Source organism: Vibrio rhizosphaerae, from assembly GCF_024347095.1.
Classification (GTDB): domain Bacteria; phylum Pseudomonadota; class Gammaproteobacteria; order Enterobacterales; family Vibrionaceae; genus Vibrio; species Vibrio rhizosphaerae.
Genome location: NZ_AP024903.1, coordinates 57,672 through 115,342, shown reverse-complemented (window position 1 = coordinate 115,342; position 57,671 = coordinate 57,672). Strand labels below are relative to the sequence as shown.

General features: G+C 47.2%; 35 protein-coding genes, 7 tRNA genes, 3 rRNA genes and 1 pseudogene (2 of these 46 cut by a window edge). 17 read left to right on the top strand and 29 right to left on the bottom strand.

Annotated elements, in window-relative coordinates:
• A protein-coding gene (locus OCV37_RS00480) for a hypothetical protein (protein WP_038181084.1) crosses the window boundary here: on the top strand, positions 1-883 show its 3' portion. The gene continues 206 nt to the left of window position 1, outside the view; the window shows 883 of its 1,089 coding nt (coding positions 207-1,089); its start codon lies beyond the left edge, outside the window; it ends in the stop codon at positions 881-883.
• Positions 884-940: 57 nt separating this feature from the next.
• Here OCV37_RS00480 and OCV37_RS00475 read toward each other — a convergent pair whose 3' ends face one another.
• Together OCV37_RS00475 and recQ are read right to left on the bottom strand one after the other, a co-directional pair.
• Positions 941-1,246, bottom strand: a complete 306-nt coding sequence (locus tag OCV37_RS00475) for a DUF3630 family protein (RefSeq protein WP_211252051.1) — start codon at positions 1,244-1,246, stop codon at positions 941-943.
• Entirely contained in the window at positions 1,236-3,074 is a 1,839-nt protein-coding gene (gene recQ / locus OCV37_RS00470) for an ATP-dependent DNA helicase RecQ (protein WP_038181090.1), read from the bottom strand. The genes OCV37_RS00475 and recQ overlap by 11 nt, the downstream gene beginning before the upstream one ends.
• Positions 3,075-3,293: 219 nt before the next feature.
• Here recQ and rarD point away from each other — a divergent pair, with 219 nt between their 5' ends.
• The 3 genes from rarD to ggt all read left to right on the top strand — a co-directional run bounded on the left by rarD (position 3,294) and on the right by ggt (position 6,790).
• Positions 3,294-4,205 (top strand): EamA family transporter RarD, encoded by a 912-nt coding sequence (rarD, locus tag OCV37_RS00465; RefSeq protein WP_038181091.1) that lies wholly within the window; start codon positions 3,294-3,296, stop codon positions 4,203-4,205.
• A gap of 45 nt (positions 4,206-4,250) precedes the next feature.
• Positions 4,251-4,919, top strand: coding sequence for a LysE family translocator (locus OCV37_RS00460; RefSeq protein ID WP_038181095.1), 669 nt, complete (start codon positions 4,251-4,253; stop codon positions 4,917-4,919).
• Positions 4,920-5,023: 104 nt separating this feature from the next.
• A complete protein-coding gene (gene ggt, locus OCV37_RS00455) occupies positions 5,024-6,790 on the top strand; it encodes a gamma-glutamyltransferase (RefSeq protein WP_038181163.1) in 1,767 nt (588 codons plus the stop codon).
• A gap of 861 nt (positions 6,791-7,651) precedes the next feature.
• Here the strand turns inward: ggt and yqfB are convergent.
• From yqfB to uvrD, 3 genes are all read right to left on the bottom strand, one after another.
• A complete protein-coding gene (gene yqfB, locus OCV37_RS00450; RefSeq protein ID WP_038181101.1) occupies positions 7,652-7,969 on the bottom strand; it encodes a N(4)-acetylcytidine aminohydrolase in 318 nt (105 codons plus the stop codon).
• Between the two features lie 63 nt (positions 7,970-8,032).
• Complete coding sequence (locus OCV37_RS00445; protein ID WP_038181102.1) at positions 8,033-8,335, bottom strand: TfoX/Sxy family protein; 303 nt, start codon at positions 8,333-8,335, stop codon at positions 8,033-8,035.
• Between the two features lie 26 nt (positions 8,336-8,361).
• The gene (uvrD, locus tag OCV37_RS00440; RefSeq protein ID WP_038181104.1) at positions 8,362-10,536 is read right to left on the bottom strand and encodes a DNA helicase II; all 2,175 of its coding nucleotides are present in this window, start codon (positions 10,534-10,536) and stop codon (positions 8,362-8,364) included.
• A gap of 313 nt (positions 10,537-10,849) precedes the next feature.
• On the opposite strand from uvrD, the gene OCV37_RS00435 reads away from it, so the two are divergent.
• Positions 10,850-13,207 (top strand): phosphatase PAP2 family protein, encoded by a 2,358-nt coding sequence (locus tag OCV37_RS00435; RefSeq protein WP_051680534.1) that lies wholly within the window; start codon positions 10,850-10,852, stop codon positions 13,205-13,207.
• A 127-nt stretch (positions 13,208-13,334) separates the two neighbouring features.
• Here OCV37_RS00435 and prlC read toward each other — a convergent pair whose 3' ends face one another.
• A complete protein-coding gene (prlC, locus tag OCV37_RS00430) occupies positions 13,335-15,377 on the bottom strand; it encodes an oligopeptidase A (RefSeq protein WP_038181106.1) in 2,043 nt (680 codons plus the stop codon).
• A gap of 206 nt (positions 15,378-15,583) precedes the next feature.
• On the opposite strand from prlC, the gene OCV37_RS00425 reads away from it, so the two are divergent.
• From OCV37_RS00425 to OCV37_RS00415, 3 genes are all read left to right on the top strand, one after another.
• On the top strand, positions 15,584-16,423 hold the full coding sequence (locus tag OCV37_RS00425) for a 23S rRNA (adenine(2030)-N(6))-methyltransferase RlmJ (RefSeq protein ID WP_038181107.1): 840 nt from the start codon (positions 15,584-15,586) through the stop codon (positions 16,421-16,423).
• A gap of 65 nt (positions 16,424-16,488) precedes the next feature.
• Complete coding sequence (gene gorA, locus OCV37_RS00420) at positions 16,489-17,841, top strand: glutathione-disulfide reductase (protein ID WP_038181112.1); 1,353 nt, start codon at positions 16,489-16,491, stop codon at positions 17,839-17,841.
• 308 nt (positions 17,842-18,149) lie between these two features.
• Positions 18,150-18,887 (top strand): 5'-nucleotidase, lipoprotein e(P4) family, encoded by a 738-nt coding sequence (locus OCV37_RS00415; protein WP_038181115.1) that lies wholly within the window; start codon positions 18,150-18,152, stop codon positions 18,885-18,887.
• Between the two features lie 166 nt (positions 18,888-19,053).
• Here the strand turns inward: OCV37_RS00415 and OCV37_RS00410 are convergent, their stop codons facing one another.
• A complete protein-coding gene (locus OCV37_RS00410) occupies positions 19,054-21,063 on the bottom strand; it encodes a methyl-accepting chemotaxis protein (RefSeq protein ID WP_038181118.1) in 2,010 nt (669 codons plus the stop codon).
• Positions 21,064-21,671: 608 nt separating this feature from the next.
• On the opposite strand from OCV37_RS00410, the gene ytfQ reads away from it, so the two are divergent.
• From ytfQ to yjfF, 4 genes are all read left to right on the top strand, one after another.
• Entirely contained in the window at positions 21,672-22,631 is a 960-nt protein-coding gene (gene ytfQ, locus OCV37_RS00405; protein ID WP_038181122.1) for a galactofuranose ABC transporter, galactofuranose-binding protein YtfQ, read from the top strand.
• A 97-nt stretch (positions 22,632-22,728) separates the two neighbouring features.
• Positions 22,729-24,234: a galactofuranose ABC transporter, ATP-binding protein YtfR gene (gene ytfR / locus OCV37_RS00400; RefSeq protein ID WP_038181126.1), complete on the top strand. Its 1,506-nt coding sequence runs from the start codon at positions 22,729-22,731 to the stop codon at positions 24,232-24,234.
• A gap of 8 nt (positions 24,235-24,242) precedes the next feature.
• Positions 24,243-25,268, top strand: coding sequence for a galactofuranose ABC transporter, ATP-binding protein YtfT (gene ytfT / locus OCV37_RS00395; protein ID WP_038181129.1), 1,026 nt, complete (start codon positions 24,243-24,245; stop codon positions 25,266-25,268).
• Complete coding sequence (gene yjfF / locus OCV37_RS00390; protein WP_038181133.1) at positions 25,255-26,253, top strand: galactofuranose ABC transporter, permease protein YjfF; 999 nt, start codon at positions 25,255-25,257, stop codon at positions 26,251-26,253. Before ytfT ends, yjfF begins: the two co-directional genes overlap by 14 nt.
• A gap of 77 nt (positions 26,254-26,330) precedes the next feature.
• Here yjfF and OCV37_RS00385 read toward each other — a convergent pair whose 3' ends face one another.
• The 12 genes from OCV37_RS00385 to rep form a co-directional block, all read right to left on the bottom strand.
• A complete protein-coding gene (locus OCV37_RS00385) occupies positions 26,331-27,416 on the bottom strand; it encodes an ABC transporter substrate-binding protein (protein ID WP_038181135.1) in 1,086 nt (361 codons plus the stop codon).
• Between the two features lie 179 nt (positions 27,417-27,595).
• Positions 27,596-28,540: an SPOR domain-containing protein gene (locus OCV37_RS00380; RefSeq protein ID WP_038181167.1), complete on the bottom strand. Its 945-nt coding sequence runs from the start codon at positions 28,538-28,540 to the stop codon at positions 27,596-27,598.
• 180 nt (positions 28,541-28,720) lie between these two features.
• The gene (locus OCV37_RS00375) at positions 28,721-29,659 is read right to left on the bottom strand and encodes an ABC transporter permease (protein WP_169739365.1); all 939 of its coding nucleotides are present in this window, start codon (positions 29,657-29,659) and stop codon (positions 28,721-28,723) included.
• Between the two features lie 2 nt (positions 29,660-29,661).
• The gene (locus tag OCV37_RS00370; RefSeq protein ID WP_038181145.1) at positions 29,662-30,639 is read right to left on the bottom strand and encodes an ABC transporter permease; all 978 of its coding nucleotides are present in this window, start codon (positions 30,637-30,639) and stop codon (positions 29,662-29,664) included.
• Positions 30,640-30,810: 171 nt separating this feature from the next.
• Positions 30,811-32,367, bottom strand: a complete 1,557-nt coding sequence (locus OCV37_RS00365) for an ABC transporter substrate-binding protein (RefSeq protein ID WP_038181148.1) — start codon at positions 32,365-32,367, stop codon at positions 30,811-30,813.
• A 70-nt stretch (positions 32,368-32,437) separates the two neighbouring features.
• Positions 32,438-34,156 (bottom strand): dipeptide ABC transporter ATP-binding protein, encoded by a 1,719-nt coding sequence (locus tag OCV37_RS00360; protein WP_038181151.1) that lies wholly within the window; start codon positions 34,154-34,156, stop codon positions 32,438-32,440.
• Between the two features lie 1,361 nt (positions 34,157-35,517).
• Positions 35,518-35,594, bottom strand: a tRNA-Pro gene (locus OCV37_RS00355).
• An 8-nt stretch (positions 35,595-35,602) separates the two neighbouring features.
• A tRNA-His gene (locus tag OCV37_RS00350) sits at positions 35,603-35,678 on the bottom strand.
• An 11-nt stretch (positions 35,679-35,689) separates the two neighbouring features.
• A tRNA-Pro gene (locus OCV37_RS00345) sits at positions 35,690-35,766 on the bottom strand.
• Between the two features lie 117 nt (positions 35,767-35,883).
• Positions 35,884-35,959, bottom strand: a tRNA-His gene (locus OCV37_RS00340).
• 32 nt (positions 35,960-35,991) lie between these two features.
• Positions 35,992-36,068 (bottom strand) — tRNA-Arg (locus tag OCV37_RS00335).
• Positions 36,069-36,268: 200 nt separating this feature from the next.
• On the bottom strand, positions 36,269-38,290 hold the full coding sequence (gene rep, locus OCV37_RS00330; RefSeq protein WP_038181549.1) for a DNA helicase Rep: 2,022 nt from the start codon (positions 38,288-38,290) through the stop codon (positions 36,269-36,271).
• 325 nt (positions 38,291-38,615) lie between these two features.
• Between rep and OCV37_RS00325 the strand changes: the two genes are divergently transcribed.
• From OCV37_RS00325 to ubiK, 3 genes and pseudogenes are all read left to right on the top strand, one after another.
• A complete protein-coding gene (locus OCV37_RS00325; protein WP_038181547.1) occupies positions 38,616-39,734 on the top strand; it encodes an efflux RND transporter periplasmic adaptor subunit in 1,119 nt (372 codons plus the stop codon).
• Positions 39,735-39,745: 11 nt separating this feature from the next.
• Positions 39,746-42,814, top strand: a pseudogene (locus OCV37_RS00320) (multidrug efflux RND transporter permease subunit); the annotation flags it as partial.
• Positions 42,815-42,995: 181 nt separating this feature from the next.
• On the top strand, positions 42,996-43,250 hold the full coding sequence (gene ubiK, locus OCV37_RS00315; RefSeq protein WP_038181544.1) for a ubiquinone biosynthesis accessory factor UbiK: 255 nt from the start codon (positions 42,996-42,998) through the stop codon (positions 43,248-43,250).
• Between the two features lie 133 nt (positions 43,251-43,383).
• On the opposite strand, the gene ilvC is transcribed toward ubiK, so the two are convergent.
• Positions 43,384-44,868, bottom strand: a complete 1,485-nt coding sequence (gene ilvC, locus OCV37_RS00310) for a ketol-acid reductoisomerase (RefSeq protein WP_038181541.1) — start codon at positions 44,866-44,868, stop codon at positions 43,384-43,386.
• Positions 44,869-45,006: 138 nt separating this feature from the next.
• Here ilvC and ilvY point away from each other — a divergent pair, with 138 nt between their 5' ends.
• Entirely contained in the window at positions 45,007-45,903 is an 897-nt protein-coding gene (gene ilvY / locus OCV37_RS00305; protein WP_038181538.1) for an HTH-type transcriptional activator IlvY, read from the top strand.
• A gap of 104 nt (positions 45,904-46,007) precedes the next feature.
• On the opposite strand, the gene OCV37_RS00300 is transcribed toward ilvY, so the two are convergent.
• The 7 genes from OCV37_RS00300 to OCV37_RS00270 form a co-directional block, all read right to left on the bottom strand.
• Positions 46,008-47,969 (bottom strand): methyl-accepting chemotaxis protein, encoded by a 1,962-nt coding sequence (locus OCV37_RS00300; protein WP_038181535.1) that lies wholly within the window; start codon positions 47,967-47,969, stop codon positions 46,008-46,010.
• Positions 47,970-48,408: 439 nt separating this feature from the next.
• Complete coding sequence (locus OCV37_RS00295; protein WP_211252059.1) at positions 48,409-49,962, bottom strand: phospholipase D-like domain-containing protein; 1,554 nt, start codon at positions 49,960-49,962, stop codon at positions 48,409-48,411.
• A gap of 327 nt (positions 49,963-50,289) precedes the next feature.
• Positions 50,290-50,380 (bottom strand) — tRNA-Ser (locus OCV37_RS00290).
• Between the two features lie 201 nt (positions 50,381-50,581).
• Positions 50,582-50,697: ribosomal RNA gene (gene rrf / locus OCV37_RS00285) — 5S ribosomal RNA — on the bottom strand.
• Positions 50,698-50,783: 86 nt separating this feature from the next.
• Positions 50,784-53,672, bottom strand: a 23S ribosomal RNA gene (locus OCV37_RS00280).
• 435 nt (positions 53,673-54,107) lie between these two features.
• A tRNA-Glu gene (locus OCV37_RS00275) sits at positions 54,108-54,183 on the bottom strand.
• Between the two features lie 101 nt (positions 54,184-54,284).
• Positions 54,285-55,826: ribosomal RNA gene (locus tag OCV37_RS00270) — 16S ribosomal RNA — on the bottom strand.
• The 16S, 23S and 5S rRNA genes sit together here with 2 tRNA genes alongside, the layout of an rRNA operon.
• A gap of 587 nt (positions 55,827-56,413) precedes the next feature.
• On the opposite strand from OCV37_RS00270, the gene OCV37_RS00265 reads away from it, so the two are divergent.
• Entirely contained in the window at positions 56,414-56,959 is a 546-nt protein-coding gene (locus tag OCV37_RS00265; RefSeq protein ID WP_038180340.1) for a gamma carbonic anhydrase family protein, read from the top strand.
• On the opposite strand, the gene OCV37_RS00260 is transcribed toward OCV37_RS00265, so the two are convergent.
• Both OCV37_RS00260 and aroE read right to left on the bottom strand, forming a co-directional pair.
• Positions 56,960-57,232 carry a DUF1488 family protein gene (locus OCV37_RS00260; RefSeq protein ID WP_038180342.1) on the bottom strand — a complete coding sequence of 91 codons (273 nt, stop codon included), beginning with the start codon at positions 57,230-57,232 and terminating at the stop codon, positions 56,960-56,962.
• A protein-coding gene (gene aroE, locus OCV37_RS00255) for a shikimate dehydrogenase (protein WP_038180344.1) crosses the window boundary here: on the bottom strand, positions 57,229-57,671 show its 3' portion. It continues 421 nt past the right edge of the window; only the last 443 of its 864 coding nucleotides appear in the window; its start codon lies off the right edge, out of view; its stop codon occupies positions 57,229-57,231. Before aroE ends, OCV37_RS00260 begins: the two co-directional genes overlap by 4 nt.

The window sequence follows — 57,671 nt, the reverse complement described above, 5'->3', positions numbered from 1 at the left end:
GATTCACGGCTGGCAATCGAATCATACCATCGAGCAAAACAGGACCGTCTACTGGGAAAACGGCGGAGGAACGCCTGATATTGATTTTGCTAACCTTTGGCGTGCCGAAGGTTACAATGTGGCCATGTTGTATTGGGATCAGTTTGCGGATGAATCCGAGCTAAAAGATGCTGAAGCAAAAATCTGGTCAGCCAACGGGCCTGAAAAAATGCGCTGGCGCGACAGTCGCGGCAACTACCATACCGGCCCGACACAAAATGTCACTGAATTACTACTGCAACAATATCTCACGGCGATGCGAGGGTATCGGGGTCATGATATCCGCCTTGCCGGACACAGTTTAGGCAATCAGGTTGCACTCCGGCTTGCCGACCAACTGGTAACGCTGGCTGAACGAGGACAGATAGCCGACAACATCGTCCCGCAACGCGTGTCACTGCTGGATGCATTCTACTCCAACCACAGTAAAGATTATTTGAATGGCCGCTGGGTCGGTGAAGCGGCCCGGGAGGTAGTCAGCCGCCTGAAATTCAAAGGGATCGCGATCGACTCCTACCGGACTTCAGCGGTCGCATCAACACCATTTATCGGAGATGAGAATCGTGCATTACATAACGCTGTCGCATTTGTGGAGCAACTGACCCAATTCTTCAATCAAACACAGCAGTCTGAAAAACATAATGCCGCAATTTGGCTGTATCTCTGGTCGATCATCTATCCCACACCGGTCGTTGCCGATAGCAGTATGCCCGGTATATCGGCCTCGGCCAGTAATGCGCAAGTCAAAGCATGGATGAAAACGACCAACCACCTAAAACAGGTGGCAGGGGGCGACACCAAGAATCCACTGGACGATATCTACGAAACCGAAGGAGCGCTGTGAGTTAAACCGGAGGCAAAATAACGCCTGAATCGACAGAGGATCGGGCCTGAAGGAAACTTATAGCCCTTGGGTCAATAGATGGGCCAGAAAATCCATAACTTCCCGATCTTCTGTCGGATTCAATGCTTCAAGCCATAAGGCACTGGCATAATGTTCCGCCTTTAGAAAGAGCCGTGTCCCTTCAAAATCAATCAACCAAGTGTGAATATCCGCATCGCACTGCTGCTCAATAATCGACGCGGGCAACAATTCAATCAAGCGCCCACCTAAACGAGGAAATGAATCAAAATCAAAGTCTTGCGTTGCCACGACAACCACACCAGATGCAGCGAAATATTCATGCAGGGTAAACTCAGCCATGATAGGTCAAATGCTCCTGAATCAGATCCAAAAACGGATCGGCATATTTTTCCAGTTTCCGTTGCCCGACCCCACTTACCGCCAACATCTCTCCATACGAGGTCGGTAAAATATCGGCCATGTCGATCAACGTCGCGTCACTGAATACAACATAAGGAGGAATGCCTTCCTCATCGGCAATCGATTTTCTCAGCTTGCGCAACTTAGCAAACAACTGTCGATCATAGTTCTTGCTGATCAGCTTCTCGGCTTTGGATGCTTTCACTGCGGTATCCAACCGTGGTACCGCCAGTTCCAGAGCAATTTCCCCCCGCAAAAGCGGTCGCGCTTCCTCTGTCAGCTGTAATGTCGAATTCCGGGTAATATTTTGTTGTAACAACCCTTTATGAATGAGCTGACGGAAGATACTCACCCAATAGTCATGGCTGCGTTCCCGGCCAATACCGTAGGTACTGAGCTGATCATGGCCATTTTCGCGGATCCGGATATTTTGCATCCCACGCAGTACTTCCACCACGTAGCCGATACCGAAGTTTTGATTGACCCGATACACACAAGACAGCGCTTTCTGTGCCTCTTTGGTCGCATCGAACATCTTGGGCGGGTCAAGACAAATATCACAGTTACCACAAGGCTGCTTACGATATTCCCCGAAATAATTCAGCAAAACCTGACGCCGGCAGGTTTGCGCCTCGGCAAAGGCGCTCATTGCATTGAGTTTATGACTTTCAACCTGCTTTTGTGGACCATCGGCTTTCTCATCCAGAATACGACGCAGCCAGCCCATGTCTGCCGGGTCGTAAAGCATCACTGCTTCTGCCGGTAAGCCATCTCGGCCTGCCCGGCCAGTCTCCTGATAATAAGACTCGATATTACGAGGGATATCAAAATGCATCACAAAGCGGACATTGGACTTATTGATCCCCATGCCGAATGCAACGGTCGCAACCACGATCTGCACATCATCACGCTGAAATGCTTCCTGAACATAACTTCGTTCGTCGACATCCATACCGGCATGATACCCTGCCGCCCGGAAATGGTTCTGACACAATTTTTCAGTCAGCATTTCAACTTTTTTCCGACTGCCACAATAAATAATGCCGCATTGCCCCTGTTGCGTCCCCAAGAAGCGAATGACCTGAGAAACCGGTTTATGTTTTTCCAACAGGGCGTAACGAATATTCGGCCGGTCAAAACTCCCGAGATAAATATGAGGCGCATTTAAATGCAGCCGGGTTTGAATATCTTGTCGTGTAGATTCATCTGCAGTGGCAGTCAGAGCAATAACCGGCACTTGCGGAAAAGCCTTTTTTAATTGTCCCAATGCCGCATATTCAGGACGGAAATCGTGTCCCCACTGGGAAATACAGTGCGCTTCATCGACAGCAATCATCGCAATCTGCATCTGATGCAACCGCTCTATAAAATCGGCCATCAGCACCCGTTCCGGGGAAACATAGACCAATTTTAAACTGCCGGCATTCATCCGCTGATAAGTCTCGATCAGCACCTCTTTGCTCATACTCGAATTAATACAAGCCGCAGCAACCCCGTTAGCAACCAATTGATCAACCTGATCTTTCATCAGTGAGATTAACGGAGAAATAACCAGAGTCACCCCTTCAAACATGATTGCCGGGATTTGATAACACAACGATTTTCCGCCGCCGGTGGGCATAATCACCAAGCTATCCTGTCCGGCAATGACCGCATCAATCACCTCCTTTTGCCCCAGTCGGAATGTCTGGTAACCGAAAACGGTCTGCAGAATCGATTCTGGACGGGTTGAAGCGTGGTCGTCTTGTTCGGCAATCAATGCAGCGGTCATGAAATACTCAATATGATGGGTTGAATCGGAGAATGGTCATACACTGCGGCTATTGTAGTGGGGTTAGATGCGGAATAAAACCACAAATTATACGACCTTTCTCGCATCAATGCGTGTCACAAATCGATACATGAGATTCGTTTGCTTGGTGTATACTGACTGTCCCATCACTCTATCATCATGTTTTATGACGCATGATGTGACTTCAATGGAACGAACATGAACGAAGAACAGCAAGCACGACAGGGTGTGCTCTTTGCACTTGCCGCCTATTTGATGTGGGGTATTGCACCCGTTTACTTCAAAATGCTCGACACGATGAATCCGGTCGAAATTATCTGCCACCGAATCCTCTGGTCTTTCGTGCTGCTGGCCGTCCTGCTGTATTTCGGAAAACAGTGGCCGATGATCCGTAATCTGCTGTCTGACCGGCGTAAAATTTATTATTTAATCGCCACCTCAGTGTTAATTGGCAGCAACTGGTTGATTTTTATCTGGGCCATTAATAATCATCATCTGCTGGATGCCAGTCTCGGTTATTTCATCAATCCATTACTCAATGTGATCCTGGGGATGGTGTTTCTCAGCGAGCGCCTAAGAATTCTGCAATGGATTGCCGTGGCACTTGCCACCGTTGGTGTGGTGATCCAGCTCATGCTGTTTGGTTCGATCCCTGTGATTGCCATTGCACTTGCCAGTTCATTCGGGATTTACGGACTGTTACGCAAAAAAGTCATGGTTAGTGCCTTGAATGGTTTATTTATTGAAACAGCGATTTTAGTTCCTGTGGCTCTGGTCTATTTGTTTGGTTTTGCCAACTCTACGACCAGTAATTTGGCTAACAATTCATTCCATTTGAATCTACTGCTTGCGATGGCCGGTGTGGTCACCACGCTGCCCCTGCTCTGTTTTGCCGGTGCCGCGACCCGGATGAAGCTTTCAACGCTGGGGTTCTTTCAATATATCGGCCCAAGTATGATGTTTATTCTGGCGACTTTATTTTACGACGAGCCCTTTAGCACCGATAAAGCCACAACCTTTCTGTTTATCTGGGGAGCGTTGATACTCTTTAGTTATGATGGGATTCGTGCGCATCATCGTAAACGCCCTGTCGTTGTAATAGAAAAATAATCATTTGATACAAAGCCGAAATAACCGAGAGAAAAACCGACAGACATGCTCACTGAATCCCACATTCTCCTGACGCTCGCGAGTATCCACTGGATCGCCTTAATGAGTCCGGGTCCGGATTTCGCACTGGTGGTTCAAAATGCCACCCGCTATGGCAGAAGCACTGGCATTTATATTGCGCTCGGCCTCTCATTCGGTATTTTGACCCATTCGATTCTCAGCCTGACCGGTATCAGTCTGATTGTCCATACTCATCCGGTCTGGTTCGCACTGATTCAGATCGCGGGAGGCAGTTATCTCGGCTGGCTAGGTATATCGACCCTGAAAGGCCTTTACCAACGCAGACATAACCGCCACCAATCGCCACAGCCCTCATCGTCATCGTTGTGGCTCGACAACCGCAAGCAGGCTTTTTCCAAAGGCTTTCTGACCAATCTTCTCAATCCTAAAGCGCTGGTCTTTTTCATCAGCCTGATGTCGAGTCTGATCCCGGTCGACTTTTCCGCTTCAGGTAAACTACTCGCTTTGGTGATCCTGTGGGGGTTGTCTTTTTTCTGGTTCGCGCTTCTTGCGTGGCTGCTTTCCAGTCAGCGATTACAACATCGATTGCAGTCTGCAGCCGTATTTATCGATGGTCTATGCGGCGTCATTTTCTCCGTCCTCGGTCTGATAATCGGTTATCATGCCTGCACAACCCTCACGCTATTCGCCTGATCTGTAACACGGTGTGACTCGCCTTCGATTCACCCGCAACAAATCCGTGAAACCGCTAGATTTATAAGAAATGTGGTGTCATTCTTGGTGTTGCATAAATGTTAATGCAACATGGAGGTTCACCGGTGAAAATAAAAACATTACTCATACTCTCAGGGTTGTTCACCACCCTGAACATTCACGCGGCACAAGTTGCCGATTCCGTCGCCCCCGAAATCAACACCGGCCATGATGTCAAGACACTGACGCATGCCAAACAGTGGATGGTCACAGCGGCAAATCCACTCGCAGCCAAAGCCGGCGCAGATATCCTTCGACAGGGGGGCAATGCGATTGATGCGATGGTCGCTGTGCAACTGGTGCTCGGTTTAGTCGAACCCCAATCGTCAGGCATCGGCGGGGGAGCATTCATGGTGTACTGGGATCAGAAAAAGCAGCATCTCACCACATTTGATGCCCGAGAAACGGCCCCCGTACAGGCAACCCCTGAACTCTTTCTGGATCAGCAGGGACAGCCACTTAAGTTTTACGATGCCGTCGTCGGTGGTCGTTCTGTCGGCACTCCCGGCACGGTCAAACTGCTTTGGGAAACGCATCAGAAATACGGCAAACTCCCTTGGAAAAAACTCTTTGAACCGGCGATAGAACAAGCGAAACAAGGCTTTCGCATTAGTCCGCGCCTCGCCAAACAAATTGCCGATGATACCCAACGCCTGAGCCGTTATTCAGGTACACGCCACTACTTTTTTGACGCCCAAGGGAATCCGAAACCCGCCGGGACGCTGCTCAAAAATCCGCAATATGCCCAAACACTGACGCTGATCGCTAACGATGGAGCAGATGCCTTTTATCACGGCAAGATCGCTGAAGATATTGTTGCCACCGTTCGCAACGCCCCCGGTAATCCCGGTGTGCTGTCACAAACAGACTTTGACAACTATACCATCAAAGAACGTCAGCCGGTGTGTGCCGACTATCAGGGTTACGATATCTGCGGCATGGGGCCGCCCAGTTCAGGGGCTCTCACTGTCGGACAGATTCTCTCTATCGCACAACACTTTGATCTGAAAAAATGGGGGGCCAATAGTGAAAAATCATGGCAGGTACTCGCCGATGCTTCACAGTTAGCCTTTGCTGATCGAGGGAAGTTCATGGCCGATGAAGACTTTGTACCGATGCCGACTCAGGGATTGGTTGATCAGGACTATCTTGCTCAACGGGCGAAACTGATTCAGCCGGGGAAACCACTGACCGACATTTCTGCCGGAAGCCCGCCATGGCAACATGCCATGCAACTCGGTACCGATCAGGCCATCGAACTGCCTTGTACCAGTCATTTCAATATCGTTGACCGGGAAGGCAATGTCGTATCAATGACAACCACGATTGAAAATGGGTTTGGTTCCCGTCTGATGGTCCGGGGATTTTTGCTCAACAATGAGCTGACCGATTTTTCGTTCAAATCACATGACGGAGATGCCCCTGTCGCCAACCGCGTCGAACCCGGCAAACGCCCTCGCTCTTCGATGGCACCGACGATTGTGTTGAAAGATGGGCAGCCTTATCTGGCAATTGGATCTCCGGGCGGCAGCCGCATCATCGGCTACGTCGCTCAGGCTTTGATCGCACATCTGACTTGGGGACAAGATATCCAACAAGCGTTGAATATGCCTCATATTGTGGATCGATTCGGACCGATCGATCTTGAACAAGGCACCCGAGCAGAACAGCTCAAACCCGCGCTGGAAAAGATGGGCTATCACGTCAATATCCAAGCACTGAACTCCGGGCTTCATGCCATTCGTCTGACCAAAGACGGTCTTGAAGGAGCAGCGGATCCACGCCGGGAAGGTGTTGCGATTGGCGAATAAAATGTAACCAGTATCATAGCTATTTGGCTCTCTCGATTGTAAGAGATCTCTTACAAATGAGTGAGCCAATAGAGATTCAGACTGGCGACATTTTCACAAAAAACATCATAACTAATTGAATAATATATATATGTACAGTTATCAATCAGCCATTCATTCAGATTCTGTGACCTCAAAAGATTGCCGAACTCATACAGCAACGTAGTATATAACTTGTCAGCAGGGAGTTGGCACAAGGACATCGAAAGGAATTGATTCGTTGACAGGATGGTCACGAACAGGGATGACGATGGACATACTCAGGAAGGGTAAAGCACATCAGGATGATGTCAGGGAACCGTTCAGGGATGACAGTGCTAACAGGATGGTTAGCAGACAGGAAGTTCAGGACACCGCTAGGAAGGCGATGAAAGGATCGGCTGAAGGATTCAGCAGACTGATCAGGGATTAGATGCAGGACGCACTGATCGTAGCAGGATGGCTGCAAGCAAAGAACAGAACCCCGGTGGGCATCGCTCCCGGGGTTTTTCTTATGTGTCGTTTCTTACACTCCCCGTTTCTTGCACTCCCCCGCTTCTCTTGCCCTCCGCTAATGCAACACCCGCTCTCTCAAGCGCTGAGACAAGTCGATCGTGAATATCACTCGCTGCGGTGGTTTGGGTAACTGATTATCAATAGAGAATATTTTTCCTCCCGGGAAGTGCGGTTTCCCCGGGCATAGCAAGCGGCTTCGGCCCCCCTCCGTTTTTAGACATGGGGTCAAGACAAATCACTTCCAAGAGAGAAAACGGATAAAAAACAATCGACTCACGCATACTGCGCAGCTGAGAATGAGGGGGGATAATACAAGATTCGTTAAAATTACAACCGCTTAAATGTAATCATAAATAGCTCATCCGTCTCTGGGTAGACGTCTCGTATCAAGGTTTTCAGTTGCGGTAATGGCAGATGTTCCTGCCGGGCGTGGAATTGGTTGATCTCATCAAACCGAAGCGGCTCAACGGCAATAATTTCAATGTCGCATACCTTTTGCTGGGTTTCCAGAGTCAACACCTCGACTTGGGAACCAACCACATAATGACTCTCAGAACGATCTCGGATCGTGATCGTTTTCAGCCCCGCAGCCACAAAAGGCGTCAGAAATTCAAAGAACGTTATTTGGGTTGGTATCGAATGCATTGACAATCACTTCATGAAACAAAACTAAACCGTTATCCTATTCAAATGTTAGATAACAACATCTTACAAATGAAGCGGTTCACCGGCTTCTGCAAAGAATTTTTCTAACTGCTCAAAGCCTTCCAACTGCATAATCAGATCTGCTTTTTGTTGCTTGGCAATGGTCAGCCAGTGTTCGCCTTCCAGCGCACCGACCAACGCATAAAGCAGGTTGAGACTGGGGTTGACCTGAGCATGCCGGCAAACTCGGATATACGCGGCCACCGCACCTAACTCACGCAGGCTGGCGACCGATGCTATCCCGGCGGCGACTAACATCTGTTCGGATTTTGGACCAAGGCCTTGCAGGTCACGAAGCTGTTGCATCAACGGTTATCCTTATCAGAGAGCAATTATAAAGCTTCCAGTTTTGCATAGGCCGTCACCAGCCATTTTATGCCTTCACCATTAAAGGCAACCTGAACCCGACTTTGCGGCCCGGCCCCTTCAAAATTAATAATGGTGCCTTCACCAAATTTCGGATGTCTGACCCGGCTCCCCAGATTAAACCCGGTTTCATTGAAGCTCTCTTTAACCACTTTCTGACTAAATCGGCCGGTACTGGTCGGACGGCTGACTTGTGCTTTCATCCGCACTTCATCAAGGCACCCTTCCGGCAGTTCACGAATGAAACGGGACGGTTTGTGATATTTATCCTGCCCGTACAGACGCCGCATTTCCGCATAGGTAATGTAGAGCTTTTTCATGGCCCGGGTCATGCCGACGTAGCAGAGACGGCGTTCTTCTTCCAGCCTGCCGGCTTCTTCTGCCGACATCAGACTCGGAAACATCCCTTCTTCCACCCCAACCATAAACACCAGCGGAAACTCGAGACCTTTGGCGCTGTGCAACGTCATCAGTTGGACGGCGTCATCAAATTCATCGGCCTGCCCTTCACCGGATTCTAATGCCGCATGGGTCAGAAATGCGGTCAGCATGGTCATTTCTTCAGCTTCTTCCGGCTTTTCAAATTGACGCGTCGCAGTCACCAGCTCCTCTAAGTTTTCCAAACGGGCTTTTGACTTCTCACCTTTTTCTTGTTCATACATGGCATACAAACCAGAGGCTTTAATCACATGGTCGGTCTGACGATGCAGCGGCATTTCAACGGTATCATCTTCCAGCGCGTTGATGAGTTCGACAAAACGGCTCATCGCCCCACCGGCGCGCCCCACCAGCACGTTTTCTTCTAATAGCTGAACACTGGCCTGCCACATCGTACAACCGCGCTCGCGGGCGGCGAAACGGACGGTTTCCAGCGTCTTATCACCGAGACCTCGCGTCGGGGTATTGACCACCCGTTCAAACGCAGCGTCATCGTTGCGGTTTGACATCAACCGTAAATAACACAACGCATCTTTAATTTCTTGCCGTTCGAAGAATCGCATCCCACCGTAAATTCGGTAAGGCAGACCGGCCTGAATTAAGGCTTCTTCCAGCACCCGGGACTGGGCATTGTTCCGGTAGAGCAACGCGGTATCCTGCAACGCACCGCCTTCGTCCTGCCAGACTTTGATCTTGTTGACCACAAAACGGGCTTCATCCAGCTCGTTATATGCGGAGTAGACCGAAATCGATTCCCCCTTCTGCCCTTCGGTCCACAGGTTTTTCCCCATCCGTTCGGTGTTATTGGCGATCAGCGTATTCGCAGCTTCGAGAATGGTCTGAGTGGAACGGTAATTCTGTTCAAGCCGGATCGTTTTGACCGCAGGAAACTCCTGCGCAAACTTCTCAATATTTTCAACCTTGGCCCCTCGCCAGCCATAAATCGACTGGTCATCATCACCGACAATCATCACATGACAATCCGGGCCGGCCATCAATCGCAGCCAGGCGTACTGAATATTGTTGGTATCCTGAAATTCATCCACCAGAATATGTTTAAACCGAGCCTGATAATGTTCACGGATAAACTGATTCTCTCGCAGTAACTCCTGCGTTCTGAGTAGAATTTCGGCAAAGTCGACCAGACCGGCACGGTCACAGGCTTCCTGATAGGCTTGATATAATCGCAGGTAAGTCGTGGTTACCGGATCATGATAGGTATCGATGTGCTGCGGCCGAACGCCCTCATCTTTCTTGCCGTTAATCCACCAGCACACCTGACGGGCCGGCCACTGTTTTTCATCCAGATTCTGCGCTTTGATCAGTCGGCGCATTAAACGCAGCTGATCTTCAGAATCGATAATCTGAAAATCTTCCGGTAACCTGGCGTCAAGGTAATGGGCACGCAAAATACGGTGGCAAATGCCGTGGAAAGTCCCGTTCCACATCCCCGATGCACTGCCCATCATTAACGATTCAATCCGACCACGCATCTCCGCAGCCGCCTTATTAGTAAATGTCACCGACATAATCGAAAACGGTGAAGCACCTTCAACGGTCATCAACCAAGCGATCCGATGGACCAAGACCCGGGTTTTACCACTCCCGGCACCGGCCAGCACTAACAGATTTTGCAAAGGGGCTGCAACAGCTTCCCGCTGTTTATCGTTTAAACCGTCGATTAAGAGAGAGGGATCCATCATGGTGACATCACTGGCTATTTATACATGGGTGACGATTATAACCATAAATGGCTATCAAATGCTCGCCTGTCTTTGTGATCTTTGTACGATCATGCTGGTTTCCCATGTTACTGATACTTAAATCAATACATCATGTAACCGTCACAATTGATTCATATACCGGTGCTAATTTGCTGAATCCAAAATGAAAACATTTACCGTGTTATTGATTTGGAGAAAACGCGTCCCCCCTTTTTGCTGACACAATATTTTACGGTTGTGGGGGTTCGTGCTGCCTGAATAAATTGTTCAATTGAAAGTAAGGAAACTTCCCATGACGAGTCATAAAGTACATACCCGATGTCTGGCCTTATCCGTCATCACCATGGCTTTAGCCGCCTGTAATCACGGCGATAATACAGCGTTTACCAATCCGGGTATCCCCACCGGAAAACCGGGCACTCTGCTCATCAAAGAACCGGTATTGACCGGAACAAATATTGCGGTGGTTGATGGTGATATCCCCACCACCAACGACTCAAACAATACGGTCGCTCTTGACCCGAATTCAAACCCGATCATTCAAATCCTGAATGGGTTTAATGATATCTGGTATGCCGGTGATGATACCTGGGCCAGTAACGGTTCCGATACGCTGAACGCCGTCAACGGCAACAGTGGTGTCTCGGGAGGGGGTTCAACCAGTACGACACTGGCGATTCCGTTCAACTTTTCCAATGATGTCATCCGTAATATGAACATCTGGAAAGAAAACTTTGATTATGTCACCACCCTGACGCGTCCCGGCCAGTCAAAACCAGACGTTGACCGCAATAACAAAGCGGCGATGGTCTTCGCCTATCTGGATGACCAGCGGGATAAAGGTTTCAGCCTCAACGATGGTTTAGGCCCACTGACGGAAGATTATCGCTCCGGTGCGAATTCTCACTCCTCTTATGGCACAGACAGCAACAACGATGTAACCCTCACCGATAACAGCAACAATGTGACCACTGTCGATGTGACTTCAGCCACTTATAACAAAAGCCTGAATGAAAAAATTGCCAGTCATATACAAACCGGATACGGTACCACCACTGACGGCGGTAATGCGACAGAACTCAGTAATGTGGTGGATTTACTCAATGCAATCGCTTCCCACGGAGCATCCAGCCAAGCGCCAAAATATCATTTTGCCTCTCCTCGTCCGTGGCGCATTAGCAAAGATGACTATGATGTGGCGTCATTTAACGATCCGTCCGCATCGATTTACAGTCAAATCAATGATTTAACTAAATTAGATCGCGTTACCTGTCTCAATCCTGACGGGACAACGGATACAGATAAATACTACGAACGTCCGGCCAATCCAATTGTGACACCGATGCGCGGCCTGATTTGTGCGGCCCGGACCACCTACCGTGCCAAAAGTGGCGGCGGCTACAGCGAAGGTTATGATTTCAATGCTTCTCCGCTGGCAAGCGAGACCTTTTCCAGCCGGGCAAAAGACGGTGCTTTCCCGAGTGGCCATACGGCTGAAGCCTTTGACCGTGGCTTAGGCTACGCTTACGCAATTCCGGAGCGGTTTGCTGAAATGGTAGCCCGTGCCGGTGATCTTGGACAAAACCGAATTGTAGCGGGAATGCATTCCCCGTTAGATGTGATCGGTGGACGCATTATGGCCACGGCAATTACAGCGGCGACATTGACTGACCCGAATAATGCCACGGTAGCCAGCAACGCTTACAATCAGGCCAATAGCTATTTTACGGCCAAAGCAACAGCAGCGGGTTATGATAATATTTATGACTACGCCCACTGTACAACTGACGCAGAAAATCCATGTAGTAAAACGGATCGGTATGCCGATCACGCCGCAATGAAAGCGCGCTACAAAGCTTATATGACCTACGGTTTCAGCCCTCTCAACGAGCCGAAACTCGACCCTGAAGTGCCAAAAGGTGCAGAAGCCTTACTGGCAACCCGCTTCCCTTATCTGGATAGCAATCAGCGTCGTGCCGTGCTGGCCAGCACAGAAATCGATTCAAACTATCCGGTGATTAATAAATCTCGCGGATGGGGACGCCTGAATCTGGTTGATGCGGCTGACGGTTACGGCGCTTTCGAGGTCAATACAACAGTCTTCATGGATAATGCGAAAGGCGGATTTAATGCCGAAGATCACTGGTGGAACGATATTTCAGGTGCAGGCCGTCTGACCAAATCAGGTACCGGCGCGTTATATCTGGAAGGTCATAATACCTATCGCGGCGGCACCCTTGTCAATGGCGGCTTTTTGGTCGGAAAATCTGCCACGGCATTTGGATCGAATACCTTATATCAACAAGGTGGAACTGTGGGTGTTTCAATCAAAGCCGGTGCTTCAGATCGTCATCAGGGCACGCTGAATGTCTCTGACTTCGTACAGGCCTCTGGCAAGCTAGAGCTTGATTTGAACAATAATGCCCGTCTGAATGCATCCAATGGTATTTACCTGACCGGAACGTCAAACCAGCTGGCCTTGGATATACCGACACTCACAACCGCCACAACCTATACCATCCTGTCATCCAAACATCTGGAAGGCACCTTTGAAACGGTGACCGCGACTGATAGTAATGGGAAGGCTTATGATGTGAGCATTAATTATTCAAGTACCGGTGCAACAGTTACCGTTTCACCACGCGCTTAATTGCGACAAGCAGTGAGAGAGTCACCGCTTATTGGTTGAGACAAACCCCATATGGGTTTAGCGCGGATCATAAAAGCCCTGTGAAAATCACAGGGCTTTTTTTACATCAAGGTATAAACATTAAAATTTAAGCGGCAATCCCACAATGACGCAGCAGTGCATCAATCTGTGGCTCACGACCGCGGAAGCGCTTGAACAGCGCCATCGGCTCTTCACTTCCTCCCATTTCCAGAATGTTTTTCAGGAACCGCTGTCCGGTTTCCGGATTGAAAATCCCTTCTTCTTCGAAGCGGGAGAACGCATCGGACGAGAGTAATTCTGCCCAGAGATAGCTGTAATAACCCGCACTGTATCCCCCGGCAAAAATATGACTGAAGCTGTGTGAAAAACGGTTCCACTCCAGACTTGGCAACACCGCAACTTTGGCTTTGACTTCAGCTAACGTCTCCAGTACACGCGGGCCGATTTCTGGGTCATAGTTGGTATGCAAGGTGAAATCAAACAATCCGAACTCCAGCTGACGCAGAATAAACATCGCGGACTGGAAGTTTTTCGCTGCCAGCATTTTCTCCAACATCGCTTTCGGGAGCGGCTCTCCGGTTTCATAGTGACCAGAAATGAACGCGAGGGCTTCTTCTTCCCAGCACCAGTTTTCCAGGAACTGACTCGGTAATTCGACCGCATCCCACGGCACACCATTGATCCCCGAAACAGCACCGACATCAACCTGCGTCAGCATATGATGGATACCGTGACCGAACTCGTGGAACAAGGTCACCACTTCATCATGGGTAAACAGGGCTGGCTTGCCACCCACCGGTTTATTGAAGTTACAGGTCAGGTAAGCGACCGGTGACTGCAACTCACCCGATAGCGTGAGCCGGCGTCCGCGGCAATCATCCATCCATGCGCCACCCCGTTTGTGCTCCCGGGCATACAGATCCAGATAAAAACTACCGCGCAACTGCTGATTTTGGTCGAAGATTTCGAAGAAACGTACCGATTCATGCCAAGTATCAACGCCTTCCCGCTCCTGGACTTGCATCCCAAACACACGGTTGAGCACTTCAAATAAACCGTTGACGACTTTAGACTCAGGGAAATAAGGGCGCAGCTCTTCATCCGAAATCTGGAACAGATGCTGTTTCTGCTTTTCGCTGAAATAGGCAATATCCCACAGAGCCAGTTCATTAACACCGAAGTGTGCTTGAGCAAAATCACGCAGTGCCTGAACCTCTTTCTCTCCCTGCGGTTTGGCCCGTTTCGCCAAGTCATTGAGGAACGTTAATACCTGCTCCGGTGACTCAGCCATTTTGGTTGCCAGTGATTTTTCACTGAAGGAATGGAAACCGAGCATCTGAGCGATTTCATGGCGAAGTTTAAGCTGCTCGGCAATGATATCGCTGTTATCCCACTGACCGGCATTCGGCCCGCGATCAGAGGCGCGGGTGACATACGCTTCATACATTTCCTGACGCAATGCCTGATTATCACAGTATGTCATTACCGGTAAATAAGATGGCATTTCTAAGGTCAGCAGATAACCATCTTTCCCTTTTTCTTCAGCCGCAGCTTTCGCGGCCGCCAGCGCACTCTCTGGTAAGCCGGACAATTCGCTTTCATCGGTAATATGTTTGGTCCACCCCATGGTGGCATCGAGAACATTATTGGAGAATTTTGAGCCTAATTCAGACATTCGCTTGCTGATTTCGCCGTAGCGTTTTTGCTCAGCCAGCGGCAGGCCAATGCCAGACAGTTCAAAATCTCTTAAGGCATCGCGAATCGTTTTTTGCTGGGCCTGAGACAGGGATTGATAAGCGTCGCTGGCGCGAATTTTCTGATACGCTTCAAACAACCCTTTGTGCTGGCCGACCCAAGTACCATATTCAGACAACAGCGGCAGACAACTTTCATACGCTTCCCGCAAGGCTTCACTGTTGACCACCGAATTCATGTGACTGACCGGTGACCAGATCCGGCTTAAATGATCATCCACCTCTTCAATCGGTGCGATCAGGTTATCCCAGCTTGGCTGAGTATTCCCTTCAAGCACGGCTTCGATTTTAGTCCGACAATTTTCAATCGCCTGTTCGATCGCCGGTTTGACATGTTCAGGTTTAATCTGAGAAAACGGCGGCAAGTCCGTAAAGGTAAGCAGAGGGTTCGACATAAACGATTCCTTTTATTTTGAAAGCATCAGGCACACAGACAGATGATTCTCACTGAAACGGCATCTGAAAGCCAATAGACATTACAAATAGTAAATATAGGTAGATTCTACGATTTTCAATAGCAACAGATCATCACAATGATCCTATCTTCACGTATAATCGCAACTATTCTGTATTTATCCACATCCGGTTCGGAGAGCACACTTTGTTAAGTTACCGCCACAGTTTCCATGCAGGCAATCATGCCGATGTACTCAAACATACGGTACAAAGCCTGATTCTGACTGCGCTGCAAAAGAAAGAGAAACCCTTCGTCTACCACGACACCCATTCGGGTGCCGGACGGTACGATTTAACCCACGAATGGTCAGAAAAAACCGGTGAGTACAAACAGGGGATTGCGCGACTCTGGCAACAATCGGATCGGCCTCAGGCACTGGAAAATTATCTGGCAGCAATTCGGACACTCAATTCATCCGCTACGCTGCGTTACTATCCCGGCTCCCCCCGGGTCGCCAAAGCACATTTAAGAGCGCAAGATCGCATGGTTCTCACCGAGCTACATCCCAGTGATTATCCGCTGCTTCAGCAAGAGTTTGCAGCCGATGCGCAAGTCAGTCTCTATAAAGATGACGGTTTTCGCTGCCTCAAAGCCAGCCTGCCGCCGAAAGAACGTCGTGGACTGGTGCTGATTGATCCGCCTTATGAACTGGCACATGAATATCAGGATGTCGTCAAAGCAATTGCTCAAAGCTATAAACGCTGGGCTACCGGGATCTATGCGATTTGGTATCCGGTGGTTTACCGGGCCAATATAGATGATATGCTGGCAGGACTAGAATCCTTGGGGATTCGAAAAATACTACAAATTGAACTGGGCGTTGCGCCAGACAACACCGAAAGGGGCATGACCGCATCCGGCATGATTGTGATTAATCCCCCTTGGACACTGGAAACTCAGATGCAAGAGATTTTACCGTATCTGCAATCGGTAATCGCACCGAAAACCGGACACACAACCCTCCAGTGGATTGTCCCCGAATAGGAATACGTTGTCTCCCGGTCGGGATGCCTCAAGAGATAGACAGATTTAGAATAACGGAGAAAGTAATGGCAACACATTTTGATTATATCTGTATCGGTGGTGGCAGTGGCGGTATCGCGTCAGCTAACCGTGCAGCAAGATATGGCGCAAAAGTCGCACTGATTGAAGCCAAAGATTTGGGGGGGACTTGTGTCAACGTCGGCTGTGTGCCGAAAAAGGTGATGTGGCATGGCGCTCAGATTGCAGAAGCGATTCATCTGTACGCCAAAGACTACGGCTTCGATGCTCAGTTAAATGGTTTTGACTGGTCAAAACTAGTAGAAAGTCGTCAGGCTTATATCGGCCGGATCCACCAGTCTTATGACCGGGTACTGGGCAATAACAAAGTCGAAGTCATTCGTGGATTCGCCAAATTTGTCGATGCCAAGACGGTCGAAGTCAATGGTGAACATTACACGGCTGACCATATTCTGATTGCCGTCGGTGGTCGTCCGACGATCCCGGCAATTCCGGGCGCAGAATACGGTATTGATTCCAATGGCTTTTTTGATTTACAGGAACAGCCTAAACGCGTTGCCGTTATCGGGGCTGGCTACATTGCAGTTGAAATTGCCGGTGTGCTTCATGCATTAGGAACCGAAACCCATCTATTCTGCCGGAAGCAGTCTCCGCTACGTAGCTTTGATCCGATGGTCATTGAAACCCTGATGGAAGTGATGGCCGCAGAAGGTCCGACACTGCATACCCACTCCGTGCCGAAATCCATTGTCAAAGAAGCAGACGGCAGTCTGACGCTACATCTGGACAATGGTAAGCAGCAAAATGTTGATCAAGTCATCTGGGCGATTGGTCGTCATCCGGCAACCGATGCGATCAATCTGGCAGCCACCGGGGTGGAAACAGATGAGAAAGGCTATATCAAAGTAGACGAGTATCAACAAACCAATATCGCCGGTATTTATTGTGTCGGTGATATCATGGCAGGCGGTATCGAGCTCACGCCTGTTGCGGTTAAGGCCGGACGTCAGTTGTCCGAACGGCTGTTTAACCACAAGCCCGATGCAAAAATGGACTACAATCTGGTCCCGACAGTGGTCTTTAGCCATCCGCCAATCGGTACGATTGGTCTGACTGAGCCGGAAGCGGTAGCCAAGTTTGGTGAAGACAACGTCAAAGTCTACCAGTCAAGTTTTACTGCCATGTATACCGCCGTCACTCAACACCGTCAGCCATGCCGGATGAAGCTGGTTTGCGTCGGTCCGGATGAAAAAGTGGTCGGCCTGCATGGGATTGGCTTTACGGTCGATGAAATGATTCAGGGCTTCGCTGTGGCGATGAAGATGGGCGCAACCAAAGCCGACTTCGATGCGGTTGTGGCGATTCACCCGACCGGCTCGGAAGAGTTCGTGACCATGTAGATCATCACCGACAAAACATACGTTGAAGCGACACGAGCCCACCGGTGCATCACACACCGGTGGGCTCGCTGCATTTGCCGGCGGATCAGCCATCCCGGATTTCACACGTCTCCGAGCGGATGAGAACCAATCATGATGACCCCTAATGATTACAAAAATATGAAGTAATATGAATTTATTTATTCTATTATTTTAACTTCATGATTTTTAATTAATTAAAATAATCAGATTGACTTACAAGTGGCACCTGTGCATAAAATATCGGCGGTTAAACATCAAAAAATAATTAGACATCAAAAGGAAAAACAGTGAAAACCAAAGCGATCTTATCCGTGGCACTGATGACAGTGTCAGGTTTATCTTGGGCCGGTGACATCTGTCAGCCAAAAAGTTATGAAATGGCGTTACGCTACCAACAACAATCTGCTGAAATCAAAGCAATTCAGCTACAAACCTATCATTTAGCGACCGAACGTCTGCAGACTATCTTGAAGCAGAGCGCTCAAAAGCCTCAAAAACTCGCGGTGGTGCTCGATCTCGATGAAACCGTCCTCGACAATACCCCTTTGCTGGTTCGTGATATGGAAAACTGTGTCGATTATACGACTTGGGATACTTGGTCTGACTGGGAGATCAAAGGTCATCCGGCGCTCATCCCGGGGGCCAAAGCTTTTATCGATCAGGCCAACAAACTGGGGCTGAATATTTACTACGTATCTGACCGTTTTAATGAAAACAAATCTTATACCATCAAAACCCTCAAAGCGTTAGGACTGCCACAGGCAGAAAAAAGTCATGTCCTGCTTTATGGAAAAACCAAGGAACAACGTCGTCAGTCCATCGCAGCCCAGCACAAAATTGTCATGTTACTGGGCGACAGTTTGCCAGATTTCGCGGCTGAGTTTAAAAACAAGCAAGACACTGGCTATAACCGCAACTTAGTTGAAAAGAATAAAGCCCATCTGGGTGTCGACTGGTTTGTTTTACCAAATGCCAGTTATGGGGCATGGAAAAAAGCATCTTTAGAGCGTTGGAACGAGAAATAATATTCTGACGATTGCGCCTCTGACTCGCTTGTCTGAGGCGCTTATTTGATTTTAGAACCGGGGATTGTGTCTGCTCAGCGCTTCTCCCTGCAACATGATCATCCATCCTTTCCTGCCGCTTTGTTCACGGGTAACAGTTCACGGGTAACGGTTCACTGGCAACGATTTACTGATAACGATAAGACTCATTGAAATGTTTAAAAATCAGTTTCAGCCCAGAACTTTGCTGTTCAGAAATGCCCGTGAATTTCAAACCATAGTCGTAATTATCCTGCTGCTGCTGTTTGGTATGTACCACATTCGCCTTCACCACCAATGGGTTCGGGCCCGTATGTTTCAACTGCTCAGGCAAATGAAACTGGAGTGTAACGACGCCTTTACTATCCAATTCGGATGTCGTCCGAACTTTAATCCCGTCCATACTAATATCGCTGGTGATACCTTCAATCACTCGTTGTCCCTGCGATAGTTTCACCCGCATTTTATTCCCTGCACGTGGTGAGTTTCGCTGTTCCCCCTCCTGTTTTACAACCGATTCACTGACATGTGTTTTAAATCCGCTGATCTGTTGATCGAGTTGCTCTGAAATTTCATAGAGATCCCCTGCAACCATTGAGGTGGTTCCCGCTTTATCTGAACTCTCGGTTAACACCACAAACAGGTCTTTGAGTTTCTCATCCAAATAAGACAAATTCTGGGTTTGCTGCTGATTATATTCATGGATGGTATCGGTACTTTGGGTGGTTTCACTGATGCCATCTGACATCGAAGTAAATGCCGCCACCGTTTTTTCAGAAGTCTGCTGCGATTGATACACCGCAGAAACCACCGATTGCATCGAAGCTACCGAGCTCTCGACCTTGTCTGTTAACTGACTGATCAAGTCTGAAATATCACGACTGGAACTGGATGTTCTCCCGGCCAGATTCCTCACTTCATCGGCAACCACCGCAAATCCCCGGCCTTGATCTCCGGCCCGGGCAGCTTCAATCGCTGCATTTAAAGCTAACAGGTTCGTTTGCTCTGCAATGTTGTGAATCGATTCCGTGATTTCATTAATTTGCGCAGTGAAGTTTTTCAGGGCTTCCATTTGATCCGAAGCTTGATTGACAGACACAACCGCTTTTTTGAGTTCCTCAATACTTTCATTGACATAAATAATCCCTTCCTGCGCTATCGTCAGGGTATCTTGTGAGATTTGCGATGTCCGCTCAATGGTGTCACTCACCACATGAGAGGTTTCCAGCAACGAGTTGATCGCGTTGCCCACCTCAGATGAATTCTCACGCTGTGCTTGACTGCCATTGGATATCTCTGTGGAGACATCCGCCACTTGCTGGGCCGAATGAGCCATCTGCCGGCTGTTCCGCTTGACCATATTGATGACATCATGCAGAGAAGCTCTCATTTGTTCGATATTTTTTGCCAATAAGCCCAGTTCATTCTTCCGAAAGACTTGATACCCTTCACCCACCAAATTGCCGGACGAGATCCTGTCCGTCGTTTTGAGAGCCTGGCGGATCGATCTCAGAATGCTCCGGGACACCACAGCACTGACCATAACGGATAACAGAATCGCAACGATGGCCGCAATGACTTGGTTGCGTTCCATGACTAAGATTTTCTGCTCCGATGCCTCAGCAAACAAGCTCACCGCAGCATTCATATTTTTGAGTATTTCCAGACTCTTCTGATTAATCTCTTGCAGGGCATCCGGGGCAATGTGAGTCGAGATCCCCCCCATCATCTGTTGCTGTTCACGCCACAGGGCCATCACTTTATTGAGTTGCTGAGAGATATTTTCCGGTGCCGGCGGGAGGGTGACCGGTTGCTTCATGGTCAAGTCCAAATAGGTCTTACCGCCTTTATTCAAGGCTTCCAACGAGACTTCAAACAGCTCTTGCGTGGCATTCATGATCGACAAGTCAGGCGCTTTGCCGGTCAGGCTGGCCTGCTCTAACGCTAAGAAAAATTCCTTGGTCATTTTTTGTGACAACATACGCTCACGGCCAGCAATGTTGACCACTAAGCTATCATTTTGTTGCTGTTTAAGCGCGAGAACAGTGTAAGAGACCAATCCGATGATAACCAAGACAAAAAATAAAGTGAGCATTTGTAGTATGCGCTTTAATGAGACATCTTCCATCCAAGTCACAAGCAATTTTATCGGCTGCATCAGTCATCCTTAAGTATCATACGGGGCAAACGTATTTATATAAATTACATATACAACCATGTTGTATATAGCCAAGTATCTAGATTACTAAGTATCTATATCACCAATAAATAACGTATAGGTTAATTACCTCCTATATGCAATTACACTGGCGAGTGTTCAGCTTTATCCCCAGATGACTTCACATAAATATGCGATGGTTTGAACGATTGAAACCCAATAGAAGAATAAAATATATGGGATGCGGTATGATGGGGGCCGAGTTGACATTCATTGGGTTTGAATGTTGCTCACATCCCCACACATCAGTGGTTTCGACTCCAGAGCGTGTAATATCGGTCTTCTGAGCAAACAATCATCATATGAAATTAGTATTATAACAAATTTCAGTTAATCCCTCTGTAATTCCCTCATTTGACGTGATCGACGCGCTCAATATAGCCCATTAGATGCTGTATACATGGACAATTATGCTACCGAAATCTATTTGTGATTAAGCTCTCGCATCGCTCAATTATTGCTCATTACTATATTTGTGGCACCTGAACTGGTTCCATAACTATTTTGATTACAACAACAAAAGTAACGTGAAACAAAAAGGGAATCCTATGTTAAAACAAATCGCAATCGCGACAGCGATCAGTAGCATCTTGCTATCCGGAAGTTTATTTGCAAAAACACTCACGGTTGGCTTTTCACAAATTGGTTCCGAATCTGGCTGGCGTGCCGCCGAAACCAGTGTGGCAAAAACGGAAGCAGAAAAACGAGGGATTAATCTTAAGATTTCTGATGCACAGCAGAAGCAGGAAAACCAAATCAAAGCCGTTCGTTCTTTTATTGCCCAAGGCGTCGATGCAATTTTTATCGCACCGGTCGTCCAGACTGGCTGGGAGCCGGTACTGGAAGAAGCTCGTGACTATGATATCCCGGTATTTTTGTTAGACCGTGGTATAACCGTTGATGATAACTCCCTGTATATGACATCTGTTGCTGCCGACAGTGTCCATGAAGGGGAAGTGGCCGGAAACTGGCTGATCAATAAAGTGCACGGTAAAAAATGTAATGTGGTCGAATTACAAGGAACGGTTGGCGCCAGTGTTGCGTTAGACCGTAAAGCCGGCTTCGCCAACGCGATCAGTAAAGTGTCTAACGTGAAGATCATCCGCACTCAATCCGGTGACTTTACGCGCAGTAAAGGCAAAGAAGTCATGGAAAGCTTTATCAAAGCAGAAGCGAACGGAAAAAATATCTGTGCGGTTTACGCCCATAACGATGACATGGCAATCGGTGCGATTCAGGCCATCAAAGAAGCCGGTCTCAAACCCGGCAGTGATATTCTGATCGTCTCTATCGATGGTGTGCCTGATATTTTCAAAGCCATGATGGCGGGTGAAGCCAACGCTTCTGTTGAACTGACACCGAATATGGCGGGTCCAGCCTTTGACGCGCTCATCGCCTATAAAAAAGACGGGACGATTCCTCCTAAACATATTCAAACTGAGTCAAAATTCTTTGAACCTGCCGATGCACCAGCACAACTGGAGCTGAAAAAAGACATGGGTTATTAACCGGACGGTCAGTGATACCGAAAGGGAATAACGCCGCCATAATCCCGCTGACCCGACAGGCGAAGCGGGATGAACGTCAGCCAGAACTGGAGTGATTATGTCATTGGAAAATCATAATGACATCGTTTTACATGCCAAAGGAATTTGTAAATATTTTCCCGGAGTACGCGCCCTCAATAACGTTGATTTTATGCTGAGAAAGGGTGAAATCATGGCATTGCTTGGCGAAAACGGTGCAGGAAAGTCCACATTAATTAAGTCGCTGACCGGTGTTTATCAGCGCGACCGCGGTGAGATCCTGTTAGAGGGAACGCCAATCAATCCGCAGAGCACCGCCGATGCACAGGCACTAGGGATCGGGACCGTTTATCAAGAGGTCAATCTGCTGCCGAATATGTCCATCATGGATAATCTGTTTATTGGTCATGAGCCCAAACGATTTGGGTTAGTGGATCGTAAAACCATGCAGACCAAGGCTCGAGAAATTGTCAAACAATACAATCTCAATATCGATGTTACACAACCGCTCAATCATTTTTCTGTCGCGATTCAACAGGTCATCGCCATTGCCAGAGCCGTGTCACTGTCCGCTAAAATTCTGATCCTTGACGAGCCGACCGCCAGTCTGGACAGCAATGAAGTGGAGATGCTGTACAACATCATGCGCGACCTACGCGATCAAGGCATTAGTCTGGTCTTTATTACCCACTTTTTAGATCAGGTCTATGCGGTGAGCGACCGCATTACCGTACTGCGTAATGGTGAACTGGTCGGTACAGAGGAAACGGCCAAACTCCCCCGGATTGAGTTAATCAAAATGATGCTCGGTCGTGAACTCGAAGACAATGCACTGGCAAGAGTCGGCAAAACCCGCCTCAGTGATACGCCTATCGCGCAGTTTGTCCGGTTTGGTAAAAAAGGCACCATTAACCCATTTGATCTGGATATCTATCCCGGAGAAATCGTCGGCTTAGCCGGTCTGCTCGGCTCCGGCAGGACCGAGACGGCACAAGTCATTTTCGGTATAGAACCCAACGACAGTGGTGAAAGTTATATTAAAAGTAAGCCAGTCAAAATCCGTTCGGCCCGACAGGCCTCTTCTTTAGGGCTCGGTTTCTGCCCCGAAGACCGTAAAACCGACGGCATTATTGCATCGGCATCCGTGCGTGAAAATATTATTCTGGCACTTCAGGCCCAGCGAGGCTGGTTCCGTCCCCTGTCCCGGACAGAGCAAGAAGAGGCCTCACAACGCTTTATCAATCAACTGTCGATCAAAACCCCGAGTATGGAACAACCGATCGAATTCTTATCGGGAGGTAATCAGCAAAAAGTGCTGCTCGCGAGATGGTTATTAACCAAACCGAAGTTCCTGATTCTCGATGAACCCACCCGGGGGATCGATGTCGGTGCTCACGCAGAAATCATTCGTCTGATTGAATCCTTGTGTGCCAACGGGCTGGGCTTACTGGTCATCTCTTCCGAACTGGAAGAACTGGTTGGTTACGCGGATCGCGTGATTGTGCTCAGAGATCGAAAACAGGTGGCAGAAATTCCAGCGGAAAATCTGTCTGTCCCCAACATCATGCAAGCGATTGCTATGTGAGGCGCGTTATGGATACATCAAGTTTACGGGCACATTTCAGCTCGGACTGGAAACAGAAGTTACCCAAAGGCACACCGCAAATTGCAGCGCTTATCTGTGTGCTACTCATCAATAGCTTAGCCGCAGACAACTTCTTTTCTATCAATATACAAGACGGCAGACTATTCGGCAGTGTGATCGATATCCTCAACCGTTGCTCCCCGGTGGCACTATTAACCATTGGCATGACATTGGTGATTGCCACCGGCGGGATCGATTTATCCGTGGGTGCGGTGATGGCGATCAGTGGGGCAACCTTTGCCAGTCTGGCAACTCAAGGCTATCCGATTGCTGTGATTATTCTTGTGTCATTGCTGGCCGGAGCTTTATGTGGTTTGTGGAACGGCTTTCTGGTTGCCGTTTTCAAAATTCAACCGATCGTCGCCACTCTGATTCTGATGGTTGCCGGGCGCGGTATTGCTCAGTTGATCACCGAAGGACAGATCGTGACCTTTAATAATGAAACATTAGCCTGGATTGGAAGTGGTTCTTTTCTGTATTTACCGACACCGGTTGTGATCACGATAGTGGTCGCAGTGGCGATCTGGCTGCTAACGAAGAAAACCGCATTAGGACTGTTTATCGAATCGGTGGGCATCAATATCCGGGCGGCAAAAAATGCCGGGATTAACGCACCAACGGTCGTGATCTCCACTTATGTCATCAGCGGGATTACCGCGGCGGTTGCCGGAATGATTGTGGCTGCCGATATCCGTGGCGCAGATGCCAATAATGCAGGGCTGTGGTTAGAAATGGACGCGATTCTCGCCGTGGTGATCGGGGGAACCTCTCTTGCCGGTGGACGTTTTAACCTCTTTATTGCTCTGGTTGGCGCGCTGATCATTCAGGGAGTGAACACCGGGATTCTGCTTTCAGGCTATCAACCACAATGGAATCAAATCGTGAAAGCGATTGTGGTGCTATTGGTTCTGGTCATGCAATCCCCCGCTGTGGTGCAACTGCTGAAAGGAGGACGCCAAAATGATAAAGCGTAATTTACCCCTCGTGATTACGATTCTGGTGTTTATCATCGGTTATCTGATCTGTTTGGTTGAATTTCCGGCTTTTGCATCGACTCGGGTGATTTGTAACATCCTGACAGACAATGCCTTCTTGGGGATTGTCGCAGTCGGAATGACCTTTGTCATTCTTTCCGGCGGAATTGATTTATCCGTAGGTGCCGTGATTGCATTTACCGGGGTGTTTCTGGCGAAAATGATTGGTGACTGGCAGGTCGCACCACAATTGGCCATGGTGATCGTCCTTATCATGGGCGGTGCATTTGGTGCCGGGATGGGGTGGTTAATCCATACGTTAAAAATCCCGCCGTTCATCATTACCCTTGCCGGGATGTTCTTCTTACGAGGAACCAGCTTTCTGATTTCAGAACAATCGTTGCCGATTACCCATCCATTTTTCCGCGAACTTTCCCGCAGTATGTGGAAAATTGCCGGTGGCGGACGTCTGAGTTTGCTGGCCGTTATCATGCTGGCCGTCGTCATTATCGGTATCTTGGTCGCTCATCGCACTCGTTTTGGTAACAATGTCTATGCCATTGGCGGGAATGCGGTCTCTGCTGGATTAATGGGCGTGGCGGTGAAGCAAACCACCATCGGTATTTACATGCTCTCGACACTATTGGCAACCACGGCGGGGATTGTGTTTGCGATCTACACCTCCGCGGGTTATCCGCTGGCTGCGGTCGGGGTTGAGCTGGATGCGATTGCTGCGGTTGTCATCGGGGGGACACTCCTGTCCGGTGGCGTCGGCACGGTCTTCGGTTCGCTGTTCGGGGTATTGATTCAAGGGCTGATTCAGACGTATATCACCTTTGACGGTACACTGAGTTCATGGTGGACCAAAATCATTATTGGTATTTTGTTATTCGCTTTCATCGGATTGCAACGATTACTGATTGTGATTTCAGAGCGCAATAAAGTGGTGAATACCATGAAAGCGGCCACTGCCGAAGGGACTTAGCATGGGCTGAGATGTGTTTAGCGAAAGTAAGAAGCCGCTGCAAAATCAGCGGCTTCATTCATGATGAATACAGTCAATTAGAGTGATACTGCAAAAGTCCCTGTCGGAGTGACTGGCAGATATTTTTTATAGAAGTTGAGGTATTCCGCTTCAGGATCGAGATCGGCAAACAAATCCGGATAGAGCGCTTTAGCAATAAACTGGGTCATCGGTGCATCCATAATACTGCGTGAGGCACCGTGATAGATCCCAATCATTCGGTTATTTTTCACCGCGGGCAGACTACTCCAGCCGAGACGGTGTTTATATCCTTTCAAACGCGCCAATGCAGTCGCACGGTCAATATTTTGACCAATCAGCATTGAGTCATCAGCGCCACCGAATTCATAGCCAGTGATCAGGATAACATCAGGCTGGGCCGCTAAAACTTGCTCAGGATTCAAATGTCCCCACCATTCGACAAACGGCTTGGAAATATTATCGCCGCCGGCAACTTCAGACATCGCGCCCCACATATTTTTGCCGAACGTGTAGCCATATTCTTTTGTCCCCGGGAAACCAAACTCAGCATAAATCGTTGGTTTCGGAAGATTGGCCTTTGCCAAACGGTCTTTCACCACCTGAATCATGTTTTGGTATTCGGTTGCGATTTTTTGTGCCCGGGCTTCCTGACCGGTAATCTGACCAATAATCAGGGTACTTTCGACGTGCCGTTCAACGGTCTGTGCATTGTAATCGACGACAATCACAGGAATACCGGCTTGTTCGATGCGATCAACGTCGCTTCCCAAACCTTTGTACTGCCATTCCGCCAATACCAACAAATCGGGGTGTAAACTCATGACTTTCTCGACCGAGAATGTCTGGGTATCGACTTTACCGACATCAGGCAAGGTTTCCAGTGATGGTCGATGCGCGACATACATTGCCCAGTTCGCGGGACGCCACTGCTCCCAGATTCCTTTTGACATCCCGACAACGTGATCAAATGCCTTTTCCGTGCCGATAGCCATATAATCTTCACCATAAAAACCGAGGACTACACGTTGGGCGGGGAGATCGAGCGTCACCTGACGCCCTAATACATCTGTGACCGTCGTGACTTTGGCGACAACCTGAGGCACGAATAAAATCAACAAAAGCGTCATGAACCTTTTCAGCATGATGAATTCCTTTACAAACAGGGATAACAAAAGCTGGATTTTACCCGATTAGTGAAAAAAATAAATAATATTCATTATCATTTGATAAGAAATATCATCTTATCTGATGTCCATCATCTGCGCCTCTCACCGCGGCCATTCGTGGTTGAAAACCATCATATAGCTGAGAACTTCATATCCTATTGAACACAAACAACATTCAGCAGTGATGAGCCTTTCAACTGGCTGACTTTGCCGCTGGTAAACATCCCTCTCTTATCGATTCCCCAATAAGGTAAGTAAAGCGGCCACTGATCACGATTCATGATCTGAGACGCCAACAGTTGTTTCCACTGACTCTCCGTAGCCATCTTCATGCCAATTTTTTGACAGATTGCATAGGCTTGATCATAATCCAGCCGATTCCAAGGTATTTCATATTCCATATAGAACTGAGAGGATTTCACTCCCATAAACGGAATCACATATTTCACCCCGGCAATCACAGTTTGCTTACGTATCTCAATCCCTGCTGCGGTTGTCGGGGTTGAAGGGCGCGGCGGCGGCGCGGTTCGATTTGATGTTTGTGCGGTTGGTGGTGGAGAGGACTGTGGTGGCGTCGCTGGCTGTGGCGCAGTGCGCGGTTGAGGGTCACGCACCTGACGTTGTGTGACCGATGACTGCGGTGGTGTCGCGGCTCTCGCAACTGGCGTCGCTTGATGTGGTTGGCGAACCTCCCGGATGAAGGCTTCATGATACCCTTTCAACTGACGAACTTTATTCAGTTCTTGTCTTGCCTGACGAATATCCTTATACGGCCCGATCAAACACCGATACTGCTTGGCTCCGGGCTTCATCCAGACATCGGTAGAAATTTGTCGATATAATATCTTCGCATCAGCTAATGGCATGGGCTGACTGAAAATACCACACTGAATCCAGAACATTGAGTTCTGACTGCGGGGCTGACTTTTCCCCCATAAACCTTCACCGATCGGACAGTTTTTGTCTAATGTCGGCAGCTCCTGTGTCGATGCCTGTGTCGCATCACAAAGAAATTTCTCTTGAGCCTTCACCCAATGAGTCACAAAAACACAAGAAAGTAAGGCAAAACTCATGAGGACATTTTTGGTGATCTTTACCATCACATTCACAACAAAATCCTTTCATTACTTTAAGTTGTCAAAACTTTAAGTTGTCAAATAATTAATCGATCACAACACTGCTCCAATACGAGACAAAGAATATATGCAAAAAAAGAGCCGTATTGATTGGTTATACGGCTCAGTTTAGGAAAGTTTTCATCGATAAATCAATCGACTTCATCATCCTTTATAAATTTTAGGGTTAAAAACGTCCCTGAGCCAGTCACCAAGCAGGTTAATCACCAGCACCAACAGTACCAGAACAATTCCCGGGAATGCGGTAATCCACCATGAGCCGGAAAAAATATAGTTGAAACCGATACTAATCAAAGAACCAAGTGACGGTTGGTCAACCGGCAATCCAAGACCGAGGAAAGAAAGTGCCGCTTCAGACATAATGGCATTGGCAACCTGAACCGTCGAAATCACCAAAATAGGGGATAAACAGTTCGGCAGGATATGACGGAACATGATTCTCAGTGATTTAAATCCCATCACGCGTGCTGCTTCAACATATTCTTTCTTTTTCTCCGCAAGTACCGAAGCCCGAATCGTTCTGGCATATTGTGGCCATTCGGCGATACCGATAATCACAACCAGCATCATAACCGCATATTCACTATAGAACTCACTACCAAAACTTGCCTTAAAAATGGCCGAAACAATAATGGCCACCATCATGGTTGAAAAAGACAGCTGCACATCGGCAAAGCGCATCAGGAAACTATCAATCCGGCCACCAAAATACCCGGATGAAAGACCGATGATAATCCCGAGAAACAGTTGCAGCGCCACCGCTAAAAAGCCAATCGTCAAAGAGAGTCTCGACCCATATAGCATCGTCGACAGAATATCCCGGCCCTGATCATCAGTGCCCAACAAGAAACGACTATCGCCGTCTGGCATCCAGCTCGGTGGAATTTCCGAATCCATAATGTCCAGTGACGTTAAGTCATAAGGATTCGTCGGGGCAATCAAAGGCGATAGTAAAGCAACCACAACAAAGGTAAGAAATACCGCAAAGCTGAACATTGCAACTTTGTCATTTAAGAAATAGTAAAGAAAATCTGATTTTTTAAAACGCTCCCAGATAGAGGGGGCGGATACGGTCTGGTTCATCATCACGCTCCTTTTCCGGTGAGGTTTACGGTTGGGTTAATTAATCCATATAGCAGGTCAACAATGGTATTCGTCACCACAAAAATGAGCCCGACGAAAATGACATAGGCAGTAATCAATGGTGTATCAACCCGGTTGATGGCTTCCAGAAATAAGAACCCGGTCCCCGGCCATTGAAAAACGGTCTCCGTCAGGATGGTATAAGCGACCATAGTGCCAAGCTGTACCCCGCCGACCGTCAATACCGGTAACATGGTATTTTTCAATGCATGACGATAATAGATTTTACGCAGTGCCAATCCTTTTGCCTTGGCAAACTTAATGTATTCAGAACTCAGCACTTCCAGCATTTCCGAGCGCACCAGACGAATAAACAGCGGCAACATAATCGATGCCAGTGAGATACACGGTAAAATAAGGTGCGCTAAACCATCGAGCGTGAAGTACCCTGACTCCCATCCCAGCACATTGGCTGTTTCGCCTCGCCCATAAGAAGGCAACCATCCCAATTCAATGGAGAAAACATACATCAGCATGATTGCCGTCAGAAAGACCGGAATCGAAATACCAATACTACTGGCTGCCATAATCACTTTGGAAAAAAAGCTTTTCGGATGGATCGCTGAATAAACACCAAGAGGAATAGACAAGCAAATAATAATCGCCGCAGCGCCGAACACGAGCTCTAATGTAGCGACGAGTTTTTCCAGAATCACATCCAGAGCAGGACGCTTGAAGAAATACGACGTCCCGAGATCACCGTGCGATGCAGCTTTGACAAACCGGACATACTTCACCATAAACGGGTCATTCAACCCCATTTCATCACGAAGTTCCTGACGTTGTGCCTCTGACACGGACTGACCCACCAGCTCACGCAATGGATCACCTAAATTATCCTGAATGGCAAAAGCAACTAAGCTGATGACAAACATAACGACAAACGCCTGAATCAGACGTTTGAACAGGAAAGAGAACATATCTTGCCCCTTGGCTATCTGTGACCTCGTGACAAGCCAAATGACTTTAACGAGAGTTCAGTCTGAAAAAGGTGCTTATCCGACTGAATGAAATAAGCACCGTAATAACAGGAAATAAATACAGGCCAGTGTGCCTCATTGTGATGAGGCACACTGGCTCAGTAGAGATTGTTACTCTTTGACAACTAAATCACCCAAGTAAGGATAATTCATTGCGTTCACAACCGGTTTGATATCCACATTTGATTTGGCACCCCAAGCAAGGTTTTGCCAGTGTAGCGGTACAAAAGCAGCATCTTGATAGAGCTTCGCTTCAACCTCTTTCAGCATCGTTGCGCGTTTCGCTGAATCGGTTTCAACGTTAGAGGCTTCGACCAAACGATCCACTTCCGGGTTAGAGTAGTAGCCACAGTTGTACTGTCCTTTACCGGTTTCTGAGTTACGCGTCATGGTCAGGTATTCGGTAAAGTTACCAGAATCTTGTGTATCTGAGGCCCAGCCAATCATCAGCATATCCGCAGCACATTTATCAAACTCAGGCCAGTATTGTGCTTTTGGCATGGTTTTCAGATCGACCTTGATACCGATTTTAGACAGCATTGAAGCCACAGCCTGAGCAATTTTTGCATCATTCACGTAGCGGTTATTCGGTGCAATCATCGAGATGTTAAAGCCTTTTTCATAGCCGGCTTCTTTCATCAGTGCTTTGGCTTTTTTCAGGTCGTAACGTGGTTTCAGATCTGGGTTATACCCCAAATAGCCCATTGGACTCTGTTGCGCTGCGGTGGTTGCAAAACCTTTCATGATTTTTTTCACAATCCCGGTGTTGTTGACCGCATAAGTCACCGCTTCACGGACACGCTTGTCTTTAAAGGCTGGCTGGCTTTTCTGATTCATCTGGAATGTGATAATCCGTTCGCCGGGAATGGTCACCAAATCAATACCTTTGGCTTCATCAATCCGTTCCAAATCATTCGGGGCAACCGGTGCAATCATGTCAACATCCCCGGAAAGCAGCGCTGCAACACGTGTTGCATCTTCTTTGATCGGAACCCATGTGAGGTGATCAACGTTGCCTTTTGAATCTTTATCCCAGTAGTCTTTGAAGCGCTCAAATTCGACTTTCACGCCCTGTTCACGGTAGGAGACAACAAATGGCCCGGTACCGGATTCATGCGTTGATGCAAATGAATTGCCATGCTTGATGATTTCTGACTTATCTTTGCCGTCTTCCGTTTTACCTGAATAAAACTTACTATCCATCGCAAAGATATAAGTCGCATTTTGCAGAATAAGTGGGTATGGACCAGTGGTCACCAGATCAACGGTATAATCATCAACTTTGACCGCTTTCTCAATTGAAGCAAAGATCCCTTTGTAGTCATCTGAAGATTTCAGACGGTTGAATGTCCAGATCACATCATCCGCAGAGAAGGGGTTGCCCGTATGGAATTTGACGCCGTGACGCAAATGGAAGCGCATCGTCGTGTCATTAATACGTTCCCAACTTGTCGCCAAACGAGGTTCAAACTCTTTAGACTGGGTATAGCGAACAAGGGGATCGAACACCATATGAGAAAGCTGCAAAGTTGCTACAGATAACTGTTCCTGTGGGTCCATAGAAACCGGGTCAGCGGCATAAGCAATCGTAATATCCGCAGCAGCGGCTGAGAAACTCAGTCCGACAGCCATTAATGCCACAGCCAGTTTAGTTTTTATCATTTTCATTGCATAACTCCTTATGCGGGAAGTTCATCCCTTCGTGTGTTTGCTTTTGTCTTTTGGGGTTGAGATCAAATCAACGCATTGCCGCAATATCATCTTTCAGCCCGGTAAATTCAGGCATCAGAGAGATTAACTGGCGGCTATATTCATGTTGCGGTGCAGAAAACAACGTTTCTGTCGGCGCAACTTCAAGTAATGTGCCCATCTTCATCACACCAACCCGATCACACATTTGGCGGATTACCGGTAAATCATGGCTGATAAAGAGCATGGTTAAATTTAACTCTGCTTGTAAATCTTTCAACAAATTCAGGATTTGCGCCTGAACCGACACATCCAGCGCGGATGTGGGTTCATCACAAATCAATAACCGGGGGCGGGTTGCCAAAGCACGCGCAATTGAGATTCGTTGGCGTTGCCCCCCGGAGAACTCATGCGGATACTTCACCCCGGACATCCGTCCGAGACCGACGTAATCCAGCAAATCATAGACAATCTGTCGCGTTTCAGATTCATTTTTGGTCAAATGATGGAAGCGTATCGGTTCGGCAATAATATCAAAGACCTTCATCCGGGGATTCATTGAGGTATACGGATTTTGAAACACCATCTGCATCTGCCGACGCAGAGGCCGGCGCGCTTTTTCTGACTTCAGCGCCGTAAGATCAATCCCCTCAAACGTAATTTTCCCGGAATTTGGTGCATACAAACCAGCAATCACACGCGCAATCGTTGATTTACCGGAACCAGACTCCCCAACCAAACCAAAGGTTTCACCTTCTTTTACTTCAAAACTGACATGGTTTGAAGCCTGAACATACTCACGCCGACTTTCAAACAACGAATCTTTGGTTACAAAGCGTAGATTGACGTCTTCAACCTTCAATAACGCACCGGAATAATCACGTTGATCCTGACGCTGCCCGAGCCAGTGATGCTTAATATCAAGCGGCTCCGTCTCACTGACTTCTTCGATATAAGTCACCAGAGGAAAACGCTCAAGCTTCACATCTGAACGGGGCACCGCCGAAATCAGGCTCTTCGTATAAGGATGCTGTGGTGTTCCCAGCACTTGTGCGGTCGGCCCGAATTCAACAAGATCACCCCGGTACATCACAGCAACCTGATCAGTAACATTCGAAACCACGCCCATATCATGGGTGACCAGCATACAACCAACCTGATTCTGAACACAGAGTTCGCGAATCAGATTCAAGATTTGGTCCTGAATCGAAACATCCAGCGCTGTGGTCGGCTCATCCGCGATAATTAAATCCGGCTCACCGGCTAGGGCGATAGCAATCACGACCCGTTGCCGCATCCCACCGGAAAATTGATGCGGATATTGTTTTAAACGGTTCTCAGGTTGGGGGATCCCGACTTGCTGCATAAGCGCAAGTGCGCGCTGATAGGCTTCTTCATCCGTCACTTTCATGTTGGCATGAATCGTTTCTTTCAGTTGCTGCTCAACCGTAAAGAGCGGATTCAACGAGGTCATCGGATCCTGAAAAATAAATCCAATTTTCGATCCGCGCACACGTCTCATTTGCTCCGGTGACAGTCCCGATATCTTTTCTCCATTTAAATAGACCTCACCACCAGCAATAACACCCGGGGGGCTGAGCAGATCAATAACGGCATTACCGACGGTTGACTTCCCCGCACCGGATTCGCCAACCACACCGACGATTTCTCCACGCTCGATCTGAAAAGAAAGGGATTTCACTGCGGCATGAACCCCATGCCGTGACGGATATTCGATCCGAAGATTTTTAACTTCTAAAAGAGACATGACAAATTTGACCTCTGACTCGCAAGAATGCCGAGCCTAAAGAGTTGAATCCTTTCATATCAGCATATTCTGCTGATTACTCACAAAGCTTATCATTGTGCAAAAATTTCAAAAAAAAGCAATAAACATAGTATATAAATTCAGTATAACCGGAAAATACCCGATAAAAATCGAATAAAAATGCTTTTTTTGTGCATTTTTCTTATATTAGAGAATAAAAAATCACGCAACATCAATGTAATCGTCATCAGTTAAAAATGTAAATAAAATAAAATACTCAGAATAAAACACTAAAACCGTTCACAGATTCACGTTTAAAAAATCACATAAAAAAATACCGAAAAATATCAAATAAATATTCATACTATCCAGCATAAAGTACACTTCTAATATATTAGACCAAAATAAGCCACCATACTGGTTATTAACACTACCATCACGTTAACTAAATATTTACATTCACACGCCTGACAACCTAGTCAATTATACTAGGTTACCTATTGATAGTATCAATAATGCTATGAAACTGAATCTATTCAAAAATCGATACAAAATAAAATTTCATGATTTTCATATGTATTCAGCAACAACAAATCCTCGACGGCCCCGGCGTCTGCCGAGGCTCTGAAAGTGGTCGGTGAAGCGGGGTTCGAACCCCAAAAAAAACATCCGCTGGTCCGCCTTTGTGAAAAAGAATTGATGCGCAACCAAACTGCGCCAATCGCGTATCGATGAGAGCAAACGAATCGTTTGCCCGCAGCACATTAGATATCACAGAGACAAAAAAGCCCCGGCGTCTGCCGAGGCTCTGAAAGTGGTCGGTGAAGAGGGATTCGAACCCCAAAAAACACCCGCTGGGTCGCCTTTGTGAAAAAGAATTGATGCGCAACCAAACTGCGCCAATCGCGTATCGATGAGAGCAAACGAATCGTCTGACCGCAGCACAGTAGATATCACAGAGACAAAAAAGCCCCGGCATCTGCCGAGGCTCTGAAAGTGGTCGGTGAAGAGGGATTCGAACCCCAAAAAACATCCTCTGGTCCGCCTTTGTTAAAAAGAATTGATGCGCAACCAAACTGCGCCAATCGCGTATCGATGAGAGCAAACGAATCGTCTGACCGCAGCACAGTAGATATCACAGATACAAAAAAACCCCGGCGTCTGCCGAGGCTCTGAAAGTGGTCGGTGAAGAGGGATTCGAACCCCAAAAAACATCCTCTGGTCCGCCTTTGTGAAAAAGAATTGATGCGCAACCAAACTGCGCCAATCGCGTATCGATGAGAGCAAACGAATCGTTTGACCGCAGCACATTAGATATCACAGAGACAAAAAAGCCCCGGCATCTGCCGAGGCTCTGAAAGTGGTCGGTGAAGAGGGATTCGAACCCCCGACCCTCTGGTCCCAAACCAGATGCGCTACCAAACTGCGCTATTCACCGAGAATAAATGGGGTGGCTAACGAGACTCGAACTCGCGACAACCGGAATCACAATCCGGGGCTCTACCAACTGAGCTATAGCCACCACTGAAAAAGTGGTCGGTGAAGAGGGATTCGAACCCCCGACCCTCTGGTCCCAAACCAGATGCGCTACCAAACTGCGCTATTCACCGATACATTTATTGTTTGATATTATCTATCACTGCCAACAGCATAGGATTCATGCTCAAGGCAAACAGTCCGTTTGTCTTTCTGAAAAACAGCCTGAACAGGAAGTCTTCTCAGGAAAATGGGGTGGCTAACGAGACTCGAACTCGCGACAACCGGAATCACAATCCGGGGCTCTACCAACTGAGCTATAGCCACCATACGTCTGTTACCGATCATTCCTCCGCAAATGGCGCGCCCGAAAGGATTCGAACCTTCGACCTTTGGCTCCGGAGGCCAACGCTCTATCCAGCTGAGCTACGGGCGCATCATGCCCTATCGGCGGAGGGGAATGATACGGATATCATTGTTTGTCGTCTAGTGTTTTTTCAACTTTTTTTCTCGTTTGACGCCTTTTTCGTCAGTCTTCATTAAAAAAAGCATCTCTTCGAGAATCAGACAGTTGAACACGACCGAAAAAGCAATCAATCACCCCACGCCCTATCGTTGCTTTTCCAGTTTAATTCGTCAAGAATCCTTTTTAAACATGGCTCGCAAATTAGCAATATGCGCCTGACCTTTCTCCATTCGTTCCTGCTGTGAAAGCTCTTTTTTCTTCTGCTCCCAAGTGACATCATCATAAGGTAATTCATCTAAGAAACGACTATGAGTCGGCCGAATCAACTCCCCGAACTGGCGTCTTTCTTTACAAACCATGAATGTCATTTCTTTTTGAGCACGCGTGATCCCAACGTACATAAGACGACGCTCTTCTTCAATATTATCTTCATCAATGCTGGTTTGATGAGGCAAAATCCCTTCTTCAGTACCGATCAGATAAACATAGGGGAACTCCAGGCCTTTGGAGGCATGCAGCGTCATCAATTGGACTGCGTCACTGTCATCATTTTCTTCACCACGCTCCATCATGTCACGCAATGTCAGGCGCTGAACGACTTCTTTAAGCGATTTCTCTTCCTGATCGGGGTTATTCCCTTCCAAATCTGCAACGATCCATGAATAGAGGTCGGAGACGTTCTTCATTCTCATCTCAGCCGCTTTGGGGCTTGACGAAGTTTCATACAGCCAGTCTTCATAGTGAATATCACGAACCAGTGAGCGTGCAACGTCCACCGTGTCACCTCTGTCAGCCTGATCGGACAATTGCACCAGCCATTGTGTAAAACGCCTTAAGTTTTCTAACCCTTTACCGGTCAGATGCTGTTCCAGACCGATTTCAAAACTCGCTTCAAACAGGCTTTTCCCGCGCATATTGGCATAGTTGCCCAGCTTTTCCAGCGTCACCGGGCCAATCTCTCGACGCGGAGTATTGATGATCCGTAAAAAAGCATTGTCATCATCCGGGTTTACCAACACCCGCAGATACGCCATGATGTCTTTAATCTCAGCTCGGGCAAAGAAAGAAGTGCCCCCTGAAATTTTGTAAGGCACCCGGTTTTGCATCAGGCTTTTTTCAATCAAACGGGACTGATGATTTCCCCGGTACAAAATGGCATAGTCGCGATAATCGGTATGATTAATAAATTTGTGGGCAATAATTTCACCGGTCACCCGTTCTGCTTCATGCTCATCATTATTGGCCATAATCACTTTGAGTTTTTCGCCATCAGGTAACTCAGAGAAGAGCCTCTTTTCATATACGTGGGCATTATTCGCAATCAAAATATTGGCCGAATGCAAAATCCGATTCGTCGAACGATAATTCTGCTCCAGCTTAATCAGCCGTAAGTTCGGATAATCTTCTCCCAATAACACCAGATTTTGTGGTTTAGCACCTCGCCACGAATAGATCGACTGGTCGTCATCTCCTACCACGGTAAACCGGCCACGCTCACCTACCAACAACTTCACCAGTTCATACTGACTGGTATTGGTATCCTGATACTCATCCACCAGCAGATAACGGATTCTGGACTGCCAGTGCTGTCGGACTTGCTCATTATTTTTCAGTAGTCCGACGGGCATTAGAATCAAATCATCAAAATCCAGTGCATTGTAGGCTTTCATCTGGTTCTGATACAGCGCATAGCAAAAAGCAAATAGTTGTTGCTGTTCACCTCTGGCGCTCGCCTTGGCCTGCTCCGGAGAGAGCATGTCATTTTTCCAATTGGAGATCGTGCTGAGCAACTGACGTAGTAAGTCCTTATCCCCGTCGAGCTGTTTTTCCGTCAACGCTTTGAGGAGAGCCAATTGGTCCTGATCATCGAATAAAGAAAATCCGGCCTTAAGACCGAGTGCTTTATATTCCCGACGAATGATATTCAAACCGAGGGTATGGAAGGTTGAAACCATCAGACCACGAGATTCTTTTTTCCCTAACGTTTGAGCGACACGTTCTTTCATTTCTCTGGCCGCTTTATTAGTAAACGTCACCGCTGCAATATTACGGGCTTTATAACCACACTGCTGCACTAAATAAGCAATTTTATTGGTAATCACCCTGGTCTTACCTGATCCGGCACCGGCAAGCACCAAACACGGACCCGATATATATTTGACGGCTTCATCTTGCCTTGGATTTAACTTCATCCGTTATCTCATCTGCTTTGAACTTGATGACTGTTTACGAGGATATTCACACGACCTCATGATAATGCCCGACTGATAAATTTACCACTCGTGTCAATATGCGTTTTTTTACATCATTTACTGCACAAGTGTGTTGCATATATGGCTATTCTGTAAGCTATAATGGCAACCTAATTTCATGCTTCAATACCAAAAAGTTAGCAATCAAGCGAACCAATAATTGTGATAGTGGATTCAGCTTTATCACAAAAGCACCTTGTTGCATAAACTAGAGAAACAAAATTGTTGAGGCTAGTTCATCATTAAACTTGGAGTTTAACATCGAATGAAAAAGCGGACATTACTATGGACACTCTCGATGCTGCTGATTGTTATTGTGCTGTTAGGTAGTGTTATCGGAATCAATTTGTTCAAGCAAAAAGCGATGAACGACTATTTCGCCAACATGCCCGAACCCTCATATCCCATCACCGTTTCTCAGATTAAAGTGCAAGATTGGACACCCGTTATTGAAGCGATCGGTTTTATCGAGCCGAAACAAGGGGTCACACTCACCACTGAAACCAGTGGCGTGATTAAAGATATTGCATTCGAGTCAGGTGCTTCGGTCGAAAAAGGACAGATGCTGATGACTCTCGATTCAGCGGTTGAGAAAGCGAACTTAAAAAGTGCGCAAGCCCGTTTGCCTGCGGCAAAAGCGAAATATGAGCGCTACCGAGGTCTTTATGCCAAAGGCTCTTTGTCCCAGGAATCTTTTGATGAGGCCGAAGCCGCTTATTTCTCCCTCTCTGCTGACATCGAAAGTTTGAAAGCCACCATTGCCCGGCGTGAAATCAAAGCACCTTTCTCCGGTTCTGTCGGTATCCGCAATATCTATGTCGGTCAATATCTGAATATTGGTTCGGACATCGTCCGTCTGGAAGATACCTCAGTGATGCGTCTACACTTCACGATCCCACAAACTGACCTGTCTAAAATTTCAGTCGGTCAGACGGTCAATATCGCTGTTGATGCGTACCCGGATGATTCATTTAAAGGGACAATTAAAGCTATCGAACCAGCAGTCAATGCTCAAAGCGGGTTAGTGCAGGTCGAAGCAAATATTCCGAACAGTGACGGTAAACTCCGCAGCGGGATGTTTGCCAAAGCGAATATCCAATTGCCGATCCAAAAAGATCAGATCATTATTCCTCAGGTGGCCATTGCCTATACCCTCTATGGTGACAGTGTTTACATTGTGACCGATAAAGATGGTGAAAAGCGTGTTAAGCAACATGTGATTCAGGTCGGAGAACGCAAAAAAGATGTCGCTCATATATTAAGTGGTGTGAAAGACGGAGACATCATTGTCACTTCCGGTCAGGTCCGCTTAAGTAATGGGGTAAAAGTTCATGTGGTGGAAAGTAATACACTCGCACCATTATCTGAAGTTCCCATGCTTTAACCGGAGGTTTTATGCGTTTTACTGACATTTTTATCAAACGTCCGGTTCTCGCCATATCTCTGAGCCTGCTGATCGCGTTACTTGGATTACAAGCTGTATTCAAGCTGCAAATCAGGCAATATCCGGAGATGACGAACACCGTGATTACCGTGACGACTGGCTACTATGGTGCCAGCTCGGATCTGATTCAAGGATTCATTACCCAACCCCTGGAGCAAGCCATTGCCCAGGCCGATCATATTGATTACATGACCTCTGATTCGTCAATGGGCGCTTCAATTATTACGGTCAAAATGAAACTCAATACCGATCCGAATGCCGCATTGGCCGATATTTTGGCAAAAACCAACTCGGTACGCTCCCAGTTGCCAAAAGAAGCCGAAGACCCGAGTGTCACGATGTCAACCGGTTCAACAACTGCGGTACTCTATATCGGCTTTACCAGTGATGAGCTCAACTCGAGCCAGATTAACGACTATCTGGAACGTGTGGTCAATCCACAGCTATTTTCAGTCAGTGGTGTATCAAAGGTTGATCTTTATGGTGGGATCAAATATGCCCTGCGTATTTGGTTGGATCCCAATAAAATGGCTGCACTGAAACTGTCCGCGTCACAGGTTATGCAGGTGTTGAGCGCGAATAACTTTCAGTCTGCAACGGGTCAATCAACGGGTGAATTTGTCCTCTATAACGGTGATGCGGATACGCAGGTTTCTACACCGACAGAGTTAGAACGGTTAGTTATCAAGTCGGATGATGGTCAAATTATTCGCTTAGGCGACATTGCGAAAGTCTCACTGGCAAAAAGTCATGATACCTATCGGGCAACTGCAAACGGCAAAGAAGCCATTGTTGCTGCAATTAATGCAGCCCCCAGCGCCAACCCAATCGATATTGCACGAGATGTCAGAGCAATTATGCCGCGCATCGAAAAGAATATGCCGAGCAATATTAAAATGACGCTGCTCTACGATTCGACAGAAGCAATCAACGAATCGATTAATGAGGTCATCAAAACGATTGGAGAAGCTGTCCTGATCGTCTTGGTTGTCATCACTCTTTTCCTTGGTTCTTTCCGTGCTGTTGTGATTCCGGTTATCACGATTCCACTGTCTCTGATAGGGGTTTCCCTAGTCATGCAGTCTTTCGGGTTTTCTTGGAACTTAATGACATTGCTTGCCATGGTGCTCGCAATCGGCTTGGTTGTTGATGATGCGATCGTTGTCCTTGAAAACGTTGACCGCCATATCAAGCTGGGGGAGACTCCGTTTAGAGCCGCTGTTATCGGAACCAGGGAAATTGCATTACCTGTGATCGCCATGACACTGACGCTGGCAGCGGTATATGCACCGATCGCCCTGACACAAGGGATAACTGGCTCGCTCTTTAAGGAGTTTGCCTTGTCTCTCGCAGGCGCAGTGATTGTTTCAGGGATTATCGCACTGACACTCTCACCGATGATGTGTTCCAAGATGCTGGTCGAACACGGCACCCCCAGCGGGTTTGAACGCCGGGTTCACGCTGCACTGGATCGAATCACCAGCCGCTACGAGAAAATGCTCTCTGCGGTCATGCTCCACCGTCCCGTTGTAATTGCTTTTGCCTTAATTATCCTTGCCAGCCTGCCGGTGCTGTTCAAATTTATTCCGACTGAACTGGCCCCTTCTGAGGATAATGGTGTGGTCATGTTTATTGCCAATGGCCAGTCAAACGCCAACCTTGACTACATGCAGAGAACCATGGAACACGTCAATGACATTTTGACCAAGCAGCCTGAAGTTGAATTAAACTTGGAGTTTACAGGTGTGCCAAAATCAAACCAGTCGCTGGGTTTCTCAGTCATGGTACCCTGGAGCCAACGTGAAGCCAGTCAGTCTGATGTCCAGAAACGACTACAAGGGCTTTTGAAAGAAGTGCCGAGTATGTCAGTGTCAGCCTTCGAAATGCCGGAACTACCGGGGGCCGGTTCAGGTCTGCCGATTCAGTTAGTGCTGAAAACACCAAACAGCTTTGAAAACCTGTTTACTCTGGCTTCTGACATTCTGAGTAAAGTGCAGAAAAGTCCGCTGTTTGTCTACTCAACACTGGATCTGAACTTCGATTCCGCAACCATGAAGATCAGTATCGATAAAGACAAAGCTGGTGCTTACGGCGTTACCATGCAAGATATTGGCACAACGCTGGCAACCATGATGGCTGACGGGTATGTCAACCGGGTAGATCTCTATGGGCGGTCCTATGAAGTGATTCCGCAAGTTGAACGTCAGTATCGGCTCAACCCTGAATCAATGAATAATTACTATGTACTGGCCGCTAATGGTGATGCGATTCCGTTGCGTAGTCTGATTAAGATCCATGTGGTTTCCGAGCCTCGAAGCTTACCTCACTTTAATCAGCTCAACTCAGCGACGATTAGTGCCGTACCAACGCCCGGTGTGACCATGGGAAGCGCACTTGAATGGTTGAACCAAGAAGTCGATAAAACCCTACCACTCGGATATACCCGGGATTATATGGGTGAATCTCGTCAGTTTATTACCGAAGGGAGTGCGCTCTATACAACTTTTGCACTGGCGCTGGCTGTCATCTTCTTAGTGCTGGCAATTCAGTTTGAATCGGTCAGGGACCCCATCGTCATTATGGTTTCGGTACCACTTGCGATTTGTGGGGCTTTGGTGGCGTTAGCATGGGGAGGATTCTTCGGTTTCACCTCACTCAACATCTACTCTCAAGTCGGGTTGATTACCTTGATTGGTTTGATCACCAAGCATGGTATCTTGATTTGTGAAGTCGCCAAAGAAGCACAATTAAAATTCAATAAAGACCGAATTGAAGCGGTGAAGGAAGCGGCTAAGGTTCGTTTACGTCCAATTCTGATGACAACTGCAGCAATGATTTCCGGTCTGATTCCATTAATGTATGCCACCGGTGCCGGTGCCAAACAGCGCTTCAGTATCGGTATTGTCATTGTTGCCGGTCTGGCGATTGGAACACTGTTTACACTGTTTGTTCTCCCTGTCATCTATAGTTATCTGGCAGAAAAACACAAACCACTGCCGGTTTTTGTCGAAGACGATGAAGAACAACCGTCAACCGATAAAACACCGAACCATAACGCCTCATAGGCACTCCGGAGGATGTGTTTGATCTCCAGATAACTAAAAAGGCCACAACACGTGGCCTTTTTTGTCGACTTTCATAACGACTTTCTTGCCTGAATTACATAGAATGGCAGGCAGTAGAAGAGGAGTTTTACCCGATATGTTTGATCCCAAAAAACTAGAGCAAGTCGCAAAGCAGATTCATGATGCCATGCCTCAACCGGTCAAAGACCTCGGTGCAGATGTGGAACAAAAAGTTCGTCAAGTCATTCAGGGGCAACTGAACAAGCTGGATGTTGTCAGCCGTGAAGAATTTGATGTTCAGACACAAGTGTTACTTCGGACTCGTGAAAAGTTGACACAGCTGGAAACGAAACTCACTGAACTGGAAGATAAATTATCCAAACAAGATTAATGAAGTAGACTGTTTATCCGATATAAAAGCAAAAGGCCTGAATCATTCCATTCAGGCCTTTTTATATTCGGATTCAGCGCACTGCCTCACAAAAATCGACAGCGCCACTAAAAGCCGAGTCTGTCACTGATGATTAGCCACCGACAGCTATGCGCTTCATGTCTTTCATGTAACCACGCAGTTCTTCACCAATGTACTCGACCGGATGATTGCGAATCACGCTGTTCACCTCGATCAGATAAGCATTATCCACCTGATTCGATGTTTCGCCCAACCCTTTACCAATCACATCGGTGCTCACGGATGGCATGAATTTCTCACGCAATAGTGGCGTTGCAACATTGGCAAACAAGTAGTTTCCGTATTCTGCAGTATCAGAGATAACCACATTCATTTCATACAGACGCTTACGTGCAATGGTGTTGGCGATCAATGGCAGTTCATGCAGAGACTCGTAATAAGCCGATTCATCGATAATGCCTGATGCAGTCATCGCTTCAAAGGCCAGTTCAACCCCGGCACGAACCATTGCAATCATCAGGATACCGTGGTCAAAATATTCTTGCTCTGTGATTTTCACATCGGATTCAGGGTAGTTTTCGAATGCCGTTTCACCTGTTTCTTTACGCCAGTTCAACAGATTTGCATCATCATTCGCCCAGTCAGCCATCATCGTGCTGGAAAATTCACCGACAATGATGTCGTCCATGTGTTTGTTATACAGCGGACGCAGCAGGTCTTTCAATTCTTCAGAGAGTTCGAATGCTTTGATTTTCGCTGGGTTCGACAGACGATCCATCATATGGGTGATACCACCGAACTTCAGAGCTTCGGTAATAGTTTCCCAGCCATATTGCAGCAGTTTTCCTGCATAGCCAGCATCAATGCCTTCAGCAACCATTTTTTCATAACAGACGATCGAGCCCGCTTGCAACATACCGCACAGAATTGTTTGCTCACCCATTAAGTCTGATTTAACTTCAGCAACAAAAGAAGATTCCAGACAACCCGCACGATGCCCACCAGTTGCAGCAGCCCATGCTTTCGCTATTTCCAAACCATCCCCTTGAGGATCATTTTCTGGGTGAACCGCGATCAAAGTCGGAACCCCGAAACCACGCTTATATTCTTCACGAACTTCGGTTCCCGGACACTTTGGTGCAACCATCACAACCGTCAGGTCTTTCCGGATTTGCATGCCTTCTTCCACGATGTTGAAGCCATGTGAGTAGCCCAGTGCCGCACCTTGCTTCATCAGTGGCATAATCGTTTCAACCACATTGGTATGCTGTTTATCCGGAGTCAGGTTAACCACCAGATCCGCTTGCGGAATCAGTTGCTCGTAGCTACCCACTTCAAAACCATTGTCTTTTGCATTCTTATAAGACTGACGCTGCTCATCGATAGCCGCCTGACGTAATGCATAAGCAACGTCCAGACCGGAATCACGCATGTTCAGGCCTTGGTTTAAACCTTGAGCACCACAGCCAACAATGACAACTTTCTTACCTTTAAGGTAATCTGCTTCATTTGCAAACTCTTCACGATCCATAAAACGGCAGCGACCCAGTTGATCCAGTTGCTGACGCAAATTCAGTGTATTGAAATAGTTAGCCATGTAGGGGCTCCTTCGTTATTTGTCCATCATGTCGGCTGTAAGCACCGAATGACCACATATTAAATCAGACATTTCATTGCTGAAAGTGATATATTCACAACTAAGTATTGCAAAAAATGCAACGCAAAATACAACCATATGAATATCAGAATATTAGAACTTTTCATCCATCTTTGTGACAGTAAGAACTTTAGTCAAACTGCAGCCGCAATGCACATGAGTCCATCGGCATTAAGTCGTCAGATTCAAAAATTTGAAGAGGAAATCGGACAACATCTCTTTATCCGGGATAATCGTCGGGTTGAAGTGACATCAACAGGGCTGCGACTCCTACCGGTTGCCCTGAAAATCATCACGGAATGGCGGCAGTTTCAGGCAGAACTTCATGAGAGTAACCAAACACTGAGGGGAGAGATACGCCTGTTTTGTTCCGTGACGGCCAGCTATAGTCACCTTCCGGAACTCCTGGCAGATTTTCGTTCTCAACATCCGTTTATTGAATTTAAACTCTTAACCGGAGATCCTGCTCAGGCAATCGATAAAGTCCTGAACAATGAGGCTGATCTAGCTATCTCTGCATTGCCGGAACAACTGCCTGCCCGTATCGTATTTGAGTCCATCAGTGAAATTCCGCTGTCAGTCATTGCACCCGTTGGTGTCAGTAGTTTTGAGCAAACACTTCGCGCGACTCCGATTGACTGGTCAACCATTCCATTTATTGTACCGGAATCGGGCACGGCAAGAGAAAGAGCCAATACTTGGTTTAAAACGATGGCGATTAAACCCAATATCTATGCTCAAAGTGCCGGACATGAAGCCATCGTCAGTATGGTGGCTCTCGGCTACGGAGTCGGGATTGCTCCCGATGTTGTGATCAATAACAGCCCGGCCCGGGAGAAGGTACAACGCTTGCCGGAAAGCCAGTTAATACCACCTTTTCAACTCGGCGTCTGTTGCCGTCAGTCCCAACTGGAGCAACCCCTGGTAAAAGCCTTATGGCAGGTTGTCACCGCCAAAAGAAGTATTGTGACTTAATTCAGAAAAGGACTTTCAGGACAGACTCACCATATAGCAAAATGCCTGAGAAAGAAGACTCAGGCATTTGAATTGATGCGTGTTATATCAACGCAATGATTTGATTAGACTTTAAATTTACCCACCAAATCGAACATCTTATCAGAGACGATGCGGAATGCTTCTGCACTATCAAGCTGCCCTTTGGCATCTTCTGTCAGTTGATTGGCAATCCCATTAATCTGTTGGGTATTGAGTGTAATATCCTCACAGACACAAGACTGTTCCTCAGTTGCCGTTGCAATCTGGATTGAAGCCCCTTTGATCTGATCAATCGAATGGGCAAGTTGAATCAAACTTTCGCTGGCCGTATTGGCCTGCTCTACAGCACTATCGGTCATCGATTTACTATTTTTCATGACATTTGCTGCTTGTTGCGTTGTTTGTTGCAACTCTTGAATCATCTGCTGAATTTCTTCCGTCGAAGCCGTTGTTTTCTGTGACAGATTACGAACTTCATCAGCAACCACTGCAAAACCACGTCCATGCTCTCCGGCTCTGGCCGCTTCAATCGCTGCATTTAACGCCAGTAAATTCGTTTGCTCAGCAATTCCCTGAATGGTGGTAATAATCGTAGTAATTTGTTGCGAATTATCATTGAGTTTACTGATGATATCACTCGTCATATGGACTTCGCTGGCGAGCTCCTCAATCGAACTTCTGGTGTTTTCAACGACTAATTTTCCATTTGTACAGGCAGTTGAACTACTTTCAGCAATCTCCGCAGCCTGCTCGGAGCTGGATGCAATTTCAGCCGTTGCCTTCGACATCTCAGAAATGGCATCGGTCACGAGTGTGACTTTCTCTAATTGTTTCCCTGAATCAGCCTGCCACTGATGCGCTTTATCCGTCGCTACCGCAGCCATTCCTTTCAGATCAGCACTGAGACTCACCACTTCACGAATCAGATTCCCGAGCTTATCCACAAAGCTATTAAAGGCACGTGAAAGTTCACCGACCTCATCTTTGGCAGTCGCATCAAGCTTAATCGTTAAATCGCCATGTCCCTGAGAAATTTGCCGTAGTACCCCTGTTACACTACTGATCTGAGAGGTAATGACTTTGGAAACATAAAATGCGATCAGAATGAAAAGAACGACTAACGGAATCACAATCGCAAACGTCACATAAGTTTGCTTCACCGCAGCCGCATACACTTCAGACTTAGGGACTAATGCAACAAAACGCCAACCCAGCTTCGATGTAATAATCTGACCTAGGTAGTCAGTTCCGCCACGATTGATTTCAAATAGTGCTTTCGGATGCTCGCTCATCAGTTTAAAAAACGGAGTCTCAACATCACTCACCGATTTAAAGTTATTCTCGGGATGGTAGGGATCCACTAAAATATTGTCATTATCTTCAAGCAGGACAATGTAGCCATTTGCACCAATGGTGATATTTTTTACGATATCAGTCAGCTCATTGACTGATATATCTAAACTGACGACACCCAGTACCTCATTACTTGAATTTTTAACCGTTTTTGCAACTGCAATGTAAGTTGCATCATCCCCTTTCCAGTAATAGGCGTTCGTCATTACTGCTTTGCCATTGGCTTTCAGAGCCGCTTTATACCATGGACGAACCCGGGGATCGAAAGGCGAAGAATAATCACTCCCCGGCCATTCAATATAATTGCCTGTCTCACGGCCAGTATAGATATAAGCGAGATTTTTTTGTGCTTTGCCAAACGCATCAAAAATAGCAAACAGTCTCTTCGCACTCCCTTCCAGAGAAGCCCAGCCCTGAAATTGATCGATATTCGGTTGATCAACAAAGCTTGGCGCACCAGATAGAGGGCCTGTTATTTCTGGTAACGATGCAAGATAATCAATACTTTTCTTCGCATTCTCAAAGAAAATATTAAATGCACGATCAACTTGTACAATTTCTTTCTCTGTTGATTTTTGAAATTGAGTAATCGCCGCGTCAGTCACTTCTCTTACCGAGAACATCGCTAAAAAAGCAACAGGTACTGTTACTGCGACCACAAATGTTGCAATCAGCTTCGTTCTTATTTTCATGAATCCTCTCTTACAAAGTCCCGGCAATTCTCTATGCCTTATTTGAAAATAGTGTGCAGCAGCGTTTTTGCAAGATTTATGGGATTTGTCCGATGAAGTCCGTCACATCTTTTTATTCTTTCAGTTATCACTTAATTAAAATGACAAATAAGTCAATAATATGCATTTATATTAATATATTGTTCACACATCCTGATCGATTGACAAGACAATTTTGGCAGGAAATATTGCAAAGCAATGATTTCTCATCTTGGTCAATTTCATCCTCAGTCTGAATTAATATAATTTCATATAAAAAGGATGAATATATGTGTACATTTATTTTTATCACATAACCCGAATAGAAAAATATGATTTTATCTAAGGCGTTATGACATACAACCCAGCATTTCAACCAACATTGAATTTAACATAATCGAATGAATTTAATATGACATGATTAGAGTATATTCTTCGGTACGATTCTTCGTAGCTTCACGCCAATTCGTTTAGATAATCGAACCTTACTGTCAGGATTAAAATCTTTGGTCACTTGCCATGCATTATCTGCTTCCATTTCTTTTAACATAGAAGCCTTCACATCATGTGTAATCTCAGGAGAATGAATCACCGTCATGCTCTCAGTATTCAGGTTTGCACTACGCGGGTCAAAATTATAAGTTCCGATGACCGTAATATGATCGTCAATCGTCATTGTTTTAGCATGAAGTCCAAATACGGGTATCGATGGTAATCGTTTATACATATGCTCCGACATCACCCGCTGCCTAACTTTCGCATCAGGTCTGAATTCATAGACTTCTACCCCAGTATCCAGTAGTGCTCCTCGATTTCTTTGATAGCCACTAAAAGCCTCTAAATTATCGTTGGATGCCAGACTATTGGTGAGAATTTTTATTTTAACCCCCTTATCAACCAATTGACGTAGAAACGCACGGTCTCTTTTAGTCGTGATCAAATAGGGGGTCTGAATCACAATACTGTCGGTCGCCTTTTCTGCAAGTTCAACCAATTTGTCCTGAGTAATGCTTCCGCCACCTAAAAAGTGCTTTCGATCATTTTTACCCGGAATATCAGCAATATACTCAACATGATCAATAAATAAAAACTTGCCTTCCTTCATGAGATGATTAAAGGTCTCTGGTACTTGTTCAATCTCTTCCCGAATCTCTGGATTGAAATTTTCGGGGTTACATGCGTAGGAATGTAACCGGGAAAATTCTGGATTCTCTGAATAGGGTTGACCACCAATCAGGCCTTCTACGGGAACACTGAGGTCACTTTGCCAATACTGGTCAAAAGATGCTTGTACTGAATGAACAGCTTGCCCTGCGAGGAAAACATCTCGGTCCCTGAAATTATAGGCGTGATCAAAACCAAAATACTCATCAGCAATATTGCGTCCCCCAGTAATTACAATTTGTTGATCGACAAGAAATACCTTGTTATGCATTCTCTGATTGAGACCATGAAAATCTGTCACGAGCGATGTCAGTTTGTCGACAATATTCTTTCCAACATTCGCATTCGGGTTATAAATTTTAATTTCGATATTCTTATGGGCAGCCAGCATTAAAAGCTCATCTCCCCTCGCTTCAAGCATAATATCATCCACAAGCACGCGAACCTTGACACCTCGTTCAGCGGCCCGTACCAAATAATCTGTCGCAATTAAGCCAATGTTGTCGATTGAAAAAATAAAATATTGCACATCAATAGACTTTTCTGCCCGTTCGGCTAACCAGGCTCGGGACATCATCGCTTCCGTCCCCTGCTCTAATACATAGACGCCAGTCTTATGCTGCATTTCTGATGCAAAAGGCGCGGTAAACTGAGATAGCGTCTGAGTAGGACGTTTTAGCGGAACAGCACAATAATCGTGATCGGATAATGGCACGCTGTCTGGTGCCGAAGAACACCCGGCGATCAACAGAAAGAGAGAATATAGGACAATATGGATGCTGATTTTTTCTGATAATTTTTTTAATAACATAGGTAAGAAAAAGCAACTGGTTTGTCTGACACTGATAACATACTCAATTGATCACACGATGTCACTGCCATCATGCAGCAAAATACCGTCAGCCTGATCTCATAATCGATGTTTGATTGGGAACATATAATGAACAGCAGCGATGTGAGGCAGAGAATATAGTGAAAGAGGTATTGCAAGATTCGATATTCATATATGTACAATTACTGAATATCTGTACTCTCTTAAACAATATAAGCTTGATGCTTCAGACAGGTAGAATCGATAGGAATTGGTGATTCAAAGATATAAAAAAAGCCGTTGAAATAACAACGGCTTCTTCTAAAGTGGCGGAGAGATAGGGATTTGAACCCTAGGTACGCTATTAACGTACGCCGGTTTTCAAGACCGGTGCTTTCAACCACTCAGCCATCTCTCCACAAATTGTGACTAAAAACAGATCTAATTATCCAATTTTTAGCTAAATTTCTCTCTAAATAAAGTCTTACAATCAACTGCTTTATTTAGAAGTTTGTCGCTGTGCGATGAGGATTTTGAAGCGAGACGCGCAGTGTGCAAACGCACATGAGCATCGCAGCTATCAAAAGCATCAAGCTTCAGTAGACAAACTGCAAATAAAGCCTGGCGATGTCCTACTCTCACATGGGGAGACCCCACACTACCATCGGCGCTGTTTCGTTTCACGACTGAGTTCGGCATGGAATCAGGTGGGTCCAAAACGCTATGGTCGCCAAGCAAATTCTTTAATTCGGAAAGCCGTCTTTCTGTTCTCTACACAATCAATTTGTTCTTATTGAGCCACAAAACCCCTTCGGTGTTGTATGGTTAAGTCTCACGGGCAATTAGTACAGGTTAGCTCAACGCCTCACAGCGCTTACACACCCTGCCTATCAACGTTCTAGTCTCGAACAACCCTTCAGGACGCTTGAAGCGCCAGGGAGAACTCATCTCAAGGCTCGCTTCCCGCTTAGATGCTTTCAGCGGTTATCGATTCCGAACTTAGCTACCGGGCAATGCGATTGGCATCACAACCCGAACACCAGAGGTTCGTCCACTCCGGTCCTCTCGTACTAGGAGCAGCCCCTTTCAATTCTCCAACGCCCACGGCAGATAGGGACCGAACTGTCTCACGACGTTCTAAACCCAGCTCGCGTACCACTTTAAATGGCGAACAGCCATACCCTTGGGACCGACTTCAGCCCCAGGATGTGATGAGCCGACATCGAGGTGCCAAACACCGCCGTCGATATGAACTCTTGGGCGGTATCAGCCTGTTATCCCCGGAGTACCTTTTATCCGTTGAGCGATGGCCCTTCCATTCAGAACCACCGGATCACTATGACCTGCTTTCGCACCTGCTCGAGCCGTCACTCTCGCAGTTAAGCGGGCTTATGCCATTGCACTAACCTCACGATGTCCAACCGTGATTAGCCCACCTTCGTGCTCCTCCGTTACACTTTGGGAGGAGACCGCCCCAGTCAAACTACCCACCAGGCACTGTCCTCACCCCAGATAATGGGGCCAAGTTAGAACATCAAACATACAAGGGTGGTATTTCAAGGTCGGCTCCACAATCACTAGCGTGACTGCTTCAAAGCCTCCCACCTATCCTACACATGTAGGCTCAATGTTCAGTGCCAAGCTGTAGTAAAGGTTCACGGGGTCTTTCCGTCTAGCCGCGGGTACACTGCATCTTCACAGCGATTTCAATTTCACTGAGTCTCGGGTGGAGACAGCGTGGCCATCATTACGCCATTCGTGCAGGTCGGAACTTACCCGACAAGGAATTTCGCTACCTTAGGACCGTTATAGTTACGGCCGCCGTTTACCGGGGCTTCGATCAAGAGCTTCGCCTAAGCTAACCCCATCAATTAACCTTCCGGCACCGGGCAGGCGTCACACCGTATACGTCATCTTACGATTTTGCACAGTGCTGTGTTTTTAATAAACAGTTGCAGCCACCTGGTATCTGCGACTCTCATCAGCTCCATCCGCAAGGGACTTCACCAGCAAGAGCGTACCTTCTCCCGAAGTTACGGTACCATTTTGCCTAGTTCCTTCACCCGAGTTCTCTCAAGCGCCTTGGTATTCTCTACCCGACCACCTGTGTCGGTTTGGGGTACGATTTCTTGTGAACTGAAGCTTAGAGGCTTTTCCCGGAAGCATGGCATCAATGACTTCATCACCTTGGTGACTCGACATCGTGTCTCAGCCTATCGTAGAGCCGGATTTGCCTAACTCTACAGCCTACGCACTTGAACCTGGACGACCGTCGCCAGGCCCACCTAGCCTTCTCCGTCCCCCCATCGCATTCACAACAAGTACGGGAATATTAACCCGTTTCCCATCGACTACGCCTTTCGGCCTCGCCTTAGGGGTCGACTCACCCTGCCCCGATTAACGTTGGACAGGAACCCTTGGTCTTCCGGCGAGGGGGTTTTTCACCCCCTTTGTCGTTACTCATGTCAGCATTCGCACTTCTGATACCTCCAGCAGACTTTACAATCCACCTTCAACGGCTTACAGAACGCTCCCCTACCCAATATACAAAAGTACATTGCCGCAGCTTCGGTTTACAGCTTAGCCCCGTTACATCTTCCGCGCAGGCCGACTCGACTAGTGAGCTATTACGCTTTCTTTAAATGATGGCTGCTTCTAAGCCAACATCCTAGCTGTCTGAGCCTTCCCACATCGTTTCCCACTTAGCTGTAATTTGGGACCTTAGCTGGCGGTCTGGGTTGTTTCCCTCTCCACGACGGACGTTAGCACCCGCCGTGTGTCTCCCGGATAGTACTTACTGGTATTCGGAGTTTGCAAAGGGTTGGTAAGTCGGGATGACCCCCTAGCCTTAACAGTGCTCTACCCCCAGTAGTATTCGTCCGAGGCGCTACCTAAATAGCTTTCGGGGAGAACCAGCTATCTCCGAGTTTGATTGGCCTTTCACCCCTAGCCACAAGTCATCCGCTAATTTTTCAACATTAGTCGGTTCGGTCCTCCAGTTGATGTTACTCAACCTTCAACCTGCCCATGGCTAGATCACTCGGTTTCGGGTCTATATCCAGAGACTAAACGCGCAGTTAACACTCGCTTTCGCTACGGCTCCCCTAATCGGTTAACCTTGCCACTGAATATAAGTCGCTGACCCATTATACAAAAGGTACGCAGTCACCCCACAAAGGAGGCTCCTACTGCTTGTACGTACACGGTTTCAGGTTCTATTTCACTCCCCTCACAGGGGTTCTTTTCGCCTTTCCCTCACGGTACTGGTTCACTATCGGTCAGTCAGGAGTATTTAGCCTTGGAGGATGGTCCCCCCATCTTCAGACAGGATATCACGTGTCCCGCCTTACTCGTTTTCACTCTCATAACGCCTTCGGTTACGGGGCTATCACCCTCTATTGCGTGCCTTTCCAGACACTTCACCTAACGTTATCAAAGCTTAAGGGCTAGTCCGATTTCGCTCGCCGCTACTTTCGGAATCTCGGTTGATTTCTTTTCCTCGGGGTACTTAGATGTTTCAGTTCTCCCGGTTCGCCTCATTAACCTATGAATTCAGTTAATGATAACTGCTGCTGCAGTTGGGTTTCCCCATTCGGAAATCGCAGACTCAAGTGGCTCTTACTGCCTCATCTGCGCTTATCGCAAGTTAGTACGTCCTTCATCGCCTCTGACTGCCAAGGCATCCACCGTGTACGCTTAATTACTTAACCATACAACCCGAAGAAGTCTTTTTTGCTTGGTCTTTTTCCCTGAATACGGCGTTAGCATCGAAGGCTGCTTGGTTGCTATCAGACGATAGCGCCCTGCGACATCCTTCTTGCTGCCTTGTCTCAGGCAAAAATCCTCAGCGCAAAAACCTAAGGGTTGATATCATCAACTAATTAGGTGTCACACAATATTTTATACATGAGTGTGTGACTTGGTTTTGCCGGACTCAATTTGAATACACAGTTGCCTGTGTATTCCCAAGAACACTCGATTGTGTTGGTCTTTCTCTTTCGAGAAAGTATTGAGAACTTTTACAAATAATCATCTGTTTCTAAAAGAAACAAACATTATTTTGTCAGCTTTCCAAATTGTTAAAGAGCAATGATTTTGTATCGACAAAACCATGTTTAAATATACTGTTTCAATATACTTAAAAATGGTATCCCGTAGGGGAGTCGAACCCCTGTTACCGCCGTGAAAGGGCGGTGTCCTAGGCCTCTAGACGAACGGGACATTGTCTGCTTAATGACTTCTCATCCGAAAAATCACATCGCAACGCGCTCTGTTATAAACCAAATCAATCTGTGTGGACACTCATCCAAAATATCTTTACGTAAGGAGGTGATCCAGCGCCAGGTTCCCCTAGCGCTACCTTGTTACGACTTCACCCCAGTCATGAACCACAAAGTGGCAAGCGTCCTCCCGAAGGTTAAACTACCTGCTTCTTTTGCAGCCCACTCCCATGGTGTGACGGGCGGTGTGTACAAGGCCCGGGAACGTATTCACCGTAGCATTCTGATCTACGATTACTAGCGATTCCGACTTCATGGAGTCGAGTTGCAGACTCCAATCCGGACTACGACATACTTTTTGGGATTCGCACACTCTCGCAAGTTAGCCGCCCTCTGTATATGCCATTGTAGCACGTGTGTAGCCCTACTCGTAAGGGCCATGATGACTTGACGTCGTCCCCACCTTCCTCCGGTTTATCACCGGCAGTCTCCCTGAAGTTCCCACCCGAAGTGCTGGCAATCAAGGATAAGGGTTGCGCTCGTTGCGGGACTTAACCCAACATTTCACAACACGAGCTGACGACAGCCATGCAGCACCTGTCTCAGAGCTCCCGAAGGCACACCAGAATCTCTTCCGGCTTCTCTGGATGTCAAGAGTAGGTAAGGTTCTTCGCGTTGCATCGAATTAAACCACATGCTCCACCGCTTGTGCGGGCCCCCGTCAATTCATTTGAGTTTTAATCTTGCGACCGTACTCCCCAGGCGGTCTACTTAACGCGTTAGCTCCGAAAGCCACGACTCTAGGTCACAACCTCCAAGTAGACATCGTTTACGGCGTGGACTACCAGGGTATCTAATCCTGTTTGCTCCCCACGCTTTCGCATCTGAGTGTCAGTATCTGTCCAGGGGGCCGCCTTCGCCACCGGTATTCCTTCAGATCTCTACGCATTTCACCGCTACACCTGAAATTCTACCCCCCTCTACAGTACTCTAGCCTGCCAGTTTCAAATGCAACTCCGGGGTTAAGCCCCGGGCTTTCACATCTGACTTAACAGACCACCTGCATGCGCTTTACGCCCAGTAATTCCGATTAACGCTCGCACCCTCCGTATTACCGCGGCTGCTGGCACGGAGTTAGCCGGTGCTTCTTCTGCAGCTAACGTCAAAATGCAGCTCTGTTAAAACTACATCCTTCCTCACTGCTGAAAGTACTTTACAACCCGAAGGCCTTCTTCATACACGCGGCATGGCTGCATCAGGCTTGCGCCCATTGTGCAATATTCCCCACTGCTGCCTCCCGTAGGAGTCTGGACCGTGTCTCAGTTCCAGTGTGGCTGATCATCCTCTCAGACCAGCTAGGGATCGTCGCCTTGGTGAGCCATTACCCCACCAACTAGCTAATCCCACCTGGGCATATCCTGACGCGAGAGGCCCGAAGGTCCCCCTCTTTGGTCCGTAGACATCATGCGGTATTAGCCATCGTTTCCAATGGTTATCCCCCACATCAGGGCAATTTCCCAGGCTTTACTCACCCGTCCGCCGCTCGACGACGAGAAAGCAAGCTTTCTCTCGTTTCCGCTCGACTTGCATGTGTTAGGCCTGCCGCCAGCGTTCAATCTGAGCCATGATCAAACTCTTCAATTAAAGTTTTTGTGACACGATGTGTCGGCTCAATGAATACTGCTTTTTGTCTCTGCTTTAAGAGCAGAAGCAAAAAGTGACATTACATAAGTAATGTTGAATTGACTGTGCTCTTGTTGAATAACAGTTGCCTGTATTCAACTTGATTTGGTCACTCGATTCATTGATAAAATCTTTTTGGATATTTATCGACGAGTGCCCACACAGATTGATTGGTCTATATTGTTAAAGAGCTTTCTTCACAACGTTCTCCGTTTGAAGAGGCGGTCATTCTAGCGAGATAAATCTTGGTGTCAAACACTTTTTTCAGATTTATTCTCCGGTGAAGACCGGGCTTACACAGCCAGCGGGGATTTCTCTCCGCTATCCCGTGTCAGCGAGGGGCATTATAGGCATCGTCTTCCGATTGGCAAGCCCTTTTTACTAAGTTTTTCCCTGTTTTTAATCAACCGAGCGCTTTTTAAGCAGAAAGTCTATTTTTACTCCAAACCGAAAAGCCATTATCCTTAGTTCTACGTATCTATATCTAACGGAAACGTAACGGAAAGAATTTAATTAGAAGAATAAACACATATTTTGAGGAGAACATGATGAGTTCAATTCGACGTTATAAAGGGATCGCTCCCGAACTCGGGCTGCGTGTCTATGTTGATAGTACGGCTGTGTTGGTCGGAGATATTCGCATCGGTGACGACTCCAGCATTTGGCCTTTCGTTGCTGCCCGAGGCGATGTGAACCATATACATATTGGTAAGAGAACCAACATTCAGGATGGGACTGTTCTTCATGTCACACACAAAAATGCCGCGAACCCAAATGGTTACCCACTGATTATTGGCAATGATGTAACCGTTGGCCATAAAGCGATGCTCCATGGCTGTACGATTCAGGACCGGGTTCTGGTTGGGATGGGCAGCATTATTCTTGATGGTGTCACGATAGAGAGCGAGGTCGTTATCGGTGCCGGGAGTTTGGTTCCCCCCAACAAAACACTGCAAAGCGGCTACATTTACATGGGCAACCCAGCCAAACGAGCTCGCCCGCTAACAGATGAAGAACGCGCCTTCTTACTTAAATCAGCAGAAAACTACGTTCAGAATAAAGATGACTTTCTCCATCAGGTAGAAGATCTCTAATTACTTACCGACGACCAGATCGATTTGTCCGAGCGCATTGTACGCTTCATCGTCAATGAGCTGCTCGGCCAACTCTTCCAAATCGAAACGGTACAGGGAAAAAAAACGGATGGCGTCTTCCTGACTTGTGATCGATTGACCAGAAAGTTCTTCCAGCACGGCAACGGTCACAATGCACTCAATCAAAGCCCCTTGACACTGAGCAGGAAAAACAATGTGCCGGGCATCTTCATTCCAAGATTGCACATCAGGAAAAATGATTGACTGATTCACAGGCTACCTTCCAGATTCCGTCTCAGTTCACTTAATATCTGCCGCGTCCCGGGACGAATGCCACGCCATAGCATAAAACTTTCTGCGGCTTGTCCCACTAACATTCCCAAGCCATCATAAGCATGCGCACAACCATGCGTCACCGCCCATTGATTAAAGACCGTGAGTCCTTTGCCGTACATCATGTCATAAGCCACGCTATTGGCGGCAAAAATCTCACCGGAGATATCCGGCAGTTCTCCGGACAGGCTAGCTGAAGTTGAATTAATCACCACATCAAATGCTTCCTGAATCCCGGACATGGGTTGAGCAGAAATCTGGACGGGTGTTGCAGATACTTGATGTTGATTGTTGTGTTCCCGGAAACAAGTCGCAAGATCTTGTGCTTTACTGAAGGTCCTGTTGGTAATCACAATCGAGTCAGGGGATTGTGCTAATA

What these genes read in the sequence shown, in the direction of transcription:
- recQ (WP_038181090.1), bottom strand. Translation starts at nt 3,074, where the DNA reads ATGACCGCTGCATTGATTGCCGAACAAGACGACCACGCTTCAACCCGT.
- rarD (WP_038181091.1), top strand. Translation starts at nt 3,294, where the DNA reads ATGAACGAAGAACAGCAAGCACGACAGGGTGTGCTCTTTGCACTTGCC.
- OCV37_RS00460 (WP_038181095.1), top strand. Translation starts at nt 4,251, where the DNA reads ATGCTCACTGAATCCCACATTCTCCTGACGCTCGCGAGTATCCACTGG.
- ggt (WP_038181163.1), top strand. Translation starts at nt 5,024, where the DNA reads ATGCAACATGGAGGTTCACCGGTGAAAATAAAAACATTACTCATACTC.
- yqfB (WP_038181101.1), bottom strand. Translation starts at nt 7,969, where the DNA reads ATGCATTCGATACCAACCCAAATAACGTTCTTTGAATTTCTGACGCCT.
- OCV37_RS00445 (WP_038181102.1), bottom strand. Translation starts at nt 8,335, where the DNA reads ATGCAACAGCTTCGTGACCTGCAAGGCCTTGGTCCAAAATCCGAACAG.
- uvrD (WP_038181104.1), bottom strand. Translation starts at nt 10,536, where the DNA reads ATGATGGATCCCTCTCTCTTAATCGACGGTTTAAACGATAAACAGCGG.
- OCV37_RS00435 (WP_051680534.1), top strand. Translation starts at nt 10,850, where the DNA reads ATGACGAGTCATAAAGTACATACCCGATGTCTGGCCTTATCCGTCATC.
- prlC (WP_038181106.1), bottom strand. Translation starts at nt 15,377, where the DNA reads ATGTCGAACCCTCTGCTTACCTTTACGGACTTGCCGCCGTTTTCTCAG.
- gorA (WP_038181112.1), top strand. Translation starts at nt 16,489, where the DNA reads ATGGCAACACATTTTGATTATATCTGTATCGGTGGTGGCAGTGGCGGT.
- OCV37_RS00410 (WP_038181118.1), bottom strand. Translation starts at nt 21,063, where the DNA reads ATGCAGCCGATAAAATTGCTTGTGACTTGGATGGAAGATGTCTCATTA.
- ytfQ (WP_038181122.1), top strand. Translation starts at nt 21,672, where the DNA reads ATGTTAAAACAAATCGCAATCGCGACAGCGATCAGTAGCATCTTGCTA.
- ytfR (WP_038181126.1), top strand. Translation starts at nt 22,729, where the DNA reads ATGTCATTGGAAAATCATAATGACATCGTTTTACATGCCAAAGGAATT.
- ytfT (WP_038181129.1), top strand. Translation starts at nt 24,243, where the DNA reads ATGGATACATCAAGTTTACGGGCACATTTCAGCTCGGACTGGAAACAG.
- yjfF (WP_038181133.1), top strand. Translation starts at nt 25,255, where the DNA reads ATGATAAAGCGTAATTTACCCCTCGTGATTACGATTCTGGTGTTTATC.
- OCV37_RS00385 (WP_038181135.1), bottom strand. Translation starts at nt 27,416, where the DNA reads ATGCTGAAAAGGTTCATGACGCTTTTGTTGATTTTATTCGTGCCTCAG.
- OCV37_RS00380 (WP_038181167.1), bottom strand. Translation starts at nt 28,540, where the DNA reads ATGGTAAAGATCACCAAAAATGTCCTCATGAGTTTTGCCTTACTTTCT.
- OCV37_RS00375 (WP_169739365.1), bottom strand. Translation starts at nt 29,659, where the DNA reads ATGAACCAGACCGTATCCGCCCCCTCTATCTGGGAGCGTTTTAAAAAA.
- OCV37_RS00370 (WP_038181145.1), bottom strand. Translation starts at nt 30,639, where the DNA reads ATGTTCTCTTTCCTGTTCAAACGTCTGATTCAGGCGTTTGTCGTTATG.
- OCV37_RS00365 (WP_038181148.1), bottom strand. Translation starts at nt 32,367, where the DNA reads ATGAAAATGATAAAAACTAAACTGGCTGTGGCATTAATGGCTGTCGGA.
- OCV37_RS00360 (WP_038181151.1), bottom strand. Translation starts at nt 34,156, where the DNA reads ATGTCTCTTTTAGAAGTTAAAAATCTTCGGATCGAATATCCGTCACGG.
- rep (WP_038181549.1), bottom strand. Translation starts at nt 38,290, where the DNA reads ATGAAGTTAAATCCAAGGCAAGATGAAGCCGTCAAATATATATCGGGT.
- OCV37_RS00325 (WP_038181547.1), top strand. Translation starts at nt 38,616, where the DNA reads ATGAAAAAGCGGACATTACTATGGACACTCTCGATGCTGCTGATTGTT.
- ubiK (WP_038181544.1), top strand. Translation starts at nt 42,996, where the DNA reads ATGTTTGATCCCAAAAAACTAGAGCAAGTCGCAAAGCAGATTCATGAT.
- ilvC (WP_038181541.1), bottom strand. Translation starts at nt 44,868, where the DNA reads ATGGCTAACTATTTCAATACACTGAATTTGCGTCAGCAACTGGATCAA.
- ilvY (WP_038181538.1), top strand. Translation starts at nt 45,007, where the DNA reads ATGAATATCAGAATATTAGAACTTTTCATCCATCTTTGTGACAGTAAG.
- OCV37_RS00300 (WP_038181535.1), bottom strand. Translation starts at nt 47,969, where the DNA reads ATGAAAATAAGAACGAAGCTGATTGCAACATTTGTGGTCGCAGTAACA.
- OCV37_RS00295 (WP_211252059.1), bottom strand. Translation starts at nt 49,962, where the DNA reads ATGTTATTAAAAAAATTATCAGAAAAAATCAGCATCCATATTGTCCTA.
- OCV37_RS00265 (WP_038180340.1), top strand. Translation starts at nt 56,414, where the DNA reads ATGAGTTCAATTCGACGTTATAAAGGGATCGCTCCCGAACTCGGGCTG.